46 protein-coding genes (1 of these 46 running past the window's edge) are annotated in these 57,671 nt (G+C 50.9%); 16 read left to right on the top strand and 30 right to left on the bottom strand.

What is annotated here, in order from left to right; translation table 11 throughout:
• The 5 genes from QTL79_RS05830 to QTL79_RS05810 form a co-directional block, all read right to left on the bottom strand.
• Nucleotides 1-623, bottom strand: partial view of an HpcH/HpaI aldolase family protein gene (locus tag QTL79_RS05830; RefSeq protein WP_346354023.1) — the 5' portion only. Its footprint begins 136 nt before the window's first position; only the first 623 of its 759 coding nucleotides appear in the window; the start codon lies at nt 621-623; the stop codon falls past the left edge of the window.
• A 473-nt stretch (nt 624-1,096) separates the two neighbouring features.
• Complete coding sequence (locus QTL79_RS05825) at nt 1,097-2,236, bottom strand: hypothetical protein (RefSeq protein ID WP_346354022.1); 1,140 nt, start codon at nt 2,234-2,236, stop codon at nt 1,097-1,099.
• 1 nt (nt 2,237) lies between these two features.
• Nucleotides 2,238-3,410: a hypothetical protein gene (locus QTL79_RS05820; protein ID WP_346354021.1), complete on the bottom strand. Its 1,173-nt coding sequence runs from the start codon at nt 3,408-3,410 to the stop codon at nt 2,238-2,240.
• A gap of 121 nt (nt 3,411-3,531) precedes the next feature.
• Nucleotides 3,532-5,523, bottom strand: coding sequence for an AAA family ATPase (locus QTL79_RS05815; RefSeq protein ID WP_346354020.1), 1,992 nt, complete (start codon nt 5,521-5,523; stop codon nt 3,532-3,534).
• An 11-nt stretch (nt 5,524-5,534) separates the two neighbouring features.
• On the bottom strand, nt 5,535-6,428 hold the full coding sequence (locus QTL79_RS05810; RefSeq protein ID WP_346354019.1) for a hypothetical protein: 894 nt from the start codon (nt 6,426-6,428) through the stop codon (nt 5,535-5,537).
• Nucleotides 6,429-7,584: 1,156 nt separating this feature from the next.
• Between QTL79_RS05810 and QTL79_RS05805 the strand changes: the two genes are divergently transcribed.
• Together QTL79_RS05805 and QTL79_RS05800 are read left to right on the top strand one after the other, a co-directional pair.
• Entirely contained in the window at nt 7,585-8,484 is a 900-nt protein-coding gene (locus QTL79_RS05805) for a LysR family transcriptional regulator (protein ID WP_346354018.1), read from the top strand.
• Between the two features lie 202 nt (nt 8,485-8,686).
• Nucleotides 8,687-8,812 carry a hypothetical protein gene (locus QTL79_RS05800; RefSeq protein ID WP_346354017.1) on the top strand — a complete coding sequence of 42 codons (126 nt, stop codon included), beginning with the start codon at nt 8,687-8,689 and terminating at the stop codon, nt 8,810-8,812.
• Between the two features lie 315 nt (nt 8,813-9,127).
• On the opposite strand, the gene QTL79_RS05795 is transcribed toward QTL79_RS05800, so the two are convergent.
• From QTL79_RS05795 to QTL79_RS05785, 3 genes are all read right to left on the bottom strand, one after another.
• Nucleotides 9,128-9,808: a hypothetical protein gene (locus QTL79_RS05795; protein WP_346354016.1), complete on the bottom strand. Its 681-nt coding sequence runs from the start codon at nt 9,806-9,808 to the stop codon at nt 9,128-9,130.
• Nucleotides 9,809-9,857: 49 nt separating this feature from the next.
• Nucleotides 9,858-10,196, bottom strand: a complete 339-nt coding sequence (locus tag QTL79_RS05790; RefSeq protein WP_346354015.1) for a hypothetical protein — start codon at nt 10,194-10,196, stop codon at nt 9,858-9,860.
• A 61-nt stretch (nt 10,197-10,257) separates the two neighbouring features.
• Complete coding sequence (locus QTL79_RS05785) at nt 10,258-10,806, bottom strand: hypothetical protein (protein WP_346354014.1); 549 nt, start codon at nt 10,804-10,806, stop codon at nt 10,258-10,260.
• Nucleotides 10,807-12,028: 1,222 nt separating this feature from the next.
• On the opposite strand from QTL79_RS05785, the gene sigZ reads away from it, so the two are divergent.
• From sigZ to QTL79_RS05770, 3 genes are all read left to right on the top strand, one after another.
• A complete protein-coding gene (sigZ, locus tag QTL79_RS05780; RefSeq protein ID WP_346354013.1) occupies nt 12,029-12,595 on the top strand; it encodes an RNA polymerase sigma factor SigZ in 567 nt (188 codons plus the stop codon).
• A gap of 210 nt (nt 12,596-12,805) precedes the next feature.
• A complete protein-coding gene (locus QTL79_RS05775) occupies nt 12,806-13,231 on the top strand; it encodes a DUF2703 domain-containing protein (protein WP_346354012.1) in 426 nt (141 codons plus the stop codon).
• A gap of 471 nt (nt 13,232-13,702) precedes the next feature.
• Nucleotides 13,703-13,930 (top strand): hypothetical protein, encoded by a 228-nt coding sequence (locus tag QTL79_RS05770; protein ID WP_346354011.1) that lies wholly within the window; start codon nt 13,703-13,705, stop codon nt 13,928-13,930.
• A 41-nt stretch (nt 13,931-13,971) separates the two neighbouring features.
• Here QTL79_RS05770 and rlmH read toward each other — a convergent pair whose 3' ends face one another.
• The 3 genes from rlmH to QTL79_RS05755 all read right to left on the bottom strand — a co-directional run bounded on the left by rlmH (nt 13,972) and on the right by QTL79_RS05755 (nt 16,609).
• Nucleotides 13,972-14,451, bottom strand: a complete 480-nt coding sequence (rlmH, locus tag QTL79_RS05765) for a 23S rRNA (pseudouridine(1915)-N(3))-methyltransferase RlmH (protein WP_346354010.1) — start codon at nt 14,449-14,451, stop codon at nt 13,972-13,974.
• Between the two features lie 233 nt (nt 14,452-14,684).
• Nucleotides 14,685-15,800 (bottom strand): S1C family serine protease, encoded by a 1,116-nt coding sequence (locus QTL79_RS05760; protein ID WP_346354009.1) that lies wholly within the window; start codon nt 15,798-15,800, stop codon nt 14,685-14,687.
• Between the two features lie 32 nt (nt 15,801-15,832).
• Complete coding sequence (locus QTL79_RS05755; RefSeq protein WP_346354008.1) at nt 15,833-16,609, bottom strand: MBL fold metallo-hydrolase; 777 nt, start codon at nt 16,607-16,609, stop codon at nt 15,833-15,835.
• Between the two features lie 404 nt (nt 16,610-17,013).
• Here QTL79_RS05755 and QTL79_RS05750 point away from each other — a divergent pair, with 404 nt between their 5' ends.
• Nucleotides 17,014-18,624, top strand: coding sequence for a PAS domain S-box protein (locus tag QTL79_RS05750; RefSeq protein ID WP_346354007.1), 1,611 nt, complete (start codon nt 17,014-17,016; stop codon nt 18,622-18,624).
• Here QTL79_RS05750 and QTL79_RS05745 read toward each other — a convergent pair.
• The 5 genes from QTL79_RS05745 to deoC form a co-directional block, all read right to left on the bottom strand.
• Entirely contained in the window at nt 18,599-19,951 is a 1,353-nt protein-coding gene (locus tag QTL79_RS05745; protein WP_346354006.1) for a phosphomannomutase/phosphoglucomutase, read from the bottom strand. The genes QTL79_RS05750 and QTL79_RS05745 overlap by 26 nt on opposite strands.
• Before the next feature lie 336 nt (nt 19,952-20,287).
• Nucleotides 20,288-21,502: a hypothetical protein gene (locus QTL79_RS05740; protein ID WP_346354005.1), complete on the bottom strand. Its 1,215-nt coding sequence runs from the start codon at nt 21,500-21,502 to the stop codon at nt 20,288-20,290.
• A gap of 126 nt (nt 21,503-21,628) precedes the next feature.
• A complete protein-coding gene (locus QTL79_RS05735; protein WP_346354004.1) occupies nt 21,629-22,936 on the bottom strand; it encodes a sensor histidine kinase in 1,308 nt (435 codons plus the stop codon).
• The gene (locus QTL79_RS05730; protein WP_346354003.1) at nt 22,926-23,600 is read right to left on the bottom strand and encodes a response regulator transcription factor; all 675 of its coding nucleotides are present in this window, start codon (nt 23,598-23,600) and stop codon (nt 22,926-22,928) included. Before QTL79_RS05730 ends, QTL79_RS05735 begins: the two co-directional genes overlap by 11 nt.
• An 80-nt stretch (nt 23,601-23,680) precedes the next feature.
• Nucleotides 23,681-24,322 (bottom strand): deoxyribose-phosphate aldolase, encoded by a 642-nt coding sequence (gene deoC, locus QTL79_RS05725; RefSeq protein ID WP_346354002.1) that lies wholly within the window; start codon nt 24,320-24,322, stop codon nt 23,681-23,683.
• Nucleotides 24,323-24,536: 214 nt separating this feature from the next.
• On the opposite strand from deoC, the gene QTL79_RS05720 reads away from it, so the two are divergent.
• The gene (locus QTL79_RS05720; protein ID WP_346354001.1) at nt 24,537-25,625 is read left to right on the top strand and encodes a right-handed parallel beta-helix repeat-containing protein; all 1,089 of its coding nucleotides are present in this window, start codon (nt 24,537-24,539) and stop codon (nt 25,623-25,625) included.
• A 39-nt stretch (nt 25,626-25,664) separates the two neighbouring features.
• Here QTL79_RS05720 and perR read toward each other — a convergent pair whose 3' ends face one another.
• Entirely contained in the window at nt 25,665-26,096 is a 432-nt protein-coding gene (perR, locus tag QTL79_RS05715) for a transcriptional regulator PerR (RefSeq protein ID WP_346354000.1), read from the bottom strand.
• Nucleotides 26,097-26,377: 281 nt separating this feature from the next.
• Here perR and QTL79_RS05710 point away from each other — a divergent pair, with 281 nt between their 5' ends.
• Complete coding sequence (locus tag QTL79_RS05710; protein WP_346353999.1) at nt 26,378-27,397, top strand: HD-GYP domain-containing protein; 1,020 nt, start codon at nt 26,378-26,380, stop codon at nt 27,395-27,397.
• Between the two features lie 30 nt (nt 27,398-27,427).
• Here the strand turns inward: QTL79_RS05710 and QTL79_RS05705 are convergent, their stop codons facing one another.
• Nucleotides 27,428-28,774, bottom strand: a complete 1,347-nt coding sequence (locus QTL79_RS05705) for an MATE family efflux transporter (protein ID WP_346353998.1) — start codon at nt 28,772-28,774, stop codon at nt 27,428-27,430.
• Between the two features lie 145 nt (nt 28,775-28,919).
• Between QTL79_RS05705 and QTL79_RS05700 the strand changes: the two genes are divergently transcribed.
• Nucleotides 28,920-31,103: a Tex family protein gene (locus tag QTL79_RS05700; RefSeq protein WP_346353997.1), complete on the top strand. Its 2,184-nt coding sequence runs from the start codon at nt 28,920-28,922 to the stop codon at nt 31,101-31,103.
• 282 nt (nt 31,104-31,385) lie between these two features.
• On the opposite strand, the gene QTL79_RS05695 is transcribed toward QTL79_RS05700, so the two are convergent.
• The 4 genes from QTL79_RS05695 to QTL79_RS05680 all read right to left on the bottom strand — a co-directional run bounded on the left by QTL79_RS05695 (nt 31,386) and on the right by QTL79_RS05680 (nt 35,845).
• Nucleotides 31,386-32,597, bottom strand: coding sequence for an EAL and HDOD domain-containing protein (locus QTL79_RS05695; RefSeq protein ID WP_346353996.1), 1,212 nt, complete (start codon nt 32,595-32,597; stop codon nt 31,386-31,388).
• A 179-nt stretch (nt 32,598-32,776) separates the two neighbouring features.
• Complete coding sequence (locus tag QTL79_RS05690) at nt 32,777-33,367, bottom strand: cyclodeaminase/cyclohydrolase family protein (protein ID WP_346353995.1); 591 nt, start codon at nt 33,365-33,367, stop codon at nt 32,777-32,779.
• Nucleotides 33,368-33,375: 8 nt separating this feature from the next.
• Nucleotides 33,376-34,992 (bottom strand): DAK2 domain-containing protein, encoded by a 1,617-nt coding sequence (locus QTL79_RS05685; protein WP_346353994.1) that lies wholly within the window; start codon nt 34,990-34,992, stop codon nt 33,376-33,378.
• A 13-nt stretch (nt 34,993-35,005) separates the two neighbouring features.
• A complete protein-coding gene (locus QTL79_RS05680) occupies nt 35,006-35,845 on the bottom strand; it encodes a DegV family protein (RefSeq protein ID WP_346353993.1) in 840 nt (279 codons plus the stop codon).
• A 211-nt stretch (nt 35,846-36,056) separates the two neighbouring features.
• Between QTL79_RS05680 and QTL79_RS05675 the strand changes: the two genes are divergently transcribed.
• A complete protein-coding gene (locus tag QTL79_RS05675; protein WP_346353992.1) occupies nt 36,057-38,210 on the top strand; it encodes a cell division protein FtsA in 2,154 nt (717 codons plus the stop codon).
• A gap of 75 nt (nt 38,211-38,285) precedes the next feature.
• Here QTL79_RS05675 and hcp read toward each other — a convergent pair whose 3' ends face one another.
• From hcp to QTL79_RS05660, 3 genes are all read right to left on the bottom strand, one after another.
• The gene (gene hcp / locus QTL79_RS05670; protein ID WP_346353991.1) at nt 38,286-39,929 is read right to left on the bottom strand and encodes a hydroxylamine reductase; all 1,644 of its coding nucleotides are present in this window, start codon (nt 39,927-39,929) and stop codon (nt 38,286-38,288) included.
• A 209-nt stretch (nt 39,930-40,138) separates the two neighbouring features.
• Nucleotides 40,139-40,816 carry a Crp/Fnr family transcriptional regulator gene (locus tag QTL79_RS05665; protein ID WP_346353990.1) on the bottom strand — a complete coding sequence of 226 codons (678 nt, stop codon included), beginning with the start codon at nt 40,814-40,816 and terminating at the stop codon, nt 40,139-40,141.
• The gene (locus QTL79_RS05660; RefSeq protein ID WP_346353989.1) at nt 40,813-42,033 is read right to left on the bottom strand and encodes a YgeY family selenium metabolism-linked hydrolase; all 1,221 of its coding nucleotides are present in this window, start codon (nt 42,031-42,033) and stop codon (nt 40,813-40,815) included. The genes QTL79_RS05665 and QTL79_RS05660 overlap by 4 nt, the downstream gene beginning before the upstream one ends.
• A gap of 147 nt (nt 42,034-42,180) precedes the next feature.
• Between QTL79_RS05660 and QTL79_RS05655 the strand changes: the two genes are divergently transcribed.
• Nucleotides 42,181-43,329 carry a metallophosphoesterase gene (locus QTL79_RS05655; protein ID WP_346353988.1) on the top strand — a complete coding sequence of 383 codons (1,149 nt, stop codon included), beginning with the start codon at nt 42,181-42,183 and terminating at the stop codon, nt 43,327-43,329.
• A gap of 95 nt (nt 43,330-43,424) precedes the next feature.
• On the opposite strand, the gene QTL79_RS05650 is transcribed toward QTL79_RS05655, so the two are convergent.
• Nucleotides 43,425-44,765: a hemolysin family protein gene (locus tag QTL79_RS05650; protein ID WP_346353987.1), complete on the bottom strand. Its 1,341-nt coding sequence runs from the start codon at nt 44,763-44,765 to the stop codon at nt 43,425-43,427.
• A gap of 321 nt (nt 44,766-45,086) precedes the next feature.
• On the opposite strand from QTL79_RS05650, the gene htpX reads away from it, so the two are divergent.
• A complete protein-coding gene (htpX, locus tag QTL79_RS05645) occupies nt 45,087-45,959 on the top strand; it encodes a zinc metalloprotease HtpX (protein ID WP_346353986.1) in 873 nt (290 codons plus the stop codon).
• A 125-nt stretch (nt 45,960-46,084) separates the two neighbouring features.
• Here the strand turns inward: htpX and QTL79_RS05640 are convergent, their stop codons facing one another.
• A complete protein-coding gene (locus QTL79_RS05640; RefSeq protein ID WP_346353985.1) occupies nt 46,085-48,892 on the bottom strand; it encodes a PAS domain S-box protein in 2,808 nt (935 codons plus the stop codon).
• A gap of 166 nt (nt 48,893-49,058) precedes the next feature.
• Here QTL79_RS05640 and QTL79_RS05635 point away from each other — a divergent pair, with 166 nt between their 5' ends.
• Nucleotides 49,059-50,291 (top strand): LL-diaminopimelate aminotransferase, encoded by a 1,233-nt coding sequence (locus tag QTL79_RS05635; protein WP_346353984.1) that lies wholly within the window; start codon nt 49,059-49,061, stop codon nt 50,289-50,291.
• Nucleotides 50,292-50,342: 51 nt separating this feature from the next.
• Here the strand turns inward: QTL79_RS05635 and QTL79_RS05630 are convergent, their stop codons facing one another.
• A complete protein-coding gene (locus QTL79_RS05630) occupies nt 50,343-51,161 on the bottom strand; it encodes an undecaprenyl-diphosphate phosphatase (RefSeq protein ID WP_346353983.1) in 819 nt (272 codons plus the stop codon).
• Nucleotides 51,162-51,273: 112 nt separating this feature from the next.
• Between QTL79_RS05630 and QTL79_RS05625 the strand changes: the two genes are divergently transcribed.
• The 3 genes from QTL79_RS05625 to QTL79_RS05615 are packed head-to-tail and all read left to right on the top strand — an operon-like array spanning nt 51,274 to nt 56,338.
• Nucleotides 51,274-51,948 (top strand): TetR/AcrR family transcriptional regulator, encoded by a 675-nt coding sequence (locus QTL79_RS05625; protein WP_346353982.1) that lies wholly within the window; start codon nt 51,274-51,276, stop codon nt 51,946-51,948.
• 32 nt (nt 51,949-51,980) lie between these two features.
• Nucleotides 51,981-53,147 carry an efflux RND transporter periplasmic adaptor subunit gene (locus tag QTL79_RS05620; RefSeq protein WP_346353981.1) on the top strand — a complete coding sequence of 389 codons (1,167 nt, stop codon included), beginning with the start codon at nt 51,981-51,983 and terminating at the stop codon, nt 53,145-53,147.
• 11 nt (nt 53,148-53,158) lie between these two features.
• Nucleotides 53,159-56,338: an efflux RND transporter permease subunit gene (locus QTL79_RS05615; RefSeq protein WP_346353980.1), complete on the top strand. Its 3,180-nt coding sequence runs from the start codon at nt 53,159-53,161 to the stop codon at nt 56,336-56,338.
• A gap of 86 nt (nt 56,339-56,424) precedes the next feature.
• On the opposite strand, the gene QTL79_RS05610 is transcribed toward QTL79_RS05615, so the two are convergent.
• Together QTL79_RS05610 and QTL79_RS05605 are read right to left on the bottom strand one after the other, a co-directional pair.
• On the bottom strand, nt 56,425-57,261 hold the full coding sequence (locus QTL79_RS05610; RefSeq protein WP_346353979.1) for an IS3 family transposase: 837 nt from the start codon (nt 57,259-57,261) through the stop codon (nt 56,425-56,427).
• A gap of 17 nt (nt 57,262-57,278) precedes the next feature.
• A complete protein-coding gene (locus QTL79_RS05605; protein ID WP_346353978.1) occupies nt 57,279-57,593 on the bottom strand; it encodes a hypothetical protein in 315 nt (104 codons plus the stop codon).
• Nucleotides 57,594-57,671: the final 78 nt, after the last annotated feature.

The raw sequence follows: 57,671 nt of genomic DNA, 5'->3' as shown, positions 1-57,671 counted from the left end.
CCCGCTTTCAACCCTTCCTTTAGAAACGTTTGATAGGCTTCTTGCACCTTCGGATGCTGCCCCTGTCCCGGTACGCCAAGCGCTTGCGACAAATCCGCGGTACCGAGGATCACCCCGTCGAGCCCGTCGACCGCGAGAATTTCCGCCAGATTCTCCAGCGCGCTCGTATTCTCGATGATCGCCAACACCACCGTTTCCCGATTGGCATCGACCACATACTGCGCGAGCGGCTTTGTCATCCCATAGTCCGAAGCCCTGACCGCATTCAGACCGCGCTTTCCTTCCGGATAATACTTGACCGCGCGAACCGCCGCTTCCGCCTCTTCTTTCGCCGAGACGCCCGGCAGTATCACGCCCATCGCCCCGATGTCCATGAAGCGCAGGATCGTGTCCGGCGCGGCATTCGGCACTCTAACGAGCGGCACCGTATGACGCACCTCCGCCGCCCGCACCAGTTCCTCGCAGTCGCGCGTCGAAAGCGCGCCATGCTCGGCATCGATAAAGATGAAATCGAATCCGGCCAGGCCGCAGATTTCAACGAAAGCTGGGAAAGCTCCTTGGATCATGCAGCCGGATATTGGTTCGCAGGTGCGTATTTTTTCTTTCAGAGGGTTTTTGTACATGTGTGCGTTGCTCCCTTTTTTGTTTATTCTTCAGTAAAAAAAACGCACCCCCTTGTCTCTCTTGCGGAGGCTGCGTCGTTTGCAATTCAGAACGTCATTCATTGCTTTTGCAAATTCAACTTGATCATGCTGTGATTATTTGCTTCCTTTAGCTCTTTCCGCGTCAGTGGTTTTACCTGAACGACGGCCTGCGGGTCAGGCATAGTCGTACACGCCTGCGCCTGGCCGCATCCCTCGCGAACGCGTCATCCCTGACGCTCGCTCGTAGGCAGCGTCCATGCTGCCTACGCGGCCAGACTTGTCCTGTACTTCCTGCCTGACTGTCCTCGTCCTAAACGTTCTGGAAAAACCGCTGACGCGGGGCTTGGGGGAACGGAGGACGGAAAGCAATGTATGTCTCCCCCTTGTTTTAATCCAGAAATGACCTTCACAAGCCTCTTGATTAGTTGCAATGCTCCTGTTTTTTAGTGCTTTCAAGCCGTCCCAGCTGCTTCTTCCGTCAAAGGTTTTCCCCATACCTTCGTCAATTCGCACAGTTCAACTATATTCACATCTAAATTTTCAAAAACCGCATAAACAAGCTCTGTGATAAGGCTAAATTGTTCAATTAAACGTTCATCACAAATCGTTTTTTCCTGCTTATATTGAAAATGTGCAATACTACATCTTTGAGAATATATATAATCCGCAACTTTTTCTGCCTTTTTATTTTTTTCTATTTCTGGCTTTACATCAGAATCTTTATCCATTATATAGTTATAGTATTTATCAATAATATCTTGGTGTGCATAATTAAACACAAGTTCTTTTATACTTACTCTCTCCGGAAACCTTAGTTTCTCTTTTAAAACTAAATCAACTAGACTTAAAAGAGCTATATCATGTTTACTCTTCCATTCTAGAATTTTTATTATGATATATAGATATTCCAGACATCTATATATTTCTAAAAAAAGATGTGAACGCCGTTTTAACCCACACATATTTAATAATGTTGGCAAAATGCTTCTGCTACTTTTTAACAATAATATTTTTTTCAAATTCTCAGAAGTGATTTCATTTGCGCACAAAATATTTCTTTTAATGGTAGCATAAAAAAAATTTCTAATTAGATCTTCTTCATACTGAAACTCTTTATATTCTTCTGGGATTATATATACTTGATAATATTCAAAGAAACTCTCTATAATCAATTTTGCTTTTATATCTACGCAAGTTTCTTCATTCTCGCATTCTAAACCTAAGCACTCTTCAATTATATCTAACGAAGTAATTTCATCCCGTATTTCAATACAATTTTCACCTGCTAGTAATATACCGATGCCAGTATTTAATTCATCATCATCTATAACTTCAAAATCCAACGCGCCTTCTTCAATTTTTTTAGCTATCAAACAAAAATACTTTTCATTTTCAAATTCAACATACGCTGCATAACCTAATCCATCAATTTGCTTTTTATGCAATTTTGCGTTTTCAATAATAGTATATTCTTTCTGGCTTAAATGAATACGTTTTTTTGCAGGAGAAATTCTTTTTTTATTTTCTTCATCAACACCTTCTTTTAATTTCTCCTGAATAACATTTTGAATATTGTTTACATTTCTACTCATTTTATTCTCTCCAAAAGTCTGCAAGATCAGGAAGTTCTGTAAATCCATCATATCTAATCATGCTCATAAAAGCATTCTTAAAAAGTCTTCGTAATTCATCTCCAATTTTCGACTTCGGTAAACCATTACATATTCTATTCAGAGTGTCCCTTCCTAAATAGTCCTCGGTATTTACCAAAGCCATTTCTTCAGTTTTTCGAATGATTTCCTCTATTTTATCAACAAACTCTTTGGCCTTTTCTTCTTGTATTTCAACAGTTCTATCAACTGAACTTTTCCCCATTATAAATTCTGCACCAGCTACGATGAAGCCTATACAAGCTGTTACACTGCCAAAAATATCTCTTCCCTCTCTAAATTGTCCCTCACTATCATTCATTGAAAATTTTGCAAATGCTAGATCTAATTTGCACATCATTGCTAATGTATCAACAAAAAAATCCAAACTTTTTGGTTTCTCAATAGTTTCCATCATATCGAAACGTTGAAATTCATCTGCCAACTCATCCGAAACTTTCACCTTTACATTTCTAGTATTAAACGCTAGATATGCTTCAATAATATCAGATTTATGATATTTACCCGCCTCTCGTCTTTGTTTAGCATCGTCAATCCCATAAATATCAACTTTTCCTATTAAATCACTATATTTCGCAAACAGCATTTCTGTCATATTTTTAGATAGATTTGAAAAAACAACTTCTATTTGTCTCCGTGTATTCCATGGCATTTGTCCTGTATTAAGCACTAGCATTCTGTACAACAATTGTATACTGTCTTCAGCTATCCAAAATTCCACTCTGATTTCTCTTTTTTCATTCCCATCAATGTTATTAAAATATATATTACTTCTTTGCATACCATCAATAATCGAAATAGCCTCTAAATCAAAATCCGAAATAGAAATGATGTCGCCAATATTAAAAGCTTTAGAAATATTTAATGCACCAATTACTACTTGTGGAAATACTGCACCATTAACAAAATCAGTTTGCATCCTTTTCCTTATTTTCATAGCAGCCGATGATTTTTTAATAACACCTCTTTGCCCTTCCATATTGCCATCAGCAATAAAAGCTTGATACGCAACCTTTTTGTAATCGTCTAGTGTCATAATTGTTAATACCGATTTGCAGTCACTTCTTTTATCTATTTGAATATCTACAACTTTCATAAAATCCTCCAACCTTTTCATATAACTTTTTTAGATTCCGCCATAGGTTAATTCAACCATAAATAATCGTATCGTTTGATTTATAATTTCAAAAATGACCGCCCCCTAATTCCCTAAAAAGTTATGTTTCATGAAACATTTTTTCTATTTCATTTATAGCCTTACTGTCAAATTCTCCATATAGTTCCTTTATTCGTTGAACTACTTCTTTCTTTTCAACGGTTTCGGAATAGTATTTCTTTTGATACATTTCCATAAGTTTATCTCTTAACAAAGGCTCTCCGATTTGGCGTATAACATAAACCATTTTCTTTTTCTTTTCTTCTGAAACCTTCTCTTTGTATTCTGGCTGCAATGCAATTATTACTTCTTCCAACAACTCTTTTGCATATTCTCCCCAATAATCTTTTACGAAGAACGAATCAGTCATAATTTCTTGGATATTTTGAGCAAAAGTTTTGGATATAGCCTGAACAGTTTTTATCTGCTTTCCCTGTTTCTCTAGTAAAATTATATTCTGATTCACAATATCCGAAAGCATAAAAGGAGAGTGGGTTGAAAAGATAAGCTGTATAGTATTATTGGTTTTATAGAATATTTCTTCCTGATCAAAAATTTTAATTTTCATCTTATCAAAATAATTTTTCAAAAATCCAATCATCCTTCGTGACCATTCAATGTGCATATTAAGTTCTATCTCATCTATCAGTACTATTAAATTTTTATTTAGACTATAAGACCATCCTGGTTGCTGTAAACAAAACTTTTTCAATTGACCGGTAGCAATACTCACTAAATTTAATATATTTTGTTCACCAGTAGCCATTTCAAGTTTATTAATCTCAAACGGCATTGCCTCATACACCCAAGTCCCTAAATCCTTTCTAGAGGATGATAGTAAATCGTCATATATATAATCTTCTTGCACTTTATTTAAGTCATTTTTCACCTCCCAAGCTTGTTTTATATAAGCAGCAAATTCTTTGAGTTTATCATATGCTTCTAGAAACGCACTAAATTCCTCCTTCTTCCCTTTGGAAAATGTAATACTAAAGAATTTATAGCCTGTTGTAACTTGCCCTCTAATATCATAAAAAGCTAGAAATAATTCAGAAAGATAATTTACATATTTTTTAAACAGGTCTTTATCATTTGGTATTATCTTCTGAAACTCAGAACACACCTTTTTAAATTGTTCACGCGAACGAAATTTGCCACTTTTGTGTTGTTTCTTAAATTTTGAAAATGAATAATCAAATTCCTTATCATTTTTACTAATATTTTTACAAATATTGCAACACGCTTCTATAACACCACTAAACAAATGGAGATAAAAATCCTCTATGTTCTCAGGCATATACTGATGACAATCACTTATATGCTTTATTTTTTCATTCTTAATTGGTGAAAGCTGAAAAGTTCCCTTTTCCCCTTGAAACCACTCTCCTTTTTTAAACTGTATAATTAAAGGCGAATACAAAATCCCCTCATTATTCAAATCAATATATGTATCATAGAGTTGAGCTAAAGAAGGAACGCCATTAATTACCCTTGGAACAAATTGTTCCATATCATCACCTTTATTTACAAGTGATTTATCATTTAAAGCATATAAATATGAATTGTTAATGTAAATTATCGAATCGTTAAAATGTTTTTCTTTTTCTTTTTCTTTTTCTTTTTCTTCTTTATATCCTATTCTATCGTCTTCAAAATATATATTGAAAATCCCAGCTTTACTAGAGAATCTCTTGATATTTCTCGGACAGAAATGTATAGATTCCAAATAATAAACGTTATTATGAAAATTAAATAACAGGAAATACTGATCTGTATTATTTCCTGTGTCATCTATAGAGTATGAAATTCTCTCCAGCATCCTTCTTCCCAACATATTTAATATCGTGGTTTTCCCACTACCATTCCCTCCTATTACGGGTGTAATGTTGTAAATAGTTTTTCCATACAACTCCGGTATGTAATTGTTGTTTTTTTCAATTTTCAAAAACTCGGTCTCGAAGTCAAAAGAAATATTATATTCATCAGTAAATGAAAATATTTCTTCACTTAATAGACCCGCATAAGATTTTACAATTAAACCAAGTAATTTCATGTCAACCCTCTCTAGATCAGCTTAATATTTTTACTAATATCTGTTATAAATTTAGATAATGTTCTCTTTCCATAGTCTACCTCATCCGTATAAGCAAATGTAATAATTCGCTTAATATCGCTCTCTTGCAAATTTAATCTATTTTTAATATACATAAGATATTCCCGCGTATAGATATGTTTTTTTTTGAGCAGTTCGACTACAACATCACCATGAATCTGATATAAAGCTTCCAACTTTAAAATTTCCTTATTACGCCGCATTTTAGACGCTGCTTTTTCATCTATAATTATTTTCATCTGTTTGCAATCTCTCATATATCCGATTCCTTTAATGTAGTAGTTAAAAGAATACATTTGATCTGGAGAAACAGATTCATCATATGGAGAGTAAGACAAATCATGAACATGTTTTATCCTATTACAGCTAGGACATACAGGAATTAAATTATAGAATGACACCGCAAAAATGGGAAATTTATCCTTATTAAAAAAATGGTCAAACTGACTTGTAGTAGATGAATTTGTTGAATTGATATAATTTCTGTTGCAATACGGACATACCGTTCCTCCTAGAATTTGTGTAAATTCTTTATGATTGATTTTTTTATATGCTGTATCTATCAGATATTTCTTTAAATCCTTTTCCATATTTATAGACCTTTTTCGAAGATGCCGTCTTAGTTTACAAAGAGTTTTAAAATCTGCAATCATAATTTCTAAAAACGGAAATTCACTTACTTTTTTTTTGCCAATAAATGCACCTATAGGGAGATATTTAGAACTCCATTCATCTAATTCTTCACGCCTTTTTTTCTGAATCGAATGATATAAATTTACGCAAAAAGCCTCCACTTCTTTCTCTCGATTCAGTAGCGATTTTTGCATAAATTCTAATCTAATCATTAATTTTCACTCCTAAATTCATAAATAAACTTAATAAATTGAGATTTTACGAAGCTCCGACCAATTGGGAATCTCTAAGATATTTCAGCTTACATTGTCTAATAAATAGACTTATTTCCCTCAATCATCACAACCAAAATCATCAATCGCCTCCCAAGCTCCCCGTTCCCCACCCTCCCCGTCGCCACTTTTTTTCAAAACATGTAGACGGGGAATCTCGGGGTCAGGAATCTCGGGGTCAGGCTTGCATTATTTAATGGAATCTCGGGGTCAGGCTTGCATTATTTAATAAATTGACTTATTTCCCTCAATCACCACAACAAAAAATCACCGACCTCATCCCAACATTCCCGTTCCCCACCATCCCCGCCGCCGCGTTTTTTCAAAACAAGTAGGCGCGAGGACGAGCGGACAGGAAGCGGCAGGCAAGGGGGATGGAACGTCAGGACGTCACGCCGCAGGCTGGCGACGAAACCGGATGTTTCTAGTGTCAAACGCGCCATGGATGGCATAGCGTTTGACCATGGACGCCTTCTGATGCGGGCATTCCATCACCGCAGGCTACTGCGCCCATGTCCGCCCGCGACAGCGCTGGATGCGCCTAGTGTCGAGCGCGCCATGGATGGCAATAGCGATCGACGAGCGCCGATAGTTTTGAAGAAATTGCGACGGCGAAAGGGACAAAGCGAATTAATCATCACATCACTCTCAAGTTTGGTTTGCCAAAGTCATCAAACTTGTCACATCTTATAAACACTTTCTCTTTTCACATTGTAACTTCCTTCCATAATAATGAATAAAAAGCGATCAACATTCCTCTGTTACAAGGATGTTGACCGCTTTTTTCTGTTACCAATAATACTTCTTTAAACGCTCGATAAATCTGCTCAACAAGCAACAGTCGAATCATTTAGTGTGCAAACGTCCTTTTCAAGAACGAAATGCGTTCGTCAGCGAAAGAGAGAACGCGCCTCCACCAGATAAAGAAGGAGAATTTGGTTCTCATCCGAAAACTATAACCATTGTGCTAATGCAGACGGTATCCTATAAACGCGATCATCAGGCAGTTATCTTTCAAAAAAGAAGCTGCATCCGCCTCATGCTATACAGTCGAAATTCACGCTGCCAAATATGTATTTACGATTGAGGTGCTGAAATGGAAATTATCCATTTAGTCTATTTTGCTGAAGTGGCTCAAACGGGCAGCTTTACCAAAGCTGCCGAAAATTTATATGTATCGCAATCCACGATCAGCAAGTTAATAAAAAACTTGGAAAACGAATTGGGGATTTCCTTATTCGAACGCACTTCTAAAGGAGTCATCTTGACAGAAGCCGGTCAGTTGTTGATTAAAAAGGCTAGAGATGCCTTAACGATCATTGACAACATTCGTGAAGAAATGGCCGATTTAGCGGGAATTCCAAGCGGTGTAATAAAAATAGGCATACCGCCTATGGTCAGCGCACTTTTCCCTCGCATCATTGGCGGGTTCAACGTTCAATATCCTAAAATCAAAATAGACTTGATTGAAATCGGCTCGCGCAGAGTAGAACGAGGCTTGATCGAAAGCAGCATCGATATCGGCGTGATCGTCTTGCCCAGCTTGAACAAGGCAGAATTGGAACATGTCCCTTTGTTGAACGACCCGTTGCGGCTGGTCTGTCATATCGACCATCGCTTGGCAAAAGAAGAAATCGTCGACTTTAAGGATTTGCAACAAGAGTCGTTTGTCCTTTACGGCGAAGGCTTCACACTACGTGATCACATCCTGGAAAAATGCGAGGAGCACGGATTTATTCCCCATGTCGTTTGCGAAACGATGCAATGGGATTTCATGGTGGAAATCGTCGCATCGCATTTAGCCGTCGCTTTCGTTCCATCAGAAATTTGCAAAAAACTGGATCCGACCAAAGTGAAGTGCCTTCCCTTGGCTACTGAAATCAAACCGTGGCATTTGGCTCTGGCCTGGAAAGCAAACGGCTATCTGTCGAGAATGACGCGCTTATGGATGAAGTTCACCTTGGATCACTTTGATGTTTTAAAGAATAATCTATAATACAAGCATCTATGCATCACCTATAGCTTAAAGCAAAGATATATCGGACTTTGGCTTTTTCTTTTACGCCTACGAGGTCATATCTTTCATACATAGGCCCATGTACAAGGGGTGTTGTACTTAACCCGACCGCTCATTGTACACTAAACTCATGAAACAGGGTACAAATACCCGAATATGTGGATTGATAGGGAGGCCTACTATGAGCGATATGGAAAAAACAGCTACAGATGGCAACCAAGATATTTGGATTCTAGGCATAGGAAGTGTGGTTTCACTGCTGCTTCTCGCTATCGTTTTGCACACTTGCCACCGGCTGTTCTCTTGATCAGAAATCGCAGCCTTCCAGATTCAGACTTTCGATAACACCCAAACAGATGGGCGCAGGCACGCAGCACCTCCAGACGCCACATGCCGCCTGACGCCAAAATCGAATTTTCCTAGAGCCAAACGCACTATGGATGATGGCATAGGCTGCCTTCTCCTGCAAGGCAAACTCTTTTTATCTCAGTAAAATAAAAAGCGGTCGGCATCCTTTTTTTAAGGATATCGGCCGCTTTTTCTGTCCCTTTGCCTAGCTTTTCAACCATTGATTTCCCGGTCGTCTCCGCAGCAAGGCGAGCAGAAGCTTTTGTCGCCTTCTCTACTCTTCATATTCCCTTCGGATGCGATCCCAGACGTCGGTCTCCCGCGCGCTCGCCTCTTCGAAACCGAGGAACGCATACGAGCGCTGCGCATCCTGTTTCGCCTGGATCGTTCCTTTGCCGCCGATCGCCTCGCAATATCCGTTGCCGTACGCCATCTGCGCGGTTCCGCCTACGACAGCGCCGCTCTCCCGGCCGAAGAAATATTCCGTCCGGATGTTCCTCGTCACCACCAAAGACGCATCCTCAAACGCATTCAACAGGAGTTTATGCGCGACGAGATCACCGTCCACGATGACGATCTTTCCCCAGTGGTTGCTGAAATGTTCGCATTCCACATTCCCGATGACGATGAAGGAGCCGCCTTCAGCGCAGGAAAGCGGATTGCTCAGATCGACCCAGGGGGCTTTGACATCGCCGAGGACCAGACAGTTCCATCCTTCCGGACGAATCGGTTCGTTACTGACCATGTCTCCTACATAGACCTGAAAAAGTACGAGGTCTTCTTTCCTCTCTTTTTCATACGCATCTGCAAAGACCACATCCCAGTCGATTCGCACATAGGCCTTACGATACCGGTCCGACGTGACGCACTGCCTCATAAGACTCTTGAACTGGCTCTGGTTAACTTGAATGAATTTTCCTTTTTCCAGCGCATTAAGATCGATTCCTTGCATCACGATTGCCTCCCTGCCTGGCCTGTTTCACAGTAAGCCTTTCCCCCTTGTCTTATATCCGTATATCGATGCCGGTGGCATCGATGCCTCTTTGCTTTCTTTCATTGCTTCCGTTCACCAGGACCGTCCCCTGTTTATTGAGATTCTGCTCCGCCACCAGCGCTTCTTCCTTGGATTTTTTATCAGATTTTTTCTCAGATTTCGCGCTTTCGCTCTTTTCCGTACTGTCTTCGGAAATCAACAGCGCCGAAGTCTGCATGTTGCGGTTTGTCGATGTGGCCAATTGTTCTTTTTCCTGTGGACTGAGAGAATCCTGATTTTGGTTTCTGCTTGGAAAACCGTATGTGCTAAAACGTTGCGCCGCCTGTTGGCTGATCGAAGATATCGACATAATTGCCCCCTCCTCTTTCGTTCGTATGCTGCATCCCGATCGGTTTCTCCGGGTAAAAACGTCAGCGACGAAACACCTTGTCGCGAATGGCCTGTGCCTGTTGTTCGGTCAAGCCCATGCTTTCGAGGTCGCGGAGAAGCTTCGCTGCGTCATCCTCTCCAAGCGGGCCGGGTTTGTTCTTTTTCAGATAATCGCTCACTTGATCGGCTTGCGCCTGCGTGATCACTTTCGAGTCGACCATCTCCCCGAGCGTACTCTTCACTTTCTCATCTATCGAAGCGGGCAAGCCGGGTGGCTTAGGCGGGCGAAGCGCCTCGATGATCGCCTTCGCCTGCTTATCGGTCAGGCCGAGGTTCATCATATCGTCGACCATCTTGCGCGGGTCGATTTTTCTGGGATCAGAAGCGTTTTCCTTGAGATAATCCCGTGCCGTATCGGATTGTTTTTGGTTTATCGTCCCCGAAGCCACCAGGTCATGTAAAACGTCTTTCACCAGCTGCGCCATATCTGGCGGCGGCAACGTCCCAGGCGCCGGAAAAGCCGACGCGCTCCCCATGCCGACAACGCTGAATGATAAAAACAGCGCGAAGGCGATCCAGATTTTTTTCATCTTCTTTCCTCCTGTCATTTGGCGTTTTTTTAAAACATAGGCTACCTTTTACTCTGCTGCAGGAAAGCTTGTACCATATTTTCATTTACAGTACATCGGGTACAGGTTTTATATTATCATACTATATCCTCTTTCGAATAAAAGTCAAGCGGCATTTATACAGACTTTCAGTCCTCACTCGGTCTTCACCTTTTGCATCGCCGTACTTCCGTTTTTCTTCCAAAGAAAGTCCTTTCTCCTTAGACAAAAACAAAAGAGTTCCCGCGTAATCAGACGCAGGAACTCTTTTGTTTTTTCATTTTATTAATCTGGACTAGCGAACTGCGATTCGGGACTCGTCCTAACCAGTCCGAAAAAGTCGCTGCCATTGGTCTCTTTAAGAAGGGATTATTCTTTCTTAAAGAGACCAATGGTGACCGTATATAAACAAAGATATTGACCTTTTTTCGCCGTTTGAGTAGCTAAAGAAGCTATTTCCCTCCGTATCGTAATAAGCGGCGAAACTTTTTAATCGCATATTTTTATTGAGGAAGTACGAAGTGTTTTTTATAAACAAGTCGTTTTTTTCAATAACGCAAGCCTGACCTAAAATGCCCTGATAATTACTCACACTTCAATGCATAACACGTTTGCTGGCATTGCTCCCATTAGACTTCCTTGGCTTATCCAACAGTTATATTGATTATAGTTGGATAAGCCAAGTATAATTAGAAAGAGTGGTAATTTTCATGATTAATCTCCCTCAAACGCAATTACTGGGGAGAAAGTTTGCGGATTTTGGTCCGCAAATTAGTAGTTCTGGAACGTGGTGATGCTTCGTGTTGTGGAATAACGCTGAGCCAGAGTTATTCCATCGTTGCGATTGTTAGAGTAGGGACTATTTGGCTAAACCTGTTGACGGAGATGATCGGCGTTGATAAAAGCACTGTTAGTAAGTCAGTCGATAATCTTGTGCACAATGGAATTTTGATACGTTAGGCTGATCCAGAAGATCGGAGATCTTTTATCCTGCAAGGGGCAATCTATATAAAATTGTTAGGACCACCCGTAAAACGAGTGGCCTACACAACGGATAGCGGAAATCGAGTGGTTTATTTCACTATTCCCTCGGTGTCTAAACATGCAATTTTCTCTCGACGCTCTGTTCCGTACTTTAAGGGTTTATTACTAAAATGAGTTTATTATATGTTAAATCACCGAAAGAGGAAGGGCGTATGTTGTTATGGATCAAAGATTAGAGACAGTCTGGGTTGATTTTAAAAGTCAATTGTTGAGTTACATTCAAACTAAAGTAAGTGATAGATACGCTGCGGAAGATATACTTCAGGAAGTCTTTATCAAGGTATACGGCAATATTGATCATTTGGCTAGTTTATCCAATCTTAAAGCATGGCTTTATAAAATTACTTATAACGCAATCATCGATTATTATCGGGGAAGAAATGCCGAACTTGTCCAGATAAATGATATAAAAGAGACGATCACTGAAGAGAACGAATCAGTGAATATGAACGAGGAAATTACCGCTTGTCTAAAAGCGCTTCTGTCTGGATTGCCTGATAGGTATAGAAAGCCTTTGGAGTTATATATTTTACAAAATTTGAAGCACAAGGAGATAGCGGAGAAGCTCGGAATATCCATTTCCGGTTCGAAAACCAGAGTACAAAGAGCCAGGAATAAATTGAAGGAATTACTCTCAGCCTGCTGCAGACTTGAGTTCGACAGACATGGTAATATCGTTGAATACCATAAAAAGAAAAACTGCAAGTGCTCAGACACTTGTCAGTGAAGTGAGTAATCTACAACGAAATGTTGTAGATTTTTTTTGCGACCAAATCGCCTTCCCGTTCGTCTTAATTAGTAGAAGTCAAAATACTTCAGGAGGTTTTAATGAAAAGAACTGGCTTTATGGTTAGTATGAGGCTACTGTTAAACGGACAGCAAGCCCCCCAAAAAAGAGTATTTTGATTTCACATAAAAACTTATGGAGGGTATGAAAATGAAAACACTAAAAATTGAATGGAGACACCTTGATGTGTCAGGGGAAACCTGCAATCGTTGTTATGATACGGGTGAGAATCTTAATCAGGAAGTAAAAAGATTGAACAGAGCATTACAGCAACAAGGGATTCAAGTCGAATGGTTCGAGACCAAACTTAATGATACTCAAGTTCCTCAATCAAATACGCTCTTCTTTAATGGAGTTCCCATCGAAGATATCCTAAATATCAAAGTGTCAAAAAACTACTGTGGTTCCTGTACTGATTTGCTGGGAACCGATACCTATTGTCGAACTATAATGTTTGAAGGCGAGGAGTATGAAGATATTCCGGCAAAAGCTATCCGTCAGGCGGCACACAAGACATTAGGTTTAGTGGATGAGCAAAAGACGCCTGTATGTTCTCCTGGCTGCGGCTGCCAATAACGGAACACTCACCCCATACGAGACTCTGATAAGAGTCTTATAGCACCTACGCAAAGAAGGGTTATTTCACAAGGGCCAGCCGAGACAACGAGTTTTCGGTGTCTCGGCTGCCAATGGAAGAAAACTTGAGAAAGGCTGCAAAGCAAAGCATACGCGAATCATTTTAGCAATAACACCTAACAAAGGAGGCTCGATATGAATTATATCTTTGATTATTTGGGGAATCTAATCGTCTACCATTGGATGGTCCCAGGGTCAGGCTTGCATTGTTTAATAAATTGACTTAAAAACAACGTCCCCGTTCCCCACCATCCCCGCGTCGCGTTTTTTTCAAAACGTTTCGGCGCGAGGACGAGCAGACAGGGAGCCACAGACAAGGAGGATGGAACGTGTGACAGGACGTCACACGCCGCAGGCTGGCGACGAAACCGGATGTTTCTAGTGTCAAACGCGCCATGGATGGCATAGCGTTTGACCATGGACGCCTTCTTCTGCGGGCATTCCATCCACCGCTGCGCCCCCATCCGCTTGCGACGGCGCTGGATGCGCCTAGTGTCGAGCGCGCCATGGATGGCAACAGCAATCGACGAAAAAATTGCGACGGCGAAAAGTGCACAACTGAGCAACTGCTACATCACACTCAAATTTGATTTGCCAAAGCTGACCATGTTCAAAATACTACTTTCATTCTGGCAATAAAAAAACGAGCAACATCTCACGAAATGTTGCTCGCTTTTTTGTTACCAGTGATACTTTTCTCCCCGACTAATCTTAAACGCCCGATAAATCTGCTCCACCAGCAGTAACCGGATCATTTGGTGCGTAAACGTCATCTTCGAAAATGAAATGCGTTCGTCGGCGGCTTTGACGAGATCGGGCGAAAGTCCGAACGCGCCGCCGATCACGAAGGTGAGGTCGCTTTGACCACTCACGGCCAAGCGGTCGAAGTTGGCCGACAGTTCTTCGGACGAAATCAGCTTACCGGCGACGTCGAGCACGATCAGGCGCGTGCCGTCCTTGACCTGTTTCAAGACGCGCTCGCCTTCTTTCGTCAGCGCCTGCACTTTTTCCGCCGCCGACGGATTGTCCGGCATCCGTTCTTCGTCGAGTTCGACGATGCTCAGCTTGCAAAACGGCGTCAAGCGCTTCACGAATTCGGCGATCCCTGCGCTCAAATACTTTTCCTTAATCTTGCCGACGGCAAGGATGGTAATTCTCATCGTTGTTCCCCTTACTAAAAATTGATTTCTTAACCTGATAGAGTGTTCAACACGAAGTTTCGAAGATAAAAAGAAAGGCCTGAAACATGTTTCCAGCAAATTAAGGGCGAAGGAGAAGCAAGTGTGGCTAGGCGACGCGGGAGTTCGAACCACAGGCGTACGCGATGGTACGTTGAGGATTCGAACTTCCGCGGCAACAACGCCAGACGCCGCTTATCCTTCGCCCGCCTTCATTATTGTTGGGGCATTTCTTCAAGCTGCACACTCGTCGTCATCTGTTTGTTCTTGCGCTGGATCACAACATCGACTTTGCCGCCGACCGTTTGCGCATCGACCGCGGAGCGCAGATCGGCGACGCTGTTGACGTCGGCTCCGCCGATCTTGAGGATGATGTCGCCTTCACGGATGCCTGCGCGTCCGGCCGGGCCGTTTTGTTGTACGCGAGCGACATAGACGCCCTGTTCGAGATCGAGGCGGTAACCGTAGTTTGCTGCGCTGGCCTTATCAAGAATGCCGATTCCGATGTAAGCGCGCACGACGCGGCCTTTTTCAATCAGCGATTCGAGAATCGGACGCGCGCTGTTGATCGGAATCGCAAGGCCAATGCCTTCGACGCCCTCGGCTGAGATCTTCGCACTGTTGATGCCGATCAGCACTCCATCGGCGTTGACCAGTGCGCCGCCGGAATTGCCGGGATTAATCGCCGCATCAGTCTGGATCAGTTTGAACTTGCGCTCGCCGATCTCGATCGAGCGGTTCAACGCGCTAATGACGCCGACCGTTACGCTACCTTTGAATTCAAGACCAAGCGGATTGCCGATCGCCATCGCAGGTTCGCCGACCATCAGGCTGTCCGAATCGCCAAGCACAGCAACCGGAAGATTGCTTTCGTCAACTTTAACGACTGCCAGATCGGTCACCGGATCGGTTCCGACGACGCGTCCGGTAACGACGCGACCGTCCGAGAGCGATACCGACAGTTCCTGCGCACCTTCAACGACATGGTTGTTCGTCGCGATGTAGCCCTTGGCGTCGAAGATGACGCCCGAGCCGACGCCTTTATCGACCAGTACCTTGCGGTTGAAATAGTCGCGCGCATAGGCTTTGTTCGTGATGCCGACGACTGCCGGGCCGACCGCCTGCGCCGCACGCACGAGCGGCGTGTTGCGCGCTTCCGACAGCTGCGCAGTCGCCTTGCCCTGCGACAAGGTGATCTTGTCGCCCGCCGGACGCGTTTTATCTTTGCCAAGCATAGATCCGCCGTAACCCAGGACGAGTCCGCCGCCGATGCAGGCCCCTAAGACCGCCACAAGAAAATACGGCGCCCATTTTCGATATCCCTCTCTCATTTTCATTCCTCCCTGCTGTCCTGTCTCTTCTTTTATAATGCGATGCTGACCCGCTGATCGGGTTGCGTCATATGAAGCTTGATTTGATTTTCCAGGCAAAAGCCCTGCTCGCTCACGATGTTGGCCACGGTCCGTTCGGCCAGTTCCTGACAGTTGTTTTCCTGACTAAGATGCGCCAGCAAGACCTGCAGCTTGTCCTTTTTCGCCATACGGGCGATCGCCCAACCGGCGTCGACGTTCGAAAGATGGCCGCGGTTGCTCAGGATGCGGCGTTTCAAATGCCACGGATAACTTCCCTGTTGCAGCATTTCGACATCGTGGTTGGATTCGAGTACTAAAATATCGCTGTAGTCGAGCGCTTCGCGCACGCCGTCGGTAACAAAACCAAGGTCGGTCGCAACCGTGCATTTGAGTTCTTTGGTATAAAACGAATAGCCGACCGGTGCGGCGGCGTCATGCGAAATCGCAAAGGGGCGCACATTGACTGCGCCGATGCCGACGTTCTCGCTCAGTATGCGGCAGCATTCGTCAGGAATGGCCGCACGGCAGAACATATTCTGCCAGGTAGCCGCCGTCGCATAAACCGGCAAGCGGTATTTCTTCGTCAATGTCGCCAGACCGTTGACATGGTCGCGATGCTCATGCGTAAGAAACACGCCGTCGAGTTCTTCCGGCTGCAAGCCGATCTCGGCCAGGCCATTTTTTATGCGCCGCGTGCTGATCCCCGCGTCGACCAGCAAACGGGTGTGTGCAAAATCCAATACGATGCAGTTTCCAGTACTGCCACTGGCTAAGACGTGTACTTGCATACTTTTCTCCTTTTCCGTGAGGCACAAGGCCCTGCCTGTATTATAGTAGAAAACGGCGCGCTCGCCAAGCCGCCAGTTAGGATTCCCTTCTATGCTGCGACCTTCTTTTTTTGCGTTGCAGCTGCATTGAAGCCGTTGCGAGCAGCAAAAACATGAATCCTCGCCTCTTTATCGTTGCAGCACCCCTCTGAAACGCCCGCTCACTCTTTTGCGTGGCTTTTGGACGTTTGTCTTTTAAAAACTTTTTCTGTTTAACAGTTTGCAAAGATTTTCCAGTCAAAAATCGACACGTTTCCCGAAATTACTTCCCTTTATCGCCTAATTCCTGTATAATTGTTTTATAGCATTTGTCGAATAGTCGTTCGGGAGGAATTTCAGACTGTTTGCAAAGAGAGGATTTAGGTATGGATTTGCAAGACCTGTCGCGGGAAGAATTATTATATGAACTGAATTCTTTGCACCGACGCATCGCCGAACTGGAAACGGTCCAGCCGCCGGAATACCAGCCGCAGTGCCTGATGCCAGGCCTGCGCCACAACCAATTATTCCATGCCCAAGCCGCCTTGCCGATGTCCGACGGCTATTTTGCCACGATTTTCAACAGCATTCCGATCGCCATTACTTTGACGTCTTTTCCCGATCCGTATTTCATATCGGTCAACAACAGCTTCACCAATATGTTCGGCTATTCGCGCGACGACGTCATGGGCAGGACTTCGCATGACATTCGTTTCTGGGAACGGCAGGAGTATCGGGAAGCTTTTTTCCGTCAATTGGCGCTGCATCGTCAGCTGCACAATATCGAGGTCAATTTTCGTACGCGCAACGGCATCATTAAGACCGGTCTGATTTCTGCCGAACTGATCGAAATGAATGGTCAGACTTATATGGTCTCGGGCATTGTCGACATCACGGATCGCAAGCAGGCCGAAGAATCGCTGCAGCAAAGCCGCGCCAATCTGCGCCGCCGCAACCAGGAGTTCGAGGCGCTCTCTGAACTGCATCAGCAGGTCGTCAACTTCATGCCCGATCTCGTCTTTCGTCTCGATGCGGCCGGCAGCGTCCTTTATTATCATTGCCCGACCGCCCGTCTGCAGGGTCTCGCACCGGCGATCGTCGTCGGACAGAACATCGCCAATCTGCTGCCGGAGCAGACCACCCGCCTGCTGATGGGCAGTCTCTTAACCGCACTGGCGACGGAAAAGCCGCAGGAACTCGAGTATGACATGACGCGCGGTGATCAGGATTATCACTTTGAGGCGCGCGTCGTACCGACGGCGGAAAACGAAGTGCTGATCGTCATCCGCGACGTTAGCGACACCGTCAAACTGAAACACGAGTTGGCCCGTCTGGCGCAGCTGAATCTGGTCGGCGAACTGGCGGCCAGCATCGGGCATGAGGTGCGCAATCCGATGACGACGGTACGCGGTTTTTTGCAGCTTTTAAGCAGCAAGGATGAGTGCCAGCCCTACCGCGACTATTTCGATCTGATGGTCGATGAACTGGATCGCGCCAATACGATCATCAGCGAATTCCTTTCGCTTGCGCGCGGCAAGAGCGCTCCGCTTGAAGAGCAGAACCTGAATCAGATCGTCACGGTTTTGACGCCGCTGATTCAGTCGGACGCGATCATGCAAAACAAGTTCCTGGAATTGGATCTTGATCCCGAGCTGCCTGACATGGTCATGCACAGCCAGGAGATCCGTCAGCTGATTTTGAATCTGGCGCGCAACGGCCTGGAAGCGATGACGCCGCAGGGCACGTTGACGCTTGGTACAAAACTGGAGGGCGAAGAGATCGTCCTATCGATCCGCGACCAGGGCTGCGGCATTCCCTCTTCGATGATCGAAAAACTGGGCACGCCATTCTTCACGACCAAGGACAAAGGAACAGGCCTCGGCCTCGCGGTCTGTTACAACATCGCCGCAAAGCACAAGGCCCGGTTAAAAATCGATACGAGTCCCAAGGGAACCACTTTTTATATCCGTTTCAATTCAGCGGCGGTAAAGCGTTAAGCACTGCCGCTCTTATTTTATCCGGCAACGCCGCCAGCAAAAGCTCGATGATTTCGTCGAGCCGCTGGCGCGTTTTTGCTTCAAAGCGCAGCGTGAAGAGCGGCTCGGTGACCGACGCGCGGATCATGCCCCAGCCGTCGGCAAAATCGATGCGCACGCCGTCGATCCGGTTCGGTTGGTACGCGGCGAGCGCCAGCGCAATTTGTTCGAGCACTTCTTCTTTATCCGGTTTAACGTATTTCACCCGAATGTCCGGCGTCAAGAGATAGTTCGGAATCGCATCGACCAATTCGGCCAGAGAGCCGTGCTCGGCTACGAACTGGCAGATCTGGAGTCCGGCATACATACCGTCGTCATAATTGAGTTCGCGAAAGAAGAAATGTCCGCTGATCTCTCCGGCGAACAGCGCGCGCTCGCGCAGGAAGGCCGCCTTGCTGAACGTATGCCCCGCCCGCGCCATCACCGCCTTGCCGCCCGCTTTGACGATTTCCTCGGCGGCGACCATCGAACATTTCGCATCATAAATGATCGTGCCGGGTTCGTGTTCCAAAAAGGCGCGCGCCAAGAGCACGATGATGTCGTCATTGTCGATCGGGCGTCCGTTTTCATCGACAAAGCCGACGCGGTCGCCGTCGCCGTCGAACGCGACGCCGAGCTGCGCACCGCTTTGCCGCACTGCACGTCCCAGATCGGCCAGATTCTCGGCCAGCGCCGGATTGGGCGGACGATTGGGAAAATGTCCGTCCGGCTCACAATACAGTTCGACCACTTCATAACCCGCCGCGCGAAAAAGTTTCGGCGCGATCAGCGCCGTTGCGCCGTTTCCGGCATCGACGACGACCTTCATCCCTTTGCCGTCAGCCGCCAGTGCGGACGTATCACGCAGATAGTCTTCGATCAGCGCCAGTTCCGTTAGTGTCCCCGTTCCATCGACGCGCGCATTTTCTTCGACCAGGCGGCCGATCTCGGCCACGTCTTCTTCGCTAACAGGCATATTGCCAAAGACCATTTTAAAACCATTATATTTTCCCGGATTGTGCGATGCGGTGACCATCACGCCGCCGTCCGCGCCGGTCTTTCTCAGCGCATAGTAGAAAACCGGCGTCGCGAGTATCCCGACATCCGTCACCTGGCAGCCCGATTCGAGCAGTGCCTTGATCAGTTCCGCCTTCAGCCAGGGAGTGGATAAACGGATATCGCCGCCCACTACCACTTTACGTCCGGCCAGTTTCACGCCGATCGCCCGTCCAATCCGGTACGCCAGCTCTGCCGTCAGTTCTTCTCCGGCCACGCCGCGAATATCACACGCCTTAAATACGCCCTTCATTGCATCCCCGCCTCTGTTTTTTTGCTTTGCTTATTGTAGCACGCAGTGGACAAAGAGAGCAAATTCGTCGCAGCTTTTTTCGCAAAAACGAACCTCGCAAAATAGATTTTTCTGCTTCATTTGTTTTTTCTTATTTAGGTTGATTTAACTGAGTCTGAAACCACTTTCGCAAAAAGAGCTGATTTTATTCATGCACTGCATTACTATCCAATTTAGTTTACCAAAGCGACTTTCGCATCCATACGAATAAAAGAGAAGTTCTCCTAATCGATGAAATCCAATTAGGAGAACTTCTCTTTTTTATGCTCTTCTTTTCAATAAGAGGCAGTGCTCCGCCTATACCGAATAAATCGATTTTGTACTGGAAGAGCTGAGCCAGTCCGGCGTGTACGAATTGTTTTCATAGGCCGTCATCGCCATTTTAAATAATTGTTCCGTCATCGCGGCGGACAATTGCGTGCTTGAGGAATCGCTCGAATTGAGCGCCGTCTGCATCGCACTGAGGTCGTCATCGCTCACCGTTCCGGCTTTCAGCTTTTTCAAGAATTCTTCCAGACTCAACGTACTGCTGGTGCTCGTCGTTGAAGAACTGGTCGAGTCCGTGCTTTCGGAACTGCCGGCATTCAGTACCGTTTGCAAACTGGTCAGATCGGCCGCCGTCGCCGTACCGTTTTTCACCTTATCTAAGAAGCTGATGATGCTGTCGGTCGTATCATCACTGTCCTTGTTGCCGGGCGGCGGTCCCGGAGGCGGCCCCTGCGGCGGCATGCCGGCCGCTCCTGCTGTTCCGTTTTGCGTGTTCAGCATAGTTTGCAGCGCGCTGAGATCCTCGTCAGTAACCGTGCCTTCTTTTAGCTTCTTTAAGAACTCTTCCAAACTCAGTACATCACTATTCGTTGTCGAAGAACTTGCCTCGTTTGCACTGTCGGAGTCGCTGGCGTTAAGCACAGTCTGTAGGCTGGTCAGGTCATCAGCGGTCACTGTGCCGTTTTTCACCTTGTCAAGAAAGCTGATGATGCTGCTTTGCGTACTGCTGTCCTTCATTCCGCCGGGCGGCGGCCCAGGCGGCGGTCCGGGCGGAGGCGTCATCGCCGCACCGGCAAGACTTTGCATCGAATTTAGTTGTGTCTGCATTGTACTAAGGTCTTCGTCGGTCACCGTGCCGTCTTTTACTTTTTTGAAAAAGTCTTCTATGCTTAGGCTACTGCTCGTACCGGATGTGGTATCGCTGGTTGTTGTCGTGCTGCTGCCATTTAATACGCTTTGCAGATTGCTGATGTCGTCGCTTGTCGCGGTGCCGTTCTTGACTTTTTCCAAAAAGCTCATAATGCTTTGCGTCGTATCATCGTTGCTGCTTGATGCTGGCGGCGCGATGAATCCTTGGTTCATCATGCCGCTAAATACGGCTTGCGCTTCTTCGCTGCTCAGACCATGCTGCTGTTTTCTCGTACTTGTCTGATCGGTTTGCTGCGTCACGCTGCTGTCGCTCGCGTCCTGCGTCTTGTTTTGCTGATACAGATACCAATTGTTGCTTAAGGATGAAATTCGCACGCTATATCCCTCCTGCTTTCTAGAGTTTATCTGCCTCTCGTTTTATCTTTCGGCAGCAAATCTTAAAGCAGCCTTAAAAAAAAGCAAGGCAGACAAATTTTTTCAAATTATTTGTCTGCCTCATTTTCACTTTTTCTCATTGCAACGTATCGCCGCTTCAAGCGGCAGCCAAAGCGTAAAGGTCGCACCGTTTCCCACCACGCTGCTCACATCGATACCTCCGCCATGGCTTTCGCTGATGCATTTGGCAATCGCCAGGCCCAGCCCCGCGCTGCCGCCGTTGCTGCGCGCCTTATCGACCTGGTAGAAGCGGTCAAAGATCTTTTCCAGATACGCCGCCTCAATCCCTTCGCCGGAATCAGCCACCGTTATCACCGCGCGTTTGCCGCTTCGCGTGAGCGAAACGTCGACCCGTCCGCCGCTTGACGTATGGCGCAGCGCGTTATCGAGCAGGATGGTGATCGCCTGTCTGATCTGCATTTCATCGCCATAGCCGACAATCGCTTCCTCCGCCTCAGCGCTAAGCGTCACGCCTTTAGCAAGCGCCATTGCCTGAAACGACGCGACCACTTGTATGACCAGGCCATGCAGCGCAAAACGCTGTTTTATAAGCTGCTGCTGCTGCGCATCCGAGCGCGCCAAAAAAAGCAACGAGTCCACCATTTTTGCCATGCTGACGCATTCTGTCTGGATATTCTCCAGCCATTTGTCCTGCTCGGCCACCGTAACGCACGGCTTTTGCCGCACAATCTCGAGATTGGTCTGAATGATGGCGAGCGGCGTGCGCAGTTCATGCGAAACATCGGAAAGAAAATCCTTTTGCTGTTGCCAGGCGTTCTTGATTGGCAGCATCGCCCGGTTGGCAAGAAAAAAACTGGCGCCGAACGACAAGAGCGCGCAGATGACGCCGACGACCAAAAGCGCCGTCATCACCGTCCGCTGCATGTGCTTGGCCTGTGACAGGTCGTGAAAGAGCAGGATTCCCGCTTCGCCGTCCTTGGGCGGCTCTTTCTGATAGAAGTAATCACCGTCACCCCATGCCAACATGCCTTTGTTTTCTTTCGCATTAAAAACATTTTCCACAAGCGCCGCCAATTGCGCTTGCGAAAACGGCTGGCCGTTCGACTGGAAGAGGATTTCTCCTGCAGTGCTTACCTTCACGAAGAAAATCCTTGAATTCGGCGGCGGCGGAGGCGCAAAAAAACGTCCTTTGGGCGGCGGCCCTTCGCCGCCCGGCAGGAAAACGGGCGGCAGCGGCACTTCTTGCAGCCGCCCCGCCCGTATGTCGGCGATGATCCTCTCACCGATATGTTCTTCACGCGCATTCGCATCAACTTGAGATAACCCGTACGCGCCGCCGATCAAAAGCGCGAATAAAAGCAGCATCAGCGACGCGTTGACCAACGTAAGCTTAAGACGCAGTTTATGGAACATGGCAATCCTCCTGCAAACAATAACCGATGCCGCGCACCGTACGGATATTGGAAACATTCAATTTCTTGCGTAAAAAATGGATGTAGACATCGATGCTGGCAAAATCGCAATCCGAATTATAACCCCAGATCTTGGCCATAATACATTCGCGCGTCACGACTTGCCCTGCATTGATCATCAAGAGTTCCAAGAGCAGCATTTCTTTGGTCGTCAATTGAAACGTATCCCGCCCCTTTACCACTTGGCTGCGCAATGGCTCGAGCGTCAACGAGCCGACCGTGATCGCGTCATTCACCAGCCCCTTATGGCTCCGGCGGGTCAAATTCTTCAGCCGCGCGATCAACTCTGCGGCAAAAAACGGCTTGATCAGATAATCATCCGCGCCCGCATGCAGGCCTTCCACCCTTTGCTCCGGCGCATCCAGCGCAGTCAGAAGCAAAATCGGCGTATCGACGCCCCGCTCGCGAATCTCTTTCAACAAAGAAAGACCGTCCAGTTTCGGCAGCATCCGGTCAAGAACGATGACGTCATACACTCCCATCGCCGCCATTTCGCTTCCCGCCTCGCCATCCGCCGCGCTATCGACGACATAGCCGGTTTCTTTCAGCAGGTGTGACAGTGCATCGAGAAGTTTGCAATCATCCTCAACCAACAAAACTTTCATGGGGCACCTTCTTTTATACATCCATGTATAATTTGCTCATCCATAACGTTTTTCTTTTTTTCTTCAACGCCTTTGCCAACTCAGCCGCTGACGATCTTCACGCCGCCGCTTGTCCCGATCCGCGTTGCACCGGCGGCAATCATTCTTTCGGCATCTTCTTTGCTGCGCACGCCGCCGGATGCTTTGATCCCGATCCGGTCGCCGACGATCGATTTGAATAAGGCCACATCTTCTACCGTCGCACCGCCCGGCCCGAAGCCGGTCGACGTCTTGATGAAATGCGCGCCGCTTGCTAGAACCGTTTCACAGACCCGTCTTTTTTCGCTCTTGTTCAAAAGCCCGGTCTCGACGATCACCTTAACGGTCCTGCCGTCTGCGGCTGTAACGACCGCCTCGATATCGGCCTGCACCGCTTCCCAGAGGCCCAGTTTCGCAGCACCGAGATTGATCACCATATCGATTTCATCGGCTTTTTGCAAAACGGCCTGTTCGGTTTCGAAAGCCTTGACGCTGCTCAAGTTCGCGCCGAGCGGAAAGCCGATGACCGTCGCCACCTTAACGTTGCTGCCTTTTAATAAATGCGCCGCCAGATCGACAAAACAAGGGTTGACGCATACAGCGGCAAACTGATGCTCTTTCGCCTCGCTGCACAATATGCGCACATCCTCACTCGTCGCATCCGGTTTCAATACCGTATGATCGATATAAGCCGCCAAATCCATAACAACATCCTCCTCACCATCATAACGAACGCTTCCGACGACTTCGTTCCAGTCTAGAAAGAAATTCGCCGTTGAAAAAAAAATTCCTGTTCACAAATTTCCGCCTCAGTCGGAAATTTGTCAGAAACACGTAAGAAAAACGCGCCTTTCTTTGTAATAAATTCTTGATAAGATTACATTATTATGAATCGCAGAAAAAGGAGCCTAGCACCGCATGAACTTTGCAAGACTTTTCGTCGCAGCCTTATTAGCCTTGTACTTATTCGTCCCTCTCTCCAGCGTCAGCGCAAACCAACCGTCCGAGAAACGAAGCCGCGTTGAGATAAGCGCCTTCGGCGTCAAAGGCGACGGCAAAAACAATGACACGAGCGCTTTCCAGACGGCACTTGGAAAATTAAAAAGCAACCAGTATCTTCATCTCCCTAGCGGCACCTATCTGATCGATACGCTGACGCTGCCGAGCGGCGTGATGCTTGTCGGCGAGAAAGACACGATCATCAAGGGCCGAAGCAGCGGCGCAGAGCTTCTTCAGATCGCCTCTGATCATGTCACGCTTTCCAATCTGGTTCTCGACGGCAACCAGAAGCGCAAAACCGCACTGATCCTAAACAATGCGCATTCCGTTCTGCTGCAAAATTGTGAGATCCGCAATTTCGCAGGCGATGCCAAAGCGACCGCGCGTGCGCTGATCGTCAAGGGCGGCGGCGACATCGCACTTAGCAACAGCTATTTTCATGGCATCCGCAGTGAATCCGTCGGCAATGTACGCGCGATATCCGCCTGGAACGTCGAATCGCTGAGCATCATCGGCTGCACGTTCAAAGACGTCGGCAGTCTCGACTCCGGCGACTGCGTCCAGATCAACGGCAAGAAAGACTGGCTGTGCGATCTGACGATTAAGGATTGCACCTTTGACGCTTTCAACCGCCGCGCGATCAAGCTGCAAACCTCGGGCGGCAAGATTCTCCACAACCGCATTACCGCCAATCCGGCCACTGACGAGACGCCGAACGCACAAGCCGCCATCGCGGTTTTTGCCGACAACAACCGCATCGAGAACAATTTAATCACACTGCATAATTCACGCCTCGGCATCGATCTGAACGGCAGCCACTGTTCGGTGCGAAACAATACCATCGTCGCCGATAAGAGCGGCCGCAACAAGCAAACGTCCGGCATCCGCGTCTCCGCATTCGCCACTTACAGCAGCATCGAGCAAAATACGATCCGCAACATTCCAAACGCGCTCGACGTCAATCCGAAGGCGAGCGGCGTCAGCGTAAACGGCAATGTGCAGAAATAAAAAAAGCCCGGCGATTGCCGGGCATAATTGCAGCACAAACTAACTCGGATTCTTTCTTTGTTTCTGACACTCCGGACAAACGCCGAAGAAGTAGAATTGTTGCCCCGTTAACTGGTAGTTCGTCGAAGATGCTACATCATCGACAAATTTTCCTGCCTTGATATCGTCGATGTCATCGACGCGCCCGCAGGACATGCAGCGGACATGCGGATGATTCTCCGTAAAGGCATCGTAGCGGAAACTATCTTCCCCAATATTGAGCACCTGGACCAGACCGATTTCGCGCAGAATCTCCATTGTTTTATAGACAGTCGCCAAACTCATCGTAGGATACACCGGCTGCAAATCATTAAAGATCGTCTCAGCATTGGGATGGGCTTTCGTAGACGAAAGATAATTGTAGATCGCCAGTCGCTGCGGAGTCACTTTGAAGCCGCGTTCACGCAACATAGTCGTAACGCAAATTGCCATACATTCTCACCACCTTTCTAGAACAAACCCTATCTATTGATAATAGTTTTCCTTTAATTATACCTAATTTTAATATGCAATCCCTGTCTTGTCAATAGGAGTTACAGTTTTGTATAAATTGTTTTATTTTGTCGTTTTTTTCTAATTTACTGCGCCTGCGTTTTTTTAAAATCGATTTAAAAGTCCCGGCTCATGTAGGACTTGCGGCCATAGCTGCTAAAGCTCCATCTGTCATATAATAAATGAATGGAGCTTTTATTTTTCGCGGGAGGATCTATTTCATGCACATTAGCAACGCTTCGCCAGGCATGATCCTGGCCCAGGACATTTTTGACGAATCCGGCACGCTGCTCTTAGAAAAAGGCATCCAACTGACGACCCGTTATCTGAAACGCTTAGAACGTCTGCGCATCTCATCGCTGCGCGTCTATGATCCGATCGCCGAAAAACTAAAAGAACGTTCGGCGATTTCAGCCGAACTGCGCGGCGAGATCGAGCTTTGCTTCCAATCGCTTTACCAGCTGCAAACCAGCCGTCTGCCTAATCCGAAACTGAGCACCTCGTATCTAAAGCAACTGGAAACGTTGGTCGGCGCAGCAATCGAAGAAAGCAAACGCCAGTTGCCGGACATCTTGCACATTCAGATTCGCCAGCCAGAGGAAAACGAAATGACGCATGCGATCAACGTCTGCCTCTTGTCGTTGATTACCGGCCTTACCCTCGGTTTGTCCCGCCCGGAGCTTGAAGAACTTGGCATCGGCGCGTTGCTGCATGATATCGGCAAGGCGGTGCAGCTTTCCAATCCGCCGCACAACGACATCCCGGACCTGCACCCGCTCTACGGCCGCAATCTCCTGACGCTGCTGGCGCGCAACGTCACAGCCTGCCGCATTGCAGCCGAACATCATGAGCGCTACGACGGTTCCGGCTTTCCGCTCGGCCGCGCGCGCGAGCAACTGCATCCGCACGCACAGATTGTCGCGATCGCCAACTATTTCGACAATGCGCTGCGAGCTTCGCTCTTGAGCGGCACGCCGCGTCAGGAAGTCTTGGAGGAAATGATGTCCAAAGGAAATACGCTCTTTGATCTTCGTTTGTTGACGACCTTCCTCCATGCCGTACCGCTTTTTTCCGTCGGCAATCTCGTCCGCCTGAACACCGGCGAAACCGGCTACGTCACCGCTAATCACGCCCACTTTCCGCTGCGACCTCAGCTTCACTTGCCGAATGAAGGCGGCGGCCGCTCGATCGACCTTATGCAGACTTCCACATTGACGATTTGCGAAGTCATTGAAGAATAAAAGCAAAAGACACTGCCCAAAGGAGACGTTTCAGTCTCTTTGCGGCAGTTCTTTTCGTTTCCAGTCGCCGACGCGAAAGCGTCGCCATAGGATCAGGCTGCGCAGCAAAAAGTCCGCCGCGGTGATGTACCAGGCTGCCGTGATGTCGCAGTGAAAAATTTTCAGCGCCGCATAGACGACCGGGATGCGAACACCCCAAACGCCGAGCGCAGTAATATACATCGGCCATTTCGTATAGCCTGCGCCGCGCAGCGCACCGGCGAAGACATACGTCAGCGCGATCGTCGGCTGTTCCAGCGCGGCGATCTTGACGCACAGACTGCCCCAATAGACGACGTCCGGATCGCTGATGAATAGACGCGTCAGCGGTTCGGCAAAGAGAAAAAAGATCAGCGCCATCGCGGTCATGCTACCTAGCGCCATGCGGTTCGTCTGCCAGACGTACTGTTCGGCCCGATGCGACAAGCTTCGGCCAAGATTCTGCCCGACCAGCGTCATCGCCGCAATGGAAAAGGCGAAGCCCGGCAGAAAGGAGATCGACTCGACCTGCATCGCGATCTGATGCGCCGCAAACTGAACCGCGCCGATTTCGGCAAGCAAAAAGGTATAGACGATGCGCCCGCCCTGCATCGCCAATTGCTCCAGTCCGGCAGGCACGCTGATCGCCAGAATTTCGCGCATCACGTTCACTCTCAGCGGCCACATTTGCTTGGCGCGTAAACGGATGCTGCGCTGCCGGAAGAGGACGAGAAAAACAGCCAGCGCGCCTGCCGTCTGCGCCGCGCAGGAGCCCCAGGCCGCACCGCTCGCACCAAGCGTCGGCACGGCAATGCCGTTGATCAGAAGAAAGCTCACGCTCAGGTTCATGCTATGCGCGACAAAGCTGATCAAGAGCGTCAGTCTCGTCTTGCCGATGCCGCGCAGAATCGCATTACCGACCGAGAAGAGCAGTAGGCAGGGCGCCGAGAGAAATTGAATCCTCAGCAGTTCGCCGCCCAGCGTCGCTACCGCCTCTTCCGCGCCGACAAGGCCGAAAACGTGCGCCGAAAGTTGCCAGCCGATCAGCGTCAGGAGAAAACCGCAGCAAAGGCTGACGACAATCGCCTGACCGGTGATCAAGCGCACCCGCGGCCAATCGCCTGCGCCGCTGGCCCGCGCAACGAGCGCCGCCGCCCCCGTTCCCGCCGCAGCAAAGATCATCGTGCTGGAAAACTGAACCATCGTCGCCAAACCGACCGCGGCGAGCGAAACAGCGCCCAAGCGCCCGACCATCGCGGTGACCAAAAGATTGACGATCATGAACCATGACATCTCAAGCACCACCGGCCAGGCTAACGCCAAAATGCGGCGACGCATATATCCGTTAAAATCAGGCATGACATTCCTCCACTTTGCGCCCCTTCTTTTTTCCTGCGTCAGCGATCCGATATCCGTGTCTTATCTATGCTATAATGTTGAAGAGTAAGACTGCTGGCCTCTTTGGCCCAGTGTAAAATTAATGAAAAGCAGGTGAATTCACCCGATGATCGTACAAGATATTCCGAATTTGATCGCACAGGAGCTGCGCGTTCGTCCGGCTCAAGTCGAAGCCACGATCCGCTTGCTCGATGACGGCAACACGATTCCTTTCATCGCCCGTTACCGCAAAGAAGTAACCGGCGAACTCGACGAAGAAGCGCTACGCACTATTGTAGACCGCTTGCAATATTTGCGCAACCTAGCCAAACGCCAGGAAGACATTCTGGCCAGCATCGAAGAGCAGGGCAAGTTGACCGAGGAATTATCGGCTGCCATCAGCGCAACCACGAAACTGCAGGAGCTCGAAGACCTCTACCTGCCTTATCGACCTAAGAAAAGAACACGCGCGCAGGCGGCGCGCGAAAAAGGCCTGGAACCTCTCTCCGAGCTTTTCCTGGCGCAGGCTCCAAGCGTTAACGGCGATATACTCTCCCTTGCAGCCGAATACATCAACACCGAACTCGGCGTCGAGACGGCGGAAGACGCGCTCGCCGGCGCACGCGACATCATCGCGGAACTCGTAGCCGAACGCGCCGACATCCGCGCGCAGCTGCGCCGGATGATCTGGCAGCAGGGCGAAATCGCGACGACGCTCGCGGTCGATGAAGAATCGGGCAAGGCCTTTCTTACCTACCGCGAATACAGCGAACCGGTGCGCCGCATTCCCTCGCACCGCATCCTGGCGGTAAATCGCGGCGAAAGCAAGGACGTACTCAAAGTCCAGCTGGTCGTGCCGCAGGAACAATTGCTCCAGTTCATCCACAGCAAGGTAGTCACGGGCGCATCCCTCTTTCAGGAACAATTGACGCTGGCGATTGCCGACGGATATAAACGCCTGCTCTTCCCGGCGCTTGAACGCGAGATCCGCGGCCAACTGACAGAAAACGCCGAGAAACAGGCCATCCGGGTCTTCGGCCTGAACCTGCGCCAACTGCTTTTGCAGCAGCCCTTGGGCGGCCATACCGTACTGGGGCTCGATCCTGGTTTCCGTACCGGCTGCAAAGCGGCGGTCGTCAATGCAAACGGCACCGTTTTGGCAACCACAACGCTTTTCATTACGCTGGGCGCCGGTCAAAAGGCAAAGGGCGCGGTCGAACTGCTTGAACTTCTGCGCAAACATAACGTCACGCTTGTCGCAATCGGCAACGGCACGGCCTCTTACGAAACGGAAGAATTCCTTGCCGAACTGATCCGGGAGCACAACCTTAATCTGCACTATCTGATCACCAATGAAGCGGGCGCATCGGTCTATTCGGCTTCCAAGCTCGCAAAAGACGAACTGCCCGGTCTCGACGTCTCGCTGCGCGGCGCGGTTTCCATCGCCCGTCGCGTCCAGGATCCGCTGGCTGAGCTGGTAAAGATCGATCCGAAATCGATCGGCGTCGGTCAATACCAGCATGACGTGAATCAAAAAGAGCTGGCCGGCACACTCGACTCGGTCGTCGATTCGGCGGTCAACCATGTCGGCATCGACCTTAACACCGCCTCGGTTGAGCTGCTCAAGCACGTCTCAGGCATCAACGCGACCGTCGCGAAGAACATCGTTTCCTTCCGCGACGAGAACGGCAGCTTCGACAGTCGGAAAAAGCTTTTGAAAGTACCCCGCCTCGGTCAGGCGGCCTTTACGCAATGCGCCGGATTCCTGCGCATCGTCGCGGCAAAGAATCCGTTAGACAATACGCCCGTGCATCCGGAGTCCTATCCGCTGGCGGAAAGTATCCTGTCTGAACTCGGCTTCGCGCCGACCGCTTTGGCCGACAAGCAGCAACTGCCCGCCGTGCAGGACGCCGTCGCCAAAAGCGACGCCAAATCACTGGCCGCCGCACTGAACGCCGGCGAACCGACCGTGCGCGACATTTTGTCGGCCTTCGCAAAGCCCGGTCGCGATCCGCGCGAGGATCTGCCCGCACCTCTGACGCGCAAGAATCTTGTCACGCTGGCCGAACTCACGCCCGGCAGCGTCGTGCGCGGTACGGTGCACAACGTGATCGATTTCGGCGTATTCGTCGACATCGGCATCAAAACGAACGGCCTGATTCATCGCTCCGAGCTCAGCCATAAAATGTTCCGTCATCCGCTCGACATCGTTTCGGTCGGCGATATTCTCGACGTAATGATCCTGAGCGTCGACGAAGCGCGCGGCCGTATCGCACTCAGCCTGAAACAGGTGCCGGCGCAAAAAGCATAACTCTCAGACGCAACAAAGCCCCGCAGCAAAAAACTGCGGGGCTTCAGCGTGTAGATAATTGAAAAATAGAATACGATAACAGGAGCGACTAGAACGATTAAAGGAAACGATAACACGAAGAAGCGAAACGGGCTGATACTATCAGCCCGGCGAAAAGAAAGGAAGAATTTAAAATCTCTTCCGGCCTTCCCTTCTTCGACTCTTCGTGTAAAAAACGTCCCACTAGATTTCGTTTTTTTGACAGTTTCAAGCCCCGCAGCAATACGCTGCGGGGCTTTTTCGTCACAGGCGGATCACTTCGTCAGCCCACTCTACCGCCTGGCGGTAGAGATCGGGCATCTCGCCATCATCAAGCTGCAGTTCCTTGGTATAGTCGAAAAAGTTTTCCCAATCCGCCTGTTCATAGGCGACAATGAGTTTGAAGATGCGGCGGAACATGTTGTCCTGTCCGAGCAGCGCCTCCTTGACATCGGAGGAAAGCGGCAGTTCCGGCAAAATATCGGCCATCGCCATATCAACGAACACATCGATCAGCGAGAACAGCCCCATCATAAAGACTTCTTCCGTTCGTCCCTTGAAGCCTGCTTTTTGTCCGATCAATTCGCCAAAGCGGGCGCGAATCATGCAGACCACAATCAGTTCATCGGTCTTGCCCTTGCTTACCGAGCGCAGCGCGATCAGCGAGACCCATTTCATCAGTTCTTTCCGTCCGAGCAGCACCAATGCCTGACGCACCGAACCGATCTCCTTGCGAAAACCGAACGACGCCGAATTGATGAACTTCAACAACTGATAGGTCATCGCGATATCCTGCAGAACCAGTTTCTCAATCGTCGGGAATTCAATTTCCGGCTTATTCAGTTCACGCAGGACTTTGAGCGGATGAATCCGGTTGCTGGCCATATCCTTGCCGGAAAGGAGCACCGGTTTACTGAAAAAATAGCCTTGAAAGTAACTGTAGCCCATCGCCACCGCTTGATTATATTCCTCGCGCGTTTCTACTTTTTCCGCGAGAAATTTCAGATGTCCGTTATCGAGCATTTTTACGACCCTGCGCCGTTCCTCTCCCTTGGTCAGGGTGAAATCGACCTTGACGATATCCGCCAGCGCCAGGAGCGGCTTGAAGCGCGGTTCAAAAACAAAATCATCCAGCGCCAGAATATAGCCTTCTTTTTTCAAGCGTCGGCAAGCTTCGACGACTTCCGGCGTCGGATCGACGTTCTCTAAAATTTCCACCACGACGATATCTTTCGGCAAGAGGAGGGGAATCTCGCTCAGCAGCAAATTGCCGGTAAAATTGATGAAAGCGCGTTTACCGCCGGTCATGGCATCCATCCCGATCGCAAAAAAGCTGCGACAGATCACTTCCGAGGTGGCTTCATCGCCGTCGAGTCCGCTAAAGGCGGTTTCTTTGCCGACCCGAAACAATAACTCATAGGCAAATACCTTTTGATGAATATCAAAAATAGGTTGCCGGGCCACAAACACTTCCATGCCTATCCCTCCCTAGCCGCTTGCTGGTCAACAGTTCAGCAAAAAAACCTTCTCTTGGTCTGTACAAGCCATAATTTCCACTTATTCTCTTTTCTTCGCCATTGCCGCCAATACTCCTTCGTGACGTAAGAACAAAAAAACGGCCCGACTTCTTTTACGAAGCCTGACCGATGTCTTCTTTATGGGCGCAGCAACCGATACGGTGCTTGCTCTTCGATAAAGAGGTTTATTTTTTTTCGCTGCGCAGACGCTTCTTTCAGCAGTGCGCGCAAGCGGGCCACGACTGCATCGCGCTTTGATTCTTCGGCCAAGAGCGGAGCATTCGTCAAAGAAATCAGCGCAGCGCCTTTTACGCCGCTATACGCACCGCCCGCAGCGACTGACAAATCCGCCAGCGCATGGGACGGCAAACGTTTCGCCAGCGCCTCGCACAGACGAAGCGCGGCCAGACAATCGGCCGCAATGGCCAGCGGAACTTGCGCCGCACGCCGTATCACCGGCTGCGCTTCGTCGCCTAACGGACGTCCCGGCGAAAAGAACGGCAGCAGTTCCTTAAGGATCGCTTCATCTTCGGCTGCCAGCGCACGAAGCGATTCTTCGAGCCGCTTCGCTTGCGCGCGTAAATCCGGCTCTGCATTTGCCAAAGGCGCAAGCATTTGCACCAAGGCGATCGCCAAGCTTCCGTAAACGGCCGCGACGCTTCCGCCGCCAGGCGGCGGACCGTTCTGCAGCGACTCTGTCATTGTTTGCAGGCTCGTGCTAAGCGACATGGCTCCTCCTACTCGACACTGACAATGAAGTGATAGTGCGGCTGGCCGCCCGGATAGAGTTCAACCTCGGCCGACGGCCACGCTTCTTTGATCAAAGTCGCAAGCGCTCTGGCCTCTTCTTCGTGCAAGCCTTCACCGTAGTAAAGACTGATGATTTCCGTATCATCATCGGCCAGTTTTTCGATCAGACCGACTAAGGCATCGCTCAATTCTTCGCCGTCCACCAAAACCCGATTATCGACAACGCCGATATAGCGTCCGGCTGCAACCGTTTTATCGTCGACGACGCTGTCGCGCACCGCGACCGTAACGGCGCCGCCTTTGATGTCGGTGATGCGCGCTTTCATGTTCGCAACATTTTCTTCCATTCCGAGCGCCGGATCAAAGGCAACCAAAGCCGCCAAGCCCTGCGGCACATTGCCCGACGGGATCACTTCGATCCGCTCGCCGAGCAATTTCTTTACCTGAGCAGCAGCCAGGATGATGTTCTTATTGTTCGGCAGCAGAATATACCTGTCGGCATTGCCTTGATGAACGGTCGCGACGAACTCTTCTACCGGAGGATTCATCGTCTGTCCGCCCATCACGATATGTTCCGCGCCCAACTGCTGCATCATCTCCGCCAAACCGGCTCCGGCAGCGACGCTGATAACGCCCAGCGGCACACGCGGCCGTCCTGTCGGTTCCGGCACGACGATCGTCTGGCGATGCTGATCGGACATATTGTCGATTTTAATATTGTGCAAGGTTCCCCAGCCCAGCGCCATCTCCAAAACAGCGCCCGGATGCGCGGTATGCAAGTGAACCTTCAGGAATTCGCCGCCTTCCGCGACAACCTGCGAATCGCCCTGGCTGGCCAGCAGCTTTCTCGCGTCGGCAACTGACAGGCGATAGCCTTTCACCAAAAATTCGGTGCAGTACGGATGCGTCAGGTCGGCAGCCGATTCGCCCGCCAGAAGCGGCGCGCCGCTTACCGTCAGGTGACGATCCCAGTCCGTTTCCGGACTTGTCATCTCGCCGCTCAGTCCGGCCAGACAACCTGTTAAAAAGACCGTCAGGCCTTTGCCGCCGGCATCGACGACGCCGGCCGATTTTAAGATCGGCAAAAGTTCCGGCGTCCGGGCCAATTCCGCCTCGCCGGCAGAAATCGCTTCGCTTAGGATATCGGCAAACGGAACATGCTCGCGCACAGCGCGGCGCGCGCCCTTGGCAATCCCTTTCGCCACCGTGAGGATCGTACCTTCGACCGGTTTCGATACCGAACGGTAGGCGTACAAAACGCCGTATTGAAACGCTTTGCCCAACTCGTCGGACGTGGCGCGTTCCTTGCCGGCCAAGCCTCTGGCGATGCCGCGGAAGATCTGCGACAGAATTACGCCCGAATTGCCTCTTGCGCCCATGATCGCACTGTCAGCCGCACGACGGCTGAGCGAGCCGATGCCTTCTTCCGGCGCTTCGCTGACCGCGCGCGCAACCGCGCCCAACGTCATAAGCATATTCGTTCCGGTATCGCCGTCCGGCACCGGAAAAACATTCAAATTGTTGATATATTCGTGTTCGCGCATGAACGTTCGGTGTGCACCGACAATCATGCGGCGAAAATCATTTCCTGTAATCCATTCCATCCGTTATGGCCTCCTACATCCGTTCCTGAAATATGATCCCCACCAGCCCTGGTCCTAAGTGGGCGCCTACCACCGCTCCAACATCCGCCGTTTTAAGCGGCACACCCGGAAACAGCAGTTTGACTTCTTCCAGCAAAGCCTGCCCTTCTTCCGGAGCGTCGATATGACCGACGCCGATATATTCAAAAGCATCATACTTGGCGACTTCCGCCAACATACGCTTGATGGCGCGTTGTTTCGTCCTCACCTTATCGAGAACGGCGACTTTGCCGTCTACCAGGTAAACCACCGGACGGATTTGCAAAATGGAACCGAACAGTGCCGCCGCGCCGCCGATCCGTCCGCCCTTATGCAGGTATTCGAGCGTATCCGGTACCAGAAACGTATGCGTCGCCGCCGCGCGTGCGGCAAGATGTTCTGCAATTTCTCTCGCGCCGACGCCGTCATCGGCCATTTTCAAGGCGACATCGACTAAATAGGCTTCGCCAATCGAAGCCGTGCCTGAATCGACGACAAAAATGCGGTCTTTTGCCAGCATCGCAGCCGCGCTGCGCGCCCCCTGCACCGTGCCGCTCAGACCGCCGGATACGGTGATTAACACCACCTCATCGCCTGCGTCGAGAATCGGCTGCAGCACTTGCAGCCAGTCGCCGGGCGACGGCTGCGACGTCTTAATCGGCAAACCGGTTTCTTTTTCCCTGCGAAACAGCTCCGTCGTGCTGATTTCGTCCTCGCGCCATTCCGTATCGCCCAAGGCAACCCGCAAAGGCACTTTATATAAATTTTCATGCTGCGCAAACAGCTCCGGCGGGCATTGCGCTATACTATCCACCACAATGTGTACTTTAGTCACACTTGTGCTCCTCTCAATGCTAATCAAAAAAATTCAAACTTACTTTACATTTTACCAGACTTCGCTTCTTAAATATATACTATCCGGCAAAACCTGTCTCATTTTCTCTCATTTCAGCCTTTCCGAAAGCCATTTTGAAAGGAAATTTACAAAATGAGTCGAATTGTTATACTGACTATAGTGGAATTCGGAAGGATTGAAGGAGTCACACATGGATAAGAAATTACTTTTCGCTCTGGACATCGGCACCCGCAGCGTTATTGGGCTCGTTGGCGAAAACAAGGGCGGCAGCATCGAATTGCTGGCTTCGGAACGGCGTGAACATCATACCCGCGCTATGCTGGACGGCCAGATCCACGATGTGCCTGAAGTCGCCAACGTCTTGGCGGAAGTTAAAAAGAGTCTCGAAGCCAAACACGGGCCTTTGCGCCGCGTTTCAGTCGCCGCCGCCGGACGGGCGCTTTGTACGATTCGCAGCAGCGGCGAACTCGACGTTTCCACCCGCGGCGTCCTGGCCGCCTCGGATGAACGTGCGCTCGAGCTTACCGCGATCCAGGCGGCGCAGCACCAGCTGGCCTCTTCGCATACGGTAGACCCGACCGCTTATTACTGCGTAGGTTACAGCGTCGTTCATTTTAATTTGGACGGTTCGCGCCTCAAGACCCTGATCGGTCAACGCGGCAAGACCGCAAACCTGGAACTAATCGCCACCTTTTTGCCGCGCCAGGTCATCGACTCGCTGCAATCGGCGATTCAGCAGGTCGGTTTGGAAATGTCGACGATGACGCTGGAACCGATTGCCGCGATCAATGTCCTGATTCCCCCGACGATGCGTCACCTGAACCTGGCCTTGGTCGACGTCGGCGCAGGCACGTCCGACGTCGCGATCACCAAAGACGGTACCGTCGTCGGTTACGGCATGGTTCCCTGCGCGGGCGACGAAATCACCGAAGCTCTGTCACAGCGTTACCTGCTCGATTTTAACGTAGCGGAAAAAGTAAAACGCCAATTGAACAACGTCAAGGCAAAGAAAGTCTCTTTCACCGATATCCTTGGCATGTCGCACAAAATTCCGACGGCGGACATCACCGCCAGCATCACGACGCAAGTCGGCGATCTGGCGCAATTGATCGCCACGCAGATCATGACGCTGAACAACCAACCGCCGCAAGCGGTGCTGCTGGTCGGCGGCGGTGCGCTCACGCCGCTGCTGCCGGAAGCGATCGCCCAGGCACTCGACATCCCTGGCCCTCGCGTCGCGGTGCGCTGCCCGGAAAACGTCGACGGCATTCACAGCATTCCGCCTGAGCTCTGTTCGCCCGATGCGGTCACGCCGCTCGGCATCTTGAAGCTCTCCGCCGGCCATTCGCTGACCTTCGTCAATGTCACGTTCAACGAACAGCCGCTGAATCTTTTCAATCTCGGCCAGCTTTCGGTCTCGGATGCGATGCTGGCGGCCGGAATCGACATTCGCAGTCTGCACGGCAAACCCGGTTTCGCTTGCACGGTGTCGGTCAACGGCAAGACCCGCTTCTTCCCCGGTACGCACGGACAGGCGGGACGTCTGCTCTTGAACGGCGAGGAAGCCGCCTTTCAAGATCTCATCAAAGAAGGTGATGTGCTGGAAGTCGTAAAAGGCGAAGACGGTGCGCCGCCTGTCGTAACGGTCGCCGATGCGGTCACCGTTCCCGCGCCGCTCGCGATCGAGTGGCAAGGTCAGCCCTGTCAGCTTACCGCGCTCATCCAGTTGAACGGCAAGCCGGTTTCCGCGGATACCAAGCTGACAGATCGCGACAAAGTGACTTGCAAACTGCCGGAAACGCTTGAGGAGGTGCTGGCGGCGCTGAGCGTCGACAGCCAGCCAAAAGAATACCAGTACCAAATCAACGGCAGCGACCGCAGTTATTCTCTGCAGCCGACTTTCCTTCACAACGGCCAGCCCGCACAACTGACGGACACGGTCAAAAGCGGCGACCGCATCGCGATGTTGTCCGCCCCCGGGCCGACAGTCGGCGACGTGCTCGGCCTGAGCAAGGTAGACGACGAATCGATCACGGTGTTTTTCAACGGCCAGCCCTGCAACATGCCGGTGCGCCGTTATACGTTCAGCTTAAACGGGGCCGCCGCGCAACCGGACAAGGAAGCGCCGGACGGCAGCCAGCTCGAATTCTCGGTCAGCGAGTCCAGCATGCCGATCATCAGCGACGTGCTTTTGGCATCGCGCTTTGACCCGCGCAGCCTGCCGAAGACCGGCAAGGTACAGTTGCTGCTTAACGGGCAGCCCGCGGAGTACACCGCCGTCGTCAAGAACGGCGATAAGGTGTCCGTCACCGCCCAGGAAGCGGTTGTCGCAGCGAATGCCTGATCCAGCCCGTCGTTCAAGCAAGAAAAAAGACCGACCCCATAACGGGATCGGTCTTCTTTCTTTTTTCAGCCGGTGTTAGCCCAGAAAGGCTTTGATGTCGTCTTCCACGCTGCCGATGCCGGCGATACCGAAGGTTTCGACCAATACTTTGGCGACATTCGGTGAGAGGAACGCAGGCAGCGTCGGGCCGAGGTGGATGTTTTTCACGCCGAGCGAAAGCAGCGCCAGCAAGACGATGACCGCTTTTTGCTCATACCAGGCGATGTTATAGGAAACAGGCAGTTCATTGATGTCGCTGAGCGCGAACACTTCCTTCAGTTTCAGCGCGATGACGGCCAGCGAATAGGAATCGTTGCACTGTCCGGCGTCAAGCACGCGCGGAATGCCGCCGATATCGCCGAGCGCGAGTTTGTTGTAGCGGTATTTTGCACAACCGGCGGTAAGGATTACCGTATCCTTCGGCAGCGCCTCGGCGAACTCACGATAGTAATCGCGGTCTTTCATCCGTCCGTCACAGCCTGCCATGACGAAGAAACGTTTGATCGCACCGCTTTTCACGGCGTCAACCACTTTATCCGCCAACGCGATCACTTGGTTGTGCGCAAAACCGCCGACGATCTCGCCCTGTTCCAACTCGGTAGGCGGTGCACAGCGTTTCGCATGCTCGATCAGCGCAGAAAAATCTTTAGCCTTGCCCGAAGCGCGATCGGCGATCTGTTTCAGTCCGTCAAAGCCCACCACACCGGTCACATAGACGCGGTCTTTATAGCTGTCTTTCGGCGGTACGAGGCAGTTAGTCGTCATCAGAATCGGGCCGTTGAAGCTTTCAAATTCCTTATCCTGAAGCCACCAGGCGTTGCCGTAGTTGCCGATGAAATTGCCGTACTTCTTAAAGGCCGGATAGTAATGCGCCGGCAGCATCTCACCGTGCGTATAGACATCAACGCCGCTCTCCTTGGTCTGTTCGAGCAGCTCTTCCAGATCCTTCAGGTCATGTCCGCTGATCAAAATGGCCGGATTGTTCCGCACGCCGATATTGACCTTGGTGATTTCCGGATTTCCGTATGTCGAAGTGTTGGCCTTATCCAAAAGCGCCATCACGTCGACGCCGTATTTACCGCATTCCAGAACCAAACCGACCAGTGCGTCCGCATTCAGCGTATCGTCCGTCGTCGCTGCGAGCGCCTTATCGACGAAAGCAAAGATCTCGTCCTGTGCATAACCAAGCGTATACGCATGTTCCGCATAGGCTGCCATGCCCTTGACGCCGTAGATCAAAAGTTCGCGCAGCGAACGGACATCTTCGTTTTCCGTCGCCAGTACGCCGACGCTGACCGCTTTGGCGTCCATTTCCGCTTCCGTATCGGCAAACCACAGCGCGCTGTCATGCGTCAATGCGATCGCCTTGCCTGCCTGTTCGAGCTCTTTTTTAAGCGCAGCGCGTACCGCCAAAGCGCGTCGGATACGTGCGACAAAATCGCTTTTCGCGAAATTGGCATTGGTAATCGTTGAAAAGAGCGACTCCATGATGAATTTTTCTACTTCCGGTTTCGCGATTCCCGCTTGGCGCGCCGCCAGATTATAGGCTGAAATCCCTTTTAACGTATGAATCAGTAAATCCTGCAAATTCGCGACATCCGCCGTTTTTCCGCATACGCCGCGCATGCTGCAGCCGGTACCCCGTGCCGTTTCCTGACATTGATAGCAAAACATTCCCATCTGATGTGCCTCCCTGTATCTTTTTTTAACTGAACTTATCTTCTGGCCTCATCATATCGGACTTTGCCGCCATTGACTGTGATTCGCATCACACCGCTTCGTTTTAATACAAAGAGTCGAAGAAAAAAGAAAAACAGGAAAAGTTCTTCGTTTTGAACTCTTCCTGTCTTCGCTGTTTGTTCTTCTACTCTTCGCGTTAAAGCCCCGACTTACGATACGAGACTTTTCAAATAATCCACGTCAAGCAGACGGATGCGACTGCCTTCGAAATCGATGATTGCATCTTTTTTTAACGCGCTGAGCGTTCGCGTCACGGTCTCACGCGTCGTGCCGACCAGGCTCGCCAGATCTTGACGCGAAAAATCGAGCTTAATTTCCGGCGTCTTCTCTTTGCCGACCTGTTCACCGGCGAGACGCAAGAGAACTTCCGCGGTACGCGACAAAACGTCGTCGAGCGCCAGATTCTTGATTTTTTGCTGCGCATACAAGAGCCTTTGACTCAGCGCCTTGATCAATTGCAGCGCCAGTTGATTATTACCTAAGACGAGGCGCTCGAGATCGACGTTTCTGATCATACCGACGCGTGCGCTCTCCACCGCGATCGCGGTCGCCGGATACGGCAGACTGTTAAAGAGCAACACCTCGGCAAACAATTCTCCGGGCTGCATCACTTTGATAATATGTTCGCGGCCGTCTTCTGACGTCTTGATGATCTTGACCTGACCCGCAATGACGTAATGAAAGCCTTCACCGGCTTCCCCTTCGAAAAAGATCGTTTCGCCTTTTTCCAACTGCCGCTCCAACGTATGTTGATCGATCAGCGCCAACAATGCGTCCGGCAAATTGGCGAATACCGGAATCGCTTTTAGATAATCGCAGTTTTTCATTTTTCACCTCCGGCTGTCTTCTTCAAGAAATGCCGCGCCAGCGCCTGATAACCGCGCGCGGCGGAAAAAAGATCCGCAAGCGTCACCGCTTCATCGACCACATGCAGATCTTCCGGCCGCCCCGGTCCGAAACCGAGCGTCGGCAGCTGGAGAATTCCGGCGCAGTAACTGCCGTTCGTCGCCATCGGATACACGACGGGTTTCGCCTTGATGCCCGCTTCGGCAAGCGCCGCCACTGCGCCGCTAAAAAACGGCCCGTCCGCTTCGTTCAGCCACGCCGCAAAACATCGTTTGCTGCCAAGATACTGTCCGGTATAACACTCCAGTCCCTCCTGCGCCAGCTCCGCCTCGGCCCGGAAAGTCTCATCCTCCGCTTGCAGAGTTGCGATCACCTGATGAATAGGGCCCAGCGCCTCTTGCTCGCCTTCCCCCGGCAATAAATAGCGGTCGAATGTAGCCCAGCATTTATGCGGCACCGTGCCAACCGCCGGATACGGCGCGGAAATGATATTCGTCAGGCAAAGCGCACCCTTGCCCAAGATCCGATGGCGCGGCGTCACGATATTTTCCATTTCGCCGATCAGCTTTTGCATCGCAGCGACGGCATTATTTCCTTGCTCCGCACAGGCGGAATGGACCGCTCGCCCATAGGTGGCAATCGACACTTCCGCTCTGCCGCGTTGCCCATGGGCCAACTGCAGATCAGACGGCGCGCCGAGAACGACGACATCCGGCTTCACGACATGCACGACCTGGCTGAAGCCTAACCCGGGAAAAATTTCGCCGCCGACGCTGCCGGAGACATAGAACGTTCCCGCCAGTTTTTCCTTGCCGGCGGCCAGCGGCGCCAAGCCGTAAACCATCGCGGCCAGCGCACCTTTCATGCCCACTGCGCCGCGGCCATAAAGCCGCCCCTCCTTCACGTCGCCGTCATAGGGATCCATCTTCCACTGATCGCTGCCGCTGACCGGAATAGTGTCGAGCTGCGCATCAAAGAGCACTTTCGCTCCCGGAAACGCGCCCTTGATTTCGCCGATGACGTTGCCCACGCCGTCACTCCAGACCCGGTCGAAACCGGCCTCTTTCATCAGTTCGAGCAGCACCGCCGCCGCTTCCTGTTCCTGACCCGCCGTTCCCGGCGCCTGAATCAGCGCCTGACAGCCCTCTTGTAGGCGCGCTTCGTCAACGGCCATTTCTTCTTTATCCGCACGGTTCATTCAAACACGCTCCCGTTATCACAAAATTTTCGGCATCATGCCGGGCCTTTTTTAATTTCTCGCAGCAATTTAAAATTCCTGCCGCTATATCTCTCGTTCATTTCATGTTACGATAATAATCGATTAGCAATAAAGGAGTCTTCGCTTATGAATTTGGTTCCCAGTTATCTCGGTTTCCTCTTCAGCTTCACGCTTATTTATCTCTTCGCCAACCTATATATCGCACGACGAACCTGGCGTCAGCTGGCATGGCCGCTTTGCCGCCGCCGACTTTTCTGCACCGCTTTGAGCGTCGCCGCGTTGCTTTATCCGGCAGGCCGAATCGTTGAAGCGTTAAGCGGCGCTGGCACCTTCAGCTATCTCTTGACGCTCTGCGGCGCATATTGGCTGGCTGCGACCTTCTACCTCTTCTGGCTGATCGCACTCGGCGATCTGCTGCGCTTCCTCTTGGCTCTGAGCGGACGTCCTCTGCCCTTCGCGCCGCGTCGTTTGGCAGCCGGCCAATGGCTGCTGATGTTTTTACTGGTCGGTTACGGCGCGTATAATGCCAGCCAGCCTGTGCTGAAAAACTATGAGCTCCGCATCGCCAAGGCGGCTCCGACGCAAAGCGAACTGCGCATCGCCATGGTCTCGGATATTCATTTGGGCAGTCTGATCGGCGTCAGCCAGTTGACGCCGATCGTCGAGCGGATCAATGCTCTAAAGCCGGATCTCGTCCTTCTGCCCGGCGACATCATCGACGGTCCGGTCGCGGTCTTGGCCGATGGTCGTCTCTGCGCGGAGTTCCGGCGTCTTGAAGCGCCGCTCGGCGTATATGGCTGCATGGGCAATCACGAATATACGGATCGCCAGCCGGAAGAATTCATTCGCTATATGAAAGAAGCAAATGTGATGATCCTACGCGATGAAATTCGCCTCATCAACAACAATTTCTACCTCGCCGGCCGCGACGATCTGTCCGCGCAACGCTTTCGTAATCAAGAGCGGCAACCATTATCGGAGTTGCTGCAAAACATTGACGCTGCAAAGCCGCTTTTGCTCCTTGACCACCAGCCAAAAAGTTTTGCCGAAGCCGTGCAAAACAGCGTCGACCTGCAGCTTTCCGGGCACACGCACCTTGGCCAGCTTTTCCCGAACCAGTTGATCACCGCCTTATTGTATCAGCTCGATTACGGTTATCTATCGATCGATCGTTTTCAGGCCGTCGTTTCTTGCGGCATCGGCACCTGGGGCCCGCCCGTCCGGCTCGGCAACCGCCCGGAAATCGTCTTGCTCACCATACATTTCAAGCCGTAAATAAGGGCATTTGTTTTTCTTTGCGCCTTCCCGTTGAACTTCATTCACGTTTAATTTAAAACGGTCACCTCGTCTTTTACGAGATGACCGTTTTCTCATTCTTCCTGCTCTTCTCCGGGTTCCGCTTCTTTCGGCAATTGCGTCACCAGGATCTTATCGATGCGCGCACGATCCATGTCGACGACTTCGAGGCGCAACCCATTCCATTCGAACACTTCCGCCGCGGTCGGGATATAACCGAAATAGGAAATGACGAAGCCGCCCAGCGTATGATAGTCGTTGCGTTCTTCCTCCGGCAGCTCTTTATAGCCGAACATCTTTTTAAAATCATCGATCGCGAGCATGCCGTCCAAAAGCCATGAACCGTCAGAACGCTGCACGATCTGCGGATCATCTTCCTCGTCGAGCTGCGGCATGTCGCCGATGATTTCTTCCAGTACGTCATGCAACGTCAGCATGCCGACCACGCCGCCGTATTCATCGAGCACCATCGCCTCGTGCATGCCCGCTTCTTTGAACATTTCGAGCACCTTGAAGACCGGCATCGATTTCGGGATGCAAAGCGGCATCCGAGCCAGTTTTTCGAGATCCCAGTCTTCTCCGGCCAGTTGTTTCGCCAGGATATCCTTGCTGTGCAAGATGCCGATAAAATCATCCATGCTCTCTTTCGCCACCGGAAAGCGGGCATGTCCGCTTTCTGCAATTCTTGCCAGGTTCTCTTCGCGCGGCTCCGTGACGTCGAGCCACAAAAGCTGCGTCCGCGGCGTCATGATCGAACTGGCTTTCAGATCGTCCAAGCGAAAGACGCGGTGCACCATGTCCTGTTCATATTTTTCCAGAGCGCCGCTTTCCGCGCCCTGGTCAACCAATATCTTCACTTCTTCTTCCGTCACACTCGCTTCACGCCGCCCCTGCACGCCGATCATCCGGCCGAAGAGTTTTGTTGAACCGCTAAGAAATTGCACCAGGGGCGCAATGCTCCGGCTGAACCAATACATTGGATAAGCAATGCGCATAGCCACCGCTTCCGCATGATTCACCGCTATCTTTTTCGGCAGCAACTCGCCAAAAATCAATGAGGCATACGTTATGGCGCTGATTACAATAATAAAAGACAGCCACTGGCTGTAAGGAGCGATAGCCGGTATGATCCGCAGATTTTCCGCCAGAACTCCGGTCAATGTTGCGCCGCCGAACGCGCCGGTGACAATGCCGATCAGCGTAATGCCGACCTGCACGGCTGCAAACAGTTCCGTCGGTTCTTCCGCCAGACGCAAGGCCAGTCGCGCGGCCTTATCGCCCTCGTCCGCCAATTGCGCCAGTTTTGTCGTCCGCGCCGAAACCAAGGCCAGCTCGGTCATCGCAAAAACACCGTTGGCAACAATCAACGCAAATAAGATCATTATTTCGATGATTATTATGTCACTACTGTCCAATGTCTCAATTACACTCCCTTATCTGTGCTTATTTAAGCAATTCATTATGGTATCATTTCGGCTTCTTTTTCGCCAATCCTGCCTGCGGCTTTATTTTCATTAAATTTCGCCAAATATAATTGACCGTATTTATCGTTCATGCTATCATATAGCCAAATACATATTTCCCCACAAGGGGAGTAGCTGTACGATACCTGTCGTCAATACGGGAAACCCGGCGGTATCGGCAATGAAGCGAACCATTGCAAGCCAGACCTTGTCTCATTCCGATGGGGCGAGGTCTTTTCATATCATCCAACACAATAGTAGGGAGGAATTACGATGAACAATTTAAAAACGACCGTCTTGATGGCCGCTTTGACCGGTTTTATGCTCCTGCTCGGCGCAAGCTTCGGCGGCAAAGGCGGACTGCTGCTGATGCTGATTATGTCGCTCGCGATGAATCTTGGCTCCTATTGGTTCAGTGACCGCATCGTCCTGAGCATGTATAATGCCCAAGAGGTAACAGCCCAAGAAGCGCCCGATTTGCACCGCATGGTGCAGAACCTGGCCGCACGGGCCAGCTTGCCTATGCCGCGCGTCTACATCATGCAGGATCCGTCGCCCAACGCTTTTGCCACCGGACGCAATCCGGAGCACGGCGTGGTTGCGGTAACCACCGGCATCATGCAGGCACTGAGCCCGGATGAATTATCCGGCGTCATCGCGCATGAGCTGGCGCATATCAAACACCGCGACACGTTGATCAGCACGGTCGCCGCTGCAATGGCCGGCGTCATCACTTATATGGCGCATATGGCGCAGTGGGCCGCGATGTTCGGCGGTCTTGGCCGCAGCAGCGACGATGACGAAAGCGGCGGCAGCGGCCTGATCGGCAGCCTGTTCATGATCATCCTAGCGCCGATTGCCGCGACCTTGATCCAAATGGGCATTTCCCGTTCGCGCGAATACGTCGCCGATGAAAGCGGCGGCCAGATCTGCGGCAACCCGCTGGCTTTGGCCAGTGCGTTGGAAAAGATCGAATACTACGCCAAGCACCGGGTCATGCCGAATGCTTCGCCATCGACCGCGCATATGTTCATCATCAACCCGTTCAGCGGCGGCGGCCAATGGTTCTTAAGCCTCTTCAGTACGCATCCCGCGACGCAGGAGCGCATCGCACGCCTACGTCAGCAGGCCCAGCTGCCTCGCTAGCAGCCCCTTTTAACGCGCAAAGAAGAAGAGAATCACAAAAAGACACGAAGTTGCGATTATTTCATAGATAATCCCTTCGTGTCTTTTTTCTTTGTCTCTTGCGTTGCTGCGTTCCTTCGATTAGCTCATAGTTCTTGGCAAAGCCGTTCAAATTCGTCTTCCAGCAGGCGCAAGTATTTCGTACAGTCGATTTCATGGCTGATCCGTGCGGCTTTTTCCAATTTCCCCGCCGCTTTCTCCAACGCGAATGCGCCAAAGTTACCGGCCGCACCTTTGACTGAATGCGCCTTTCTGGCAACGAGCGGCCAATCTTCTTCGGCAAGCGCGACCTGCATTTCTGCGATGATCGCCGCAATCTCCATGGGAAAACTCGCAATCAGCTCCTGCTCAAGCGTTTTATCGCCGCCCAGCATTTCGAGCAGATAGTCCTTTTTAAACACCGGCACATTATCCTGGCGGCGCGGCGCTTTGCCCAGCAGAAAACGCTGCAGAACCTGATAGAGAATCTGTCGGTTCACCGGTTTGCTCAAATATTCATCCATGCCCGCCGCCAAGCAGCGTTCGCGGTCGCCGATCATCGCATTGGCGGTCATCGCAACAATCGGGATCTGGCGCTTGGCCTGACCGATTTCGCCGCTACGAATCGCGCGGCAGGTCGCATAACCATCCATGCCCGGCATTTGGATATCCAGCAAGACCAAGTCATACTCCTGGCGATACAGCTCCGCCAGCGCGCCTTCGCCGCTTTCCGCGACATCGAGTTCTATTTCCTGGTTGGCAAGCATGCCGCGGATTACTTTTTGATTGAGGACATTGTCCTCCACCAGCAAAATCCGTCCCTGCATTTTCTCCGGCACCGTTTCTTGCATGAGCAGTGCCGCATTATCTGCGGCGTCGCCTTTGCGCAGCATGACCGTGAACCAAAACGTCGAGCCCTGTCCCGGCACGCTCTCGACGCCGATCTCGCCGCCCATCATCTCGACCAATTGCTTGGCGATGACAAGCCCCAGACCGGTACCGCCGAAGCGGCGGGTCGTTGACGCATCGACCTGCGAAAAACCGCGGAACAGCTTATGCATGCGATTTTGCGGAATGCCGATCCCCGTGTCCTGCACCATAAAGCGCAGAACAAACTGCGTCGCACTCTTCTCCTTGACCTCGCAGCGCAGCGCCACGCCGCCTTCCTGGGTAAATTTGATCGCATTGCCAACCAGATTGAACAGCACCTGCCGCAAGCGCAGCGAATCGCCGATCAGTAATTCCGGAATGTCTTCGCTTAGCTGGCTTTCCAAATAAAGTCCCTTTTCCTGCACTTTGACAGCCAGCAGAGCCAATGTCCGTTCCATAAGCTGCCTGAGATCAAACGCGGCTTCTTCGATCTCCATCTTGCCCGCTTCAATCTTGGAAAAATCCAGGATGTCGTTGATGATCGTCAGCAGACCTTCCGCCGAACTCAAAATGATCTCCACCTGTTCTTTTTGCTGCACATTGAGCCCGGTATCCAAAAGCAGCTCCGCCATCCCCAGAATTCCGTTCATCGGCGTACGGATCTCGTGGCTCATATTGGCAAGGAATTCGCTTTTCGATTGGTTGGCCGCTTCTGCCCGTTCCTTGGCGATGATCAGCTGCTGTTCCAGCTGCAACGCTTCCGTGATATCTTCCAGGACCACGACCAAGAGCGCCTTCTCATACCCCGGCAGTCGCGCGAGACGCAGTTCGCCGCTCATGTCGCGTACCTCGCCATTGGCCAGACGGTGCTTCACCTGTACCGGCATGCGTCCGTTCTTCTTGCAGATCGCGATCCGCTCTTGCAGGTCTTGCGGCGTCTCCGCTTCGAGCGAACCGAAGCGCAGGCCTTTCATGTCGCCATAGCCGTAAAACGTTTCGGCCGCCTTGTTCCCTAAGACGACTTCCAGATTTTCAAAGTCGACCAGGTACATGATCGACTTATGTTCGATGAACAGCGTGCGGAACTGCCCTTCCGCCCGGCTTGCTTTTTCCTCGATCGCCTTGCGCTCACTGATGTCGCGAATCACCAAGACACTGCCGTAAGGCTCACCCGCCGCATTGCGCAACGCTTCGCCGTTGATCTCGACCGTGACCGTCTTCCCGTTGCAGTCGCAGCACTGAAATTCTTTCGGCCCTTGCGGCGCCTGAAACATCGCCTGCCAGATGGCAAGGCCCCGTTCCCGGTCTTGCGGACTGACGAAGTTGAAAATATTTTCGCCAAGCGCCGGGTGCGCCTCGCTGAAACCGATCAGTTGGGTCGCCCGTTTTGAGGCAAAGGTGATTTCGCCGTCCGGCGTTGTGATCACGATCGCATCCGGCGACGCTTCGACCATCTTCTGATACAGTTCCTCGGAGCGACGTAACTTTTCCGCAATTTGCTGTTTCGCCGTGACATCATAACCGACGAGCAACAATTCGCCATTCGTGGTACGATTGCTTGACCAGTGCTGCGTCCGCAGTTCGCCATTTTTTGCCCGGACCTGATATTCATAAAAATCGCCGTCAGCGGCCATCAATTTGAGCCAGACGGCGGTGATGCGCTCCTTGTCGGCAAAGAATAGCTGCATCGGGTCATCGACGGTCTCAAGATCCTCCGCCGTATAACCGAGACATTCTTCGACCCGCTTGTTCCAAAGTTGCACCTGGTATTGACTGTCCAGGCAGGCGATCATCAGCGGCGTACGCTCATAAAGCAAACGAAAGCTCTCGTTGCTGCGCTTCAGCCCCGCCTTAAAAGCGCGTCCGCGCAGATAGGTCGCCATCAGCGCACCACAGCTCAGCGCGACAAGTAAACCTAGAAAATCACGCCAATACTTAGCTGTTTGCGAGGCCGCCTCGCCAACAATGCCGTCATCAATAAAATCAATGATGAAATATAAAGCCACTGCCGTCAGCAGCGGTACACCCCGTTTCCAGTCTTTCACTTACGCCCCTCCTCTGTACTCCCTCTCATTCTACCAATTTTGTCTTTTACTGACTAGCAAATCGATAATTTATTGCTAACTTTTTTTTCAACAGGCAGGAAACTTTCTCTCTCTAGTCTAATAGAACATAGATTAACAGCAATTATCAAGGAGGAACTTTTTCACTATGGCTTTACTGAATGAAAACTACCTAAAACTTCCCGGCAGCTATCTCTTTGCCGAAATCGCCCGCCGGGTCGCTAAATTCAAAAGCGAAAATCCGACTGCCGATATAATCCGCCTTGGCATCGGCGACGTCACGTTGCCGTTGCCGGCCGCTTCGTTAGAGGCGATGCACAAGGCCGTCGATGAAATGGGCGCGCCGGAAACATTCCGCGGCTACGGCCCGGAACAGGGCTATGACTTTTTGCTCAAGGCGATCATCGAGAACGATTATGCGCCACGCGGCGTCAAAATTGAAATGGATGAAGTCTTCGTCAGCGACGGTTCGAAAAGCGATGTCGGCAACATCCAGGAAGTTTTTGGCGTCGACAACGTCGTCGCGATCACCGACCCTGTTTATCCGGTCTACCTCGACACCAATGTTATGGCAGGCCGCACCGGCGAATACAACAACGGCATCTTCGAAAAAGTAGTCTATCTGCCCTGCAACGCGGAAAACAATTTCATTCCCGCCCTGCCGACGCAAAAAGTCGATATCATCTATCTTTGCGTCCCCAATAACCCGACCGGAACGACCCTCTCGCGCAGCGAACTGAAAAAGTGGGTCGACTACGCAAAAACAAACGGCGCCGTCATCTTATTCGACTCCGCCTATGAATCCTATATCCAGGAAAACGATGTACCGCACAGCATTTATGAAATCGAAGGCGCAAACGAAGTGGCAATCGAATTCCGCTCTTTCTCGAAAACGGCGGGCTTCACCGGCACGCGCTGCGCTTACACGGTCGTGCCGAAGAGCGTTACCGCCAAGACCGCAAGCGGCGAAACGCATTCGCTGAACAAATTATGGAATCGCCGCCACACCACCAAATTCAACGGCGTTCCTTACATCATCCAGCGCGGTGCGGAGGCGATCTACTCACCAGCCGGTAAAGCGCAGGTCAAAGAAATGGTCGCCTATTACATGGCCAACGCCAAAATCATCCGCGAAGGCCTTGCTGGCTTGGGTCTTCAAGTATTCGGCGGCGTAAATGCGCCTTACATCTGGCTGAAAACGCCGGGCGGCCTCGATTCCTGGTCGTTCTTCGACAAACTGCTGATCGAAGCGAATATCGTCGGCACGCCGGGCACCGGTTTCGGACCTGCCGGCGAAGGCTATTTCCGCCTGACCGCCTTCGGCAACCGCGAGAACACACTGGCCGCCGTCGAACGCATCAAGACGCGCTTGAAGCTATAATCACGCGTAAAAAAGACCTGCAGCAAATGCTGCAGGTCTTTCATTTTACCCTTATGCGCCGCGCAGATAGTACACGACGACGATCAGCGCCGCCATCGCCAGGCGATAGAGGGCAAAGATCGCAAAATTATGACGCTGTAGATATTTTAATAGGAAGCTAATGCAAAACAGGCCGACGATCGCCGAAGTCAGCGATCCGACAAGAAAGAGCGGATTGGCGATATTATGGATGATATCCGGCGTATGTTTAAGCGCCGCGCCGCCAATGATCGGCGTCGCCAGCAAGAAAGAAAACTTCGCCGCCGCTTCGCGCGAAAAACCCATCATCCGCGCGGTCGTCATCGTGATCCCGGAACGGGAAACGCCCGGAATCAGCGCCAGCGCCTGCGATGTGCCGATCAGCATCGCTTCTTTAAATCCGATCCGTTCAAAGGAAATGCGCTGTGCGACCGTCTTATCGACGAAATAAAGCACCACGCCCATCAGCGCCATACCGCCGGCAATAATCAGCGGCTGCGAACGAAAGAGCTGATCGATCTTCGACTCCAACAGCAAACCGGCCACGCCGCCCGGTATCGTCGCCGCGACCAGATACCAAAACATTTTTCCGTCACGCGTTTTCAGGCCCTGCGTCAGACCGCCCAACAACAGCTGCAGCCAGTCCCGGAAGAAGTAAATCAGCACCGCGACCAGCGTCCCGACATGCAGCGCCACGTCAAGCGCAATATCAATATTCTCGCCGCCCTGGCGAATCAGAGGATCCCACTCAAACAGCCAACGAACGATGATCAAATGCGCCGAACTTGATATCGGCAAAAACTCACCAAGCCCCTGCACAATGCCTAATACGATTGCGATAAACCACAACATCTTATCTGCTCCTTTTCCCCTTGTCTGCCGCGCACGGCAGGTCATTTTTAAAAACGTTTCCATTATATCGAATTTAGTCGCTTGGTGCAATGCTTATGAGGCATCGTTATCATTGACAGCCCTTGCTGTTAATGATAGCATTGGTACTGGTAGTACTAAAATAGTACCTGGGTTTTTCTTCTATTTAGGGAGGTGTTGCCTTATTAAAACGCGAATTATAAATGCAGCCCTTTCCGAAATGCATTTGCAGGGTCTTAAATTCACGATGAGCGATCTGGCACGCCGCCTCGGCGTCAGTAAGCGGACGCTGTATGAATCCTTTTCCAGCAAAGATGCAATCATTTCGGAAATCTTACACCTTGTCCTAAATGATCTCCGGATGCAACGCCAGCGAGTCATGAATGATGACAGCTTAAGTCTTATCGATAAGATAAAGACGATTTTGACGCTCCAGCAAACGCTCTTTCCTTCTCTCGGACAGGAAGACGCCCGGATCGCCATTGACATTAAGCGTCATATGCCTGAACTCTGGCAGGAAAAGGAGAATTGTTTTGACGACATGTGGCGTTTGGTCGAAGAACTCCTAGCGGCCGGAATGGCCAGCGGTTATTTCCGCCCTCTGAATCTGCCCGCCTTGCGTAAAATTTTAAAAGGCGCTCTGGCAGAAATGTTCGACTACGATTTTCTTTTGCTGCACAAGCTCAACCTCCCTGACATGATTTCCTATGTCACTGATGTAATTCTGTTCGGTATTGTTGCCGATCAAAAGCAGGACTGTCCTCGTTGAAAGAGGGCGGCTGCAGAAAGCGAGGAATGCCCATGTTAACAAATCACCCGATGAAAAAAAACCGCCTCACTGCGGGAATTCTAGCCGCACTCTTGGCGACCAGCCTGTTGGCAGGCTGCAGTGGCCAACAGGCCGGTAAAGCGCCGCAAGCCGTGCAGGTCAAAGCGATGCAGGTCATGCAGAAAGATACGCCTGTCGCTTATGAATTTGTCGGTCAGGTAGAAGCCAAAGATGAAGTCAAGGTGCAGGCGCGCGTTTCCGGCAACATCGTCGCGAAGATGGTAGCCGGCGGAGCGACCGTCTATAAAGGACAGCCGCTCTTTACCATCGACCGCCGTCAATACGATACGGCGCTTTTAAATCGCCAGGCGACGGTCGCTCAGGCATCTGCCGCACTTAGCCGCAGTCGCCGCGACGTGGACCGTTATCAGTCACTTTACAACCAACAGGCGGTTTCACAGCAAACGCTCGACAATGCGGTCGCCGAAGCCAATCAGTACGCGGCGCAGGTCGAAGCCAACCAGGCTTTGGTCCAACAAGCCCAGCTTGACCTGTCCGATACGGTCATCACTTCGCCGCTCGACGGACGCATCGATATCACCGATCTGAGCGTCGGCAGCTTCGTCCAGGCCGGTACCACCGTTCTGGCCACCGTATCCTCGGTCGATCCGATCCGCGTTCGTTTCAGTGTAAGTGAAAACGAATACATCCAGTTCGCGCACCAGATACCGGACAATGCGACCGGCATCTTAGGTCTTAACCTTGATCTGGTGCTCAGCGACGGCAGCGTCTATCCGATCAAAGGCCACATCGACCAGGTCGACCGCGGCTTATCGCAGGAGACCGGTACGCTGACGATCAAAGCGCTGTTCGATAACCCGCAAAAAATGCTGGTTCCGGGCATGTTCGCGCGCATCCGCGCCAATGGTGAAATGCGCCAGGGAGCGCTCTTGGTTCCACAGCGCGCCATCCAGGAACTGCTTGGCAAGAATTTTGTCACGGTAGTCGGCGCTGAGGATAAGGCCGAAAGCCGCCCCGTCAAATTGGGACCTAAAGTCGGCAATATGGTCGTCATCGAAGAAGGTCTGACCGCCGCCGACACGGTCATCGTCGAAGGCTTTATGAAAACGCCGCCGGGAACTCCGCTTCAGGTTGTCATCATGCAACTCGAAGAGCTGCAACTGCCGGCTAAGAAATAGGAGGTGGTCCGATGGCCAACTTTTTTATCAAACGTCCGATCTTCGCCATCGTCTTATCCATCTTCATCGTCATCGGCGGCCTGATCGCCGCTTTCACACTGCCGATCGCGCAATATCCGCAGATCACGCCGCCTAACATCAGCGTCAGCACCAGCTACAACGGTGCCAATGCGGAAGTCGTAGAACAGTCGATCGCCCAATTGATCGAAATGCAGGTCAATGGCGTAGAAGACATGGTCGCAATGCAGTCGACCAGCTCCGACAACGGTCAGTACAGCATGAGCGTCAAGTTTGAACTTGGCAAAGACGGTGATATCGCATCCGTCCAGACGCAAAACCGCGTCTCGCAGGCCAGCGCACAGCTGCCGACGGAAGTTATGAATAACGGCGTCGTGACGAAGAAAGTTTCTCCCGATACGATCCTTTATTTTTCACTCTGGTCCGAAAAAGGGACCTATGACAGCGTCTTCATGAAAAACTACGGCAGCATCAACATCGTCGAAGACCTCAAACGCATCAAAGGCGTCGGCAACGTCATGGAATATGGTTCCGACTTCGGGATGCGCATCTGGTTGCAGCCGGACAAGATGGCTCGCCTGAGCATTACCTCCAATGATATTTCCAATGCGATCAAAGCACAGAATCTCCAAGCCCCTGCCGGCACGATCGGCCAGCAGCCTTCGAGTCCCGGCCAGGAGTTTCAAATGACCGCACAGGTCAAAGGCCGTCTGGCCGAACCGGCGGAGTTTGAAAAGATTATGGTTCGGGCGCAGCCTGACGGTTCATTCGTCCGCCTCGGCGACGTCGCGCGCGTCGAGATGGCCGGCAAAGACTATCTGTACTACAGTGACGTCAACGGACATGAATCGGTCACTTTCGGCGTTCAACTGACGCCGGACGCCAACGCGCTCGATACGGTCAACAAGGTTCGCGCCTCGATTGACAATGCCGCCAAGCACTTTCCTGCCGATATGCAGGTCAAATATGTCGTCGACAACACCAAATTCGTAAAAGAATCGCTGGATGAAGTCGTCAAGACGTTCGCAGAGGCGCTACTTCTGGTTCTCTTCATCGTCTTCCTCTTCCTGCAAAGCTGGCGGGCCACGCTGATTCCGATGCTCGCGATCCCCGTCTCGTTGGTCGGCACGATGGGAGCATTTTTGCTTCTCGGCTTTTCGATCAACACGCTGACGCTGTTCGCGATGGTTCTCGCGATCGGCCTTGTCGTCGATGATGCGATCGTCGTCGTCGAGGCGGTCGAACACCATATGCGCCATACCGGGCTCAACCCGCGTGCGGCGACGATCCGCGCCATGTCCGAAGTGTCGGGCCCTGTCGTCGCGATCGCCTTCGTACTGGCCTCGGTGTTCATTCCGGTCGCGTTTATGGGCGGAACCGTCGGCGTATTGTACAAGCAGTTCGCTTTAACGATCGCCGTTTCGATGGCGCTATCCGCGATTGTCGCGCTTTCGCTGACGCCTGCCCTCTGCACGCTGATTCTGAAAGCGCACGATCCGAACGCTCATTCCGGCTGGCTGGGTCGTTTCTTCGACCGTTTTAACACTTGGTTTGACAACATGACGGAGAAATACGGCGGCAGCGTCGGCGGCTTCATCCGCCGCTCCAAGCTCAGCCTGCTTCTTCTTCTCGTACTGGTCATCCTGACCGGAGCCTTGTTCCAGGCACTGCCCACCACCTTCGTCCCCGACGAAGACCAAGGCTATTACATCACCACAATTGCTTTGCCGGAAGCGGCCAATATGGACCGCACCCGCGCGGTGGCAAACAAAGTTGCCGCAGGCATCCGCGCGATGCCGGGCGTTCAGGACACGATCGTCATCACCGGCTATGACATCATGGTCGGAGCAATTAAACCAAACTCGGCGATCATCTTCACCGGTTTGAAACCCTGGTCTGAACGTACGACGGCGGATCTTGGCCTTGCCAACTTTATCCGCAGCACGTTCGGCGCCGGTTTTATGACGCCGGAAGCAAATGTCCTCGCCTTTAATCCTCCGGCATTGCCGGGCGTCGGCAGCTTAGGCGGCTTTACGCTGATGCTGCAGGACAAAGGCGGCGGCAGCATCGATGAACTCAATACCACAACGCAGCAATTTCTTGCCGAGGCCCGCAAACGGCCTGAAATCGGCATGATCTACTCTACCTTCCGTACCGACACTCCGGCCTACCGTTTTGAAGTCGACCGTGAAAAGGCAGCGAAACTCGGCGTTCCGACCAGCGATGTCTTCGGCGCCCTGCAAACCTTCCTCGGCGGTTCGCAAGTCAACGACTTCAATCGTTTCGGCCGTACTTACAAAGTCGTCATGCAAGCGGATCCTTCGTTCCGTTCCGATGTTGACGCGACGCGCTTCTTCTTTGTGCGCAGCAGCAATGGAGCGATGGTTCCGCTCAACACCTTGGTCAAACCAAATGAAATCAACGGGCCGACTGCCATCAAGCGCTTTAACGGCTTCCGCTCCGTACAAATCGGCGGCAGCCCGGCGCCCGGCTACAGTTCAGGCCAAGCGCTGAACGCACTCGAAGAAGTCGCAGCGCAAACACTGCCCAGCACCTTCGGTTATGAATGGGCGGATCAAAGCCGCGAAGAAAAACTCTCCGCCAAACGGGCGCCGATTGTCTTCGGCTTTGCGATCCTCTTCGTCTTCCTCTGTCTGGCAGCGCTTTATGAAAGCTGGAGCATCCCGTTTGCGGTGCTGTTATCGGTTCCGACCGGCCTGTTCGGCTCCTTCCTGCTCTGCCACATCAACAACTGGGTCCTACCGCCGACCGCTAAGTTGGCGAACAGCGTCTATGTCCAGATTGGTCTGGTCATGCTGATCGGTCTGGCTGCCAAGAATGCCATTTTGATCGTCGAGTTTGCCAAAGTCCGTGTGGACAAAGGCATGCCGATCGTCGACGCGGCCATTGAAGCAGCGAAACTGCGCTTGCGTCCGATCCTGATGACTTCGTTCGCATTCATCCTGGGTTGCGTACCGCTCGCCATTGCAACCGGCGCCGGCGCCGGTGCGCGCCATTCGATGGGAACGGCGGTTGTCGGCGGCATGCTCGCGGCCACGGTTCTCGGAATCTTCCTGATTCCTGTCCTGTTTGTCGTCGTGGAACGTTTTGCCTCTAAGTTCAGTCGCAAGAAAAAAACGACCGACGCCCCGGTCAACAGGGACGAAGAATAAAAAGAAGATCACCCCACAGTTCCTATTGAACTGAACCAGAAACAACGTACATAAAATAAAACGCCCAGAAGTAGAATAGCTTTAAATTACGCAAACTGGCATCGTTTTTCATACGGTGTCAGTTTTGTTTTTAGTTGAATGCGTTCAAAATTATAAAAATAGATATACTCATCGATAACCTCGTTAGCCTCTGCAAATGTTTTGAGATGTATTCTCGAAATGCATTCTGCTTTCAAAATACTAAAAAAGTTTTCAGCTAATGCGTTATCATAACAATTTCCTCGCCTTGACATGGACGGTGTAATACCATACTCTTTAGTTAGGTTAAAATACCCCTGTGAAGTGTATTGAAACCCTTGGTCACTATGGAGTTGCAGCTCTGTAGTGACTTTTTCCTTTTTCATGGCAGTTCGAATTGTTTCAAGAACTAAATTTACAGTTTGTTCTGTTCCTGTTTTATAAGCAATAATACTGCGATCAAACGCATCGCGTATCATTGATAAATACAGGATTCCTTGGAGTGTATGGATGTATGAAATGTCGGTAACCCATTTCTGATTCGGCGCAGTTGCTTCAAAATCACGATTGAGTAGATTTTCATATTTATGAAGTTGTTGCTGCATTCTCTTGTATTTTTTACGTCGGCGAATTTGAGATAATAAATTATATTTGCTCATTAAGCGAAGAACGGTTTTCGGATCAATAAATATATTTCTATTCTGTTGAAGCCACAAATGAACCCTTCGATATCCATACGTTCTTTTTGATATTTCTTGGCATACCGCAATTTCTGCTACGATTCGTTCATTGCGATTCGGTTGATTCATGCGATGAACAAAATCATAGTACCCACTGCGTGATACATCAAAAAAGTCACACATTGCAGAGATAGAATAGCTGTCTTGGTTTTTATAAATTGCCATGTATTTTACAGATGGCCTCACTTCCTTCCAACGATTTGAAGAAAAGAACGTAATAGTTCGTTTTCCATCTTTAAACGCTTGATTTCATTATCTCTTTTATCCTGTATGGTAACATAGCTTTTAGGCGGTCTGCCTTTTTTCCGTGGAATAATTCCAGATTCAATCATCTTTTGTTTTCGGTTGTGTCTTCGGATTAGTTCTTTGATTACGTATTTATCCTTAAATCCATAGAACTCGCTAATTTCACGATTCGTTTTGCCTTCTTCTTTCATTTTTAGAACGTCGAGAATAATGTGTTCTCCAAAATGTTTTATTCCTCTTTGCCCTGACATATGAACACCCCCAGTCATAGATTAATTATCTACAACTGGGGGTGTTTTGTCATTGTCCGTTTTTATTGGTTCAGTTCA

It is taken from the genome of Azotosporobacter soli (assembly GCF_030542965.1).
GTDB lineage: Bacteria > Bacillota > Negativicutes > SG130 > SG130 > Azotosporobacter > Azotosporobacter soli.
Note: the sequence above shows the minus strand (reverse complement) of the source record. Positions and strands in the feature narration are given on the sequence as shown.

Bases quoted from the DNA above. Each gene is read 5' to 3' on its own strand.
- hcp (WP_346353991.1), bottom strand. From the start codon at position 39,929: ATGGGAATGTTTTGCTATCAATGTCAGGAAACGGCACGGGGTACCGGC.
- QTL79_RS05665 (WP_346353990.1), bottom strand. From the start codon at position 40,816: ATGAAAAACTGCGATTATCTAAAAGCGATTCCGGTATTCGCCAATTTG.
- QTL79_RS05745 (WP_346354006.1), bottom strand. From the start codon at position 19,951: ATGAAGGGCGTATTTAAGGCGTGTGATATTCGCGGCGTGGCCGGAGAA.
- QTL79_RS05810 (WP_346354019.1), bottom strand. From the start codon at position 6,428: ATGATTAGATTAGAATTTATGCAAAAATCGCTACTGAATCGAGAGAAA.
- QTL79_RS05775 (WP_346354012.1), top strand. From the start codon at position 12,806: ATGAAAACACTAAAAATTGAATGGAGACACCTTGATGTGTCAGGGGAA.
- deoC (WP_346354002.1), bottom strand. From the start codon at position 24,322: ATGGATTTGGCGGCTTATATCGATCATACGGTATTGAAACCGGATGCG.
- QTL79_RS05660 (WP_346353989.1), bottom strand. From the start codon at position 42,033: ATGAACCGTGCGGATAAAGAAGAAATGGCCGTTGACGAAGCGCGCCTA.
- QTL79_RS05675 (WP_346353992.1), top strand. From the start codon at position 36,057: ATGGATAAGAAATTACTTTTCGCTCTGGACATCGGCACCCGCAGCGTT.
- QTL79_RS05815 (WP_346354020.1), bottom strand. From the start codon at position 5,523: ATGAAATTACTTGGTTTAATTGTAAAATCTTATGCGGGTCTATTAAGT.
- QTL79_RS05800 (WP_346354017.1), top strand. From the start codon at position 8,687: ATGAGCGATATGGAAAAAACAGCTACAGATGGCAACCAAGATATTTGG.
- QTL79_RS05805 (WP_346354018.1), top strand. From the start codon at position 7,585: ATGGAAATTATCCATTTAGTCTATTTTGCTGAAGTGGCTCAAACGGGC.
- QTL79_RS05690 (WP_346353995.1), bottom strand. From the start codon at position 33,367: ATGTCGCTTAGCACGAGCCTGCAAACAATGACAGAGTCGCTGCAGAAC.
- QTL79_RS05720 (WP_346354001.1), top strand. From the start codon at position 24,537: ATGAACTTTGCAAGACTTTTCGTCGCAGCCTTATTAGCCTTGTACTTA.
- QTL79_RS05790 (WP_346354015.1), bottom strand. From the start codon at position 10,196: ATGTCGATATCTTCGATCAGCCAACAGGCGGCGCAACGTTTTAGCACA.
- QTL79_RS05610 (WP_346353979.1), bottom strand. From the start codon at position 57,261: ATGGCAATTTATAAAAACCAAGACAGCTATTCTATCTCTGCAATGTGT.
- QTL79_RS05705 (WP_346353998.1), bottom strand. From the start codon at position 28,774: ATGCCTGATTTTAACGGATATATGCGTCGCCGCATTTTGGCGTTAGCC.
- perR (WP_346354000.1), bottom strand. From the start codon at position 26,096: ATGGCAATTTGCGTTACGACTATGTTGCGTGAACGCGGCTTCAAAGTG.
- QTL79_RS05710 (WP_346353999.1), top strand. From the start codon at position 26,378: ATGCACATTAGCAACGCTTCGCCAGGCATGATCCTGGCCCAGGACATT.
- QTL79_RS05825 (WP_346354022.1), bottom strand. From the start codon at position 2,236: ATGAGTAGAAATGTAAACAATATTCAAAATGTTATTCAGGAGAAATTA.
- QTL79_RS05695 (WP_346353996.1), bottom strand. From the start codon at position 32,597: ATGGAAGTGTTTGTGGCCCGGCAACCTATTTTTGATATTCATCAAAAG.
- QTL79_RS05750 (WP_346354007.1), top strand. From the start codon at position 17,014: ATGGATTTGCAAGACCTGTCGCGGGAAGAATTATTATATGAACTGAAT.
- QTL79_RS05685 (WP_346353994.1), bottom strand. From the start codon at position 34,992: ATGGAATGGATTACAGGAAATGATTTTCGCCGCATGATTGTCGGTGCA.
- htpX (WP_346353986.1), top strand. From the start codon at position 45,087: ATGAACAATTTAAAAACGACCGTCTTGATGGCCGCTTTGACCGGTTTT.
- QTL79_RS05635 (WP_346353984.1), top strand. From the start codon at position 49,059: ATGGCTTTACTGAATGAAAACTACCTAAAACTTCCCGGCAGCTATCTC.
- QTL79_RS05755 (WP_346354008.1), bottom strand. From the start codon at position 16,609: ATGCAAGTACACGTCTTAGCCAGTGGCAGTACTGGAAACTGCATCGTA.
- QTL79_RS05730 (WP_346354003.1), bottom strand. From the start codon at position 23,600: ATGAAAGTTTTGTTGGTTGAGGATGATTGCAAACTTCTCGATGCACTG.
- sigZ (WP_346354013.1), top strand. From the start codon at position 12,029: ATGGATCAAAGATTAGAGACAGTCTGGGTTGATTTTAAAAGTCAATTG.
- rlmH (WP_346354010.1), bottom strand. From the start codon at position 14,451: ATGAGAATTACCATCCTTGCCGTCGGCAAGATTAAGGAAAAGTATTTG.
- QTL79_RS05785 (WP_346354014.1), bottom strand. From the start codon at position 10,806: ATGAAAAAAATCTGGATCGCCTTCGCGCTGTTTTTATCATTCAGCGTT.
- QTL79_RS05655 (WP_346353988.1), top strand. From the start codon at position 42,181: ATGAATTTGGTTCCCAGTTATCTCGGTTTCCTCTTCAGCTTCACGCTT.
- QTL79_RS05605 (WP_346353978.1), bottom strand. From the start codon at position 57,593: ATGTCAGGGCAAAGAGGAATAAAACATTTTGGAGAACACATTATTCTC.
- QTL79_RS05735 (WP_346354004.1), bottom strand. From the start codon at position 22,936: ATGTTCCATAAACTGCGTCTTAAGCTTACGTTGGTCAACGCGTCGCTG.
- QTL79_RS05760 (WP_346354009.1), bottom strand. From the start codon at position 15,800: ATGAGAGAGGGATATCGAAAATGGGCGCCGTATTTTCTTGTGGCGGTC.
- QTL79_RS05620 (WP_346353981.1), top strand. From the start codon at position 51,981: ATGTTAACAAATCACCCGATGAAAAAAAACCGCCTCACTGCGGGAATT.
- QTL79_RS05700 (WP_346353997.1), top strand. From the start codon at position 28,920: ATGATCGTACAAGATATTCCGAATTTGATCGCACAGGAGCTGCGCGTT.
- QTL79_RS05820 (WP_346354021.1), bottom strand. From the start codon at position 3,410: ATGAAAGTTGTAGATATTCAAATAGATAAAAGAAGTGACTGCAAATCG.
- QTL79_RS05615 (WP_346353980.1), top strand. From the start codon at position 53,159: ATGGCCAACTTTTTTATCAAACGTCCGATCTTCGCCATCGTCTTATCC.
- QTL79_RS05630 (WP_346353983.1), bottom strand. From the start codon at position 51,161: ATGTTGTGGTTTATCGCAATCGTATTAGGCATTGTGCAGGGGCTTGGT.